The sequence below is a fragment of the Kitasatospora sp. NPDC092286 genome (assembly GCF_044755565.1).
Classification (GTDB): Bacteria; Actinomycetota; Actinomycetes; order Streptomycetales; family Streptomycetaceae; genus Kitasatospora.
The window spans coordinates 1-54689 of sequence record NZ_JBIVRD010000052.1; the positions used below are offsets into that span (position 1 = coordinate 1).

At 74.5% G+C, this 54689-nt stretch carries 49 protein-coding genes, 2 tRNA genes, 1 pseudogene and 1 riboswitch; of the genes and pseudogenes, 27 read left to right on the forward strand and 25 right to left on the reverse strand.

The genetic code is table 11. The features are described 5' to 3' along the window. Nucleotides 1-333: 333 nt before the first annotated feature. Together ACIQIB_RS34885 and ACIQIB_RS34890 are read right to left on the reverse strand one after the other, a co-directional pair. A pseudogene (locus ACIQIB_RS34885) lies at nucleotides 334-1611 on the reverse strand (PP2C family protein-serine/threonine phosphatase); the annotation flags it as partial. A 174-nt stretch (nucleotides 1612-1785) separates the two neighbouring features. Continuing rightward, nucleotides 1786-3249, reverse strand: coding sequence for an FAD-dependent oxidoreductase (locus tag ACIQIB_RS34890; RefSeq protein ID WP_363611061.1), 1464 nt, complete (start codon nucleotides 3247-3249; stop codon nucleotides 1786-1788). Between the two features lie 531 nt (nucleotides 3250-3780). On the opposite strand from ACIQIB_RS34890, the gene ACIQIB_RS34895 reads away from it, so the two are divergent. Beyond that, entirely contained in the window at nucleotides 3781-4704 is a 924-nt protein-coding gene (locus tag ACIQIB_RS34895; protein ID WP_400762946.1) for a TetR/AcrR family transcriptional regulator, read from the forward strand. Nucleotides 4705-5042: 338 nt separating this feature from the next. Next, nucleotides 5043-7271: a sigma-70 family RNA polymerase sigma factor gene (locus tag ACIQIB_RS34900; RefSeq protein ID WP_400762948.1), complete on the forward strand. Its 2229-nt coding sequence runs from the start codon at nucleotides 5043-5045 to the stop codon at nucleotides 7269-7271. Nucleotides 7272-7339: 68 nt separating this feature from the next. Here the strand turns inward: ACIQIB_RS34900 and ACIQIB_RS34905 are convergent, their stop codons facing one another. The 3 genes from ACIQIB_RS34905 to ACIQIB_RS34915 form a co-directional block, all read right to left on the reverse strand. Continuing rightward, the gene (locus tag ACIQIB_RS34905) at nucleotides 7340-8044 is read right to left on the reverse strand and encodes a DsbA family oxidoreductase (protein ID WP_363610946.1); all 705 of its coding nucleotides are present in this window, start codon (nucleotides 8042-8044) and stop codon (nucleotides 7340-7342) included. Nucleotides 8045-8201: 157 nt separating this feature from the next. Continuing rightward, nucleotides 8202-8723, reverse strand: a complete 522-nt coding sequence (locus ACIQIB_RS34910) for a universal stress protein (RefSeq protein ID WP_363610948.1) — start codon at nucleotides 8721-8723, stop codon at nucleotides 8202-8204. Between the two features lie 113 nt (nucleotides 8724-8836). Beyond that, nucleotides 8837-10987, reverse strand: a complete 2151-nt coding sequence (locus ACIQIB_RS34915) for an asparagine synthase-related protein (protein WP_363610950.1) — start codon at nucleotides 10985-10987, stop codon at nucleotides 8837-8839. Between the two features lie 719 nt (nucleotides 10988-11706). Between ACIQIB_RS34915 and ACIQIB_RS34920 the strand changes: the two genes are divergently transcribed. From ACIQIB_RS34920 to ACIQIB_RS34955, 8 genes are all read left to right on the forward strand, one after another. Then, on the forward strand, nucleotides 11707-13134 hold the full coding sequence (locus ACIQIB_RS34920) for an MFS transporter (RefSeq protein WP_363610952.1): 1428 nt from the start codon (nucleotides 11707-11709) through the stop codon (nucleotides 13132-13134). A 590-nt stretch (nucleotides 13135-13724) separates the two neighbouring features. After that, nucleotides 13725-15302, forward strand: a complete 1578-nt coding sequence (locus ACIQIB_RS34925; protein ID WP_400762950.1) for a TROVE domain-containing protein — start codon at nucleotides 13725-13727, stop codon at nucleotides 15300-15302. A gap of 157 nt (nucleotides 15303-15459) precedes the next feature. After that, nucleotides 15460-16695, forward strand: a complete 1236-nt coding sequence (gene lhgO / locus ACIQIB_RS34930; RefSeq protein ID WP_363610956.1) for an L-2-hydroxyglutarate oxidase — start codon at nucleotides 15460-15462, stop codon at nucleotides 16693-16695. Between the two features lie 122 nt (nucleotides 16696-16817). Continuing rightward, nucleotides 16818-17648, forward strand: a complete 831-nt coding sequence (gene trmB, locus ACIQIB_RS34935) for a tRNA (guanosine(46)-N7)-methyltransferase TrmB (RefSeq protein WP_363610959.1) — start codon at nucleotides 16818-16820, stop codon at nucleotides 17646-17648. 115 nt (nucleotides 17649-17763) lie between these two features. Continuing rightward, nucleotides 17764-19041, forward strand: a complete 1278-nt coding sequence (locus tag ACIQIB_RS34940) for a PrsW family intramembrane metalloprotease (protein ID WP_400762952.1) — start codon at nucleotides 17764-17766, stop codon at nucleotides 19039-19041. Nucleotides 19042-19105: 64 nt separating this feature from the next. Continuing rightward, nucleotides 19106-19179 (forward strand) — tRNA-Met (locus ACIQIB_RS34945). Between the two features lie 190 nt (nucleotides 19180-19369). Further along, nucleotides 19370-20134: a hypothetical protein gene (locus tag ACIQIB_RS34950; protein WP_363610963.1), complete on the forward strand. Its 765-nt coding sequence runs from the start codon at nucleotides 19370-19372 to the stop codon at nucleotides 20132-20134. A 440-nt stretch (nucleotides 20135-20574) separates the two neighbouring features. Next, entirely contained in the window at nucleotides 20575-21642 is a 1068-nt protein-coding gene (locus ACIQIB_RS34955) for a hypothetical protein (protein WP_400762953.1), read from the forward strand. A gap of 20 nt (nucleotides 21643-21662) precedes the next feature. On the opposite strand, the gene ACIQIB_RS34960 is transcribed toward ACIQIB_RS34955, so the two are convergent. The 4 genes from ACIQIB_RS34960 to ACIQIB_RS34975 all read right to left on the reverse strand — a co-directional run bounded on the left by ACIQIB_RS34960 (nucleotide 21663) and on the right by ACIQIB_RS34975 (nucleotide 24552). Next, nucleotides 21663-22109 carry a GNAT family N-acetyltransferase gene (locus ACIQIB_RS34960; protein ID WP_400657149.1) on the reverse strand — a complete coding sequence of 149 codons (447 nt, stop codon included), beginning with the start codon at nucleotides 22107-22109 and terminating at the stop codon, nucleotides 21663-21665. A 36-nt stretch (nucleotides 22110-22145) separates the two neighbouring features. After that, nucleotides 22146-22925, reverse strand: a complete 780-nt coding sequence (locus ACIQIB_RS34965; protein WP_363610973.1) for a hypothetical protein — start codon at nucleotides 22923-22925, stop codon at nucleotides 22146-22148. A gap of 114 nt (nucleotides 22926-23039) precedes the next feature. Beyond that, nucleotides 23040-23831 carry a sensor domain-containing protein gene (locus tag ACIQIB_RS34970; RefSeq protein WP_400657152.1) on the reverse strand — a complete coding sequence of 264 codons (792 nt, stop codon included), beginning with the start codon at nucleotides 23829-23831 and terminating at the stop codon, nucleotides 23040-23042. A gap of 112 nt (nucleotides 23832-23943) precedes the next feature. Continuing rightward, nucleotides 23944-24552: a GNAT family N-acetyltransferase gene (locus ACIQIB_RS34975; protein WP_400762955.1), complete on the reverse strand. Its 609-nt coding sequence runs from the start codon at nucleotides 24550-24552 to the stop codon at nucleotides 23944-23946. 62 nt (nucleotides 24553-24614) lie between these two features. Between ACIQIB_RS34975 and ACIQIB_RS34980 the strand changes: the two genes are divergently transcribed. Next, nucleotides 24615-25490 (forward strand): hypothetical protein, encoded by an 876-nt coding sequence (locus tag ACIQIB_RS34980; protein WP_363610979.1) that lies wholly within the window; start codon nucleotides 24615-24617, stop codon nucleotides 25488-25490. Nucleotides 25491-25555: 65 nt separating this feature from the next. On the opposite strand, the gene ACIQIB_RS34985 is transcribed toward ACIQIB_RS34980, so the two are convergent. Next, the gene (locus tag ACIQIB_RS34985) at nucleotides 25556-26416 is read right to left on the reverse strand and encodes a M23 family metallopeptidase (protein WP_363610981.1); all 861 of its coding nucleotides are present in this window, start codon (nucleotides 26414-26416) and stop codon (nucleotides 25556-25558) included. 12 nt (nucleotides 26417-26428) lie between these two features. Beyond that, a riboswitch (cyclic di-AMP (ydaO/yuaA leader) is annotated at nucleotides 26429-26587 on the reverse strand. Between the two features lie 245 nt (nucleotides 26588-26832). On the opposite strand from ACIQIB_RS34985, the gene ACIQIB_RS34990 reads away from it, so the two are divergent. The 10 genes from ACIQIB_RS34990 (at nucleotide 26833) to ACIQIB_RS35035 (ending at nucleotide 34589) form a co-directional block, all read left to right on the forward strand. After that, complete coding sequence (locus ACIQIB_RS34990) at nucleotides 26833-27123, forward strand: YiaA/YiaB family inner membrane protein (RefSeq protein ID WP_363610983.1); 291 nt, start codon at nucleotides 26833-26835, stop codon at nucleotides 27121-27123. 133 nt (nucleotides 27124-27256) lie between these two features. Continuing rightward, nucleotides 27257-28084: an alpha/beta fold hydrolase gene (locus ACIQIB_RS34995; protein WP_400762956.1), complete on the forward strand. Its 828-nt coding sequence runs from the start codon at nucleotides 27257-27259 to the stop codon at nucleotides 28082-28084. Nucleotides 28085-28142: 58 nt separating this feature from the next. Next, nucleotides 28143-28712 (forward strand): TetR/AcrR family transcriptional regulator, encoded by a 570-nt coding sequence (locus tag ACIQIB_RS35000; RefSeq protein ID WP_400762958.1) that lies wholly within the window; start codon nucleotides 28143-28145, stop codon nucleotides 28710-28712. Nucleotides 28713-28999: 287 nt separating this feature from the next. Next, a complete protein-coding gene (locus ACIQIB_RS35005) occupies nucleotides 29000-30331 on the forward strand; it encodes a sensor histidine kinase (protein ID WP_400762981.1) in 1332 nt (443 codons plus the stop codon). Next, complete coding sequence (locus ACIQIB_RS35010; RefSeq protein ID WP_363610989.1) at nucleotides 30315-30728, forward strand: roadblock/LC7 domain-containing protein; 414 nt, start codon at nucleotides 30315-30317, stop codon at nucleotides 30726-30728. The genes ACIQIB_RS35005 and ACIQIB_RS35010 overlap by 17 nt, the downstream gene beginning before the upstream one ends. Next, nucleotides 30725-31072: a DUF742 domain-containing protein gene (locus tag ACIQIB_RS35015; RefSeq protein WP_363610991.1), complete on the forward strand. Its 348-nt coding sequence runs from the start codon at nucleotides 30725-30727 to the stop codon at nucleotides 31070-31072. Before ACIQIB_RS35010 ends, ACIQIB_RS35015 begins: the two co-directional genes overlap by 4 nt. Beyond that, nucleotides 31050-31676, forward strand: a complete 627-nt coding sequence (locus ACIQIB_RS35020) for an ATP/GTP-binding protein (protein WP_363610993.1) — start codon at nucleotides 31050-31052, stop codon at nucleotides 31674-31676. The genes ACIQIB_RS35015 and ACIQIB_RS35020 overlap by 23 nt, the downstream gene beginning before the upstream one ends. Continuing rightward, a complete protein-coding gene (locus ACIQIB_RS35025; protein ID WP_400762960.1) occupies nucleotides 31673-33157 on the forward strand; it encodes a cytochrome P450 in 1485 nt (494 codons plus the stop codon). Before ACIQIB_RS35020 ends, ACIQIB_RS35025 begins: the two co-directional genes overlap by 4 nt. Further along, entirely contained in the window at nucleotides 33121-34227 is a 1107-nt protein-coding gene (locus ACIQIB_RS35030; RefSeq protein WP_363610997.1) for a cytochrome P450, read from the forward strand. Before ACIQIB_RS35025 ends, ACIQIB_RS35030 begins: the two co-directional genes overlap by 37 nt. A gap of 110 nt (nucleotides 34228-34337) precedes the next feature. Next, nucleotides 34338-34589: a hypothetical protein gene (locus ACIQIB_RS35035; RefSeq protein WP_363610999.1), complete on the forward strand. Its 252-nt coding sequence runs from the start codon at nucleotides 34338-34340 to the stop codon at nucleotides 34587-34589. 58 nt (nucleotides 34590-34647) lie between these two features. On the opposite strand, the gene ACIQIB_RS35040 is transcribed toward ACIQIB_RS35035, so the two are convergent. Both ACIQIB_RS35040 and ACIQIB_RS35045 read right to left on the reverse strand, forming a co-directional pair. Beyond that, nucleotides 34648-35460 carry an isocitrate lyase/phosphoenolpyruvate mutase family protein gene (locus ACIQIB_RS35040; protein WP_400762962.1) on the reverse strand — a complete coding sequence of 271 codons (813 nt, stop codon included), beginning with the start codon at nucleotides 35458-35460 and terminating at the stop codon, nucleotides 34648-34650. Between the two features lie 18 nt (nucleotides 35461-35478). Next, nucleotides 35479-35952: a carboxymuconolactone decarboxylase family protein gene (locus tag ACIQIB_RS35045; protein WP_363611003.1), complete on the reverse strand. Its 474-nt coding sequence runs from the start codon at nucleotides 35950-35952 to the stop codon at nucleotides 35479-35481. A 249-nt stretch (nucleotides 35953-36201) separates the two neighbouring features. Between ACIQIB_RS35045 and ACIQIB_RS35050 the strand changes: the two genes are divergently transcribed. After that, nucleotides 36202-36993, forward strand: a complete 792-nt coding sequence (locus tag ACIQIB_RS35050) for an NRDE family protein (protein WP_363611005.1) — start codon at nucleotides 36202-36204, stop codon at nucleotides 36991-36993. A 70-nt stretch (nucleotides 36994-37063) separates the two neighbouring features. On the opposite strand, the gene ACIQIB_RS35055 is transcribed toward ACIQIB_RS35050, so the two are convergent. After that, nucleotides 37064-37765, reverse strand: a complete 702-nt coding sequence (locus ACIQIB_RS35055) for an alpha/beta fold hydrolase (protein ID WP_363611007.1) — start codon at nucleotides 37763-37765, stop codon at nucleotides 37064-37066. A 98-nt stretch (nucleotides 37766-37863) separates the two neighbouring features. Here ACIQIB_RS35055 and ACIQIB_RS35060 point away from each other — a divergent pair, with 98 nt between their 5' ends. From ACIQIB_RS35060 to ACIQIB_RS35070, 3 genes are all read left to right on the forward strand, one after another. Then, nucleotides 37864-38493 (forward strand): maleylpyruvate isomerase N-terminal domain-containing protein, encoded by a 630-nt coding sequence (locus ACIQIB_RS35060; protein WP_400762964.1) that lies wholly within the window; start codon nucleotides 37864-37866, stop codon nucleotides 38491-38493. Between the two features lie 121 nt (nucleotides 38494-38614). Then, the gene (locus ACIQIB_RS35065) at nucleotides 38615-40057 is read left to right on the forward strand and encodes a PLP-dependent aminotransferase family protein (RefSeq protein ID WP_363611011.1); all 1443 of its coding nucleotides are present in this window, start codon (nucleotides 38615-38617) and stop codon (nucleotides 40055-40057) included. A 62-nt stretch (nucleotides 40058-40119) separates the two neighbouring features. Further along, nucleotides 40120-40707: an NADPH-dependent F420 reductase gene (locus tag ACIQIB_RS35070; protein WP_400657172.1), complete on the forward strand. Its 588-nt coding sequence runs from the start codon at nucleotides 40120-40122 to the stop codon at nucleotides 40705-40707. An 8-nt stretch (nucleotides 40708-40715) separates the two neighbouring features. Here the strand turns inward: ACIQIB_RS35070 and ACIQIB_RS35075 are convergent, their stop codons facing one another. The 11 genes from ACIQIB_RS35075 to ACIQIB_RS35125 all read right to left on the reverse strand — a co-directional run bounded on the left by ACIQIB_RS35075 (nucleotide 40716) and on the right by ACIQIB_RS35125 (nucleotide 52506). Further along, nucleotides 40716-40934, reverse strand: a complete 219-nt coding sequence (locus ACIQIB_RS35075) for a DUF6126 family protein (RefSeq protein ID WP_363611015.1) — start codon at nucleotides 40932-40934, stop codon at nucleotides 40716-40718. A gap of 32 nt (nucleotides 40935-40966) precedes the next feature. Continuing rightward, entirely contained in the window at nucleotides 40967-41602 is a 636-nt protein-coding gene (locus tag ACIQIB_RS35080) for an XRE family transcriptional regulator (RefSeq protein WP_363611017.1), read from the reverse strand. A gap of 119 nt (nucleotides 41603-41721) precedes the next feature. Next, nucleotides 41722-43455 carry a pyruvate dehydrogenase gene (locus ACIQIB_RS35085; protein ID WP_363611019.1) on the reverse strand — a complete coding sequence of 578 codons (1734 nt, stop codon included), beginning with the start codon at nucleotides 43453-43455 and terminating at the stop codon, nucleotides 41722-41724. 155 nt (nucleotides 43456-43610) lie between these two features. Continuing rightward, nucleotides 43611-46019, reverse strand: coding sequence for a glycosyl hydrolase family 65 protein (locus ACIQIB_RS35090; protein WP_363611021.1), 2409 nt, complete (start codon nucleotides 46017-46019; stop codon nucleotides 43611-43613). Next, a complete protein-coding gene (locus tag ACIQIB_RS35095; RefSeq protein ID WP_363611023.1) occupies nucleotides 46016-46765 on the reverse strand; it encodes a beta-phosphoglucomutase family hydrolase in 750 nt (249 codons plus the stop codon). Before ACIQIB_RS35095 ends, ACIQIB_RS35090 begins: the two co-directional genes overlap by 4 nt. Before the next feature lie 87 nt (nucleotides 46766-46852). Continuing rightward, nucleotides 46853-47638, reverse strand: a complete 786-nt coding sequence (locus ACIQIB_RS35100; protein ID WP_363611025.1) for a VOC family protein — start codon at nucleotides 47636-47638, stop codon at nucleotides 46853-46855. Between the two features lie 224 nt (nucleotides 47639-47862). Then, entirely contained in the window at nucleotides 47863-48321 is a 459-nt protein-coding gene (locus tag ACIQIB_RS35105) for an SRPBCC domain-containing protein (protein WP_400762968.1), read from the reverse strand. Nucleotides 48322-48430: 109 nt separating this feature from the next. Beyond that, a complete protein-coding gene (locus ACIQIB_RS35110; protein ID WP_400762970.1) occupies nucleotides 48431-50155 on the reverse strand; it encodes an LCP family protein in 1725 nt (574 codons plus the stop codon). Nucleotides 50156-50567: 412 nt separating this feature from the next. Next, the gene (locus ACIQIB_RS35115) at nucleotides 50568-51323 is read right to left on the reverse strand and encodes a hypothetical protein (protein WP_400762972.1); all 756 of its coding nucleotides are present in this window, start codon (nucleotides 51321-51323) and stop codon (nucleotides 50568-50570) included. Between the two features lie 303 nt (nucleotides 51324-51626). Next, nucleotides 51627-51702 (reverse strand) — tRNA-Lys (locus ACIQIB_RS35120). Nucleotides 51703-51813: 111 nt separating this feature from the next. Continuing rightward, on the reverse strand, nucleotides 51814-52506 hold the full coding sequence (locus ACIQIB_RS35125) for a DNA polymerase beta superfamily protein (RefSeq protein ID WP_400762973.1): 693 nt from the start codon (nucleotides 52504-52506) through the stop codon (nucleotides 51814-51816). Between the two features lie 182 nt (nucleotides 52507-52688). Between ACIQIB_RS35125 and ACIQIB_RS35130 the strand changes: the two genes are divergently transcribed. Together ACIQIB_RS35130 and ACIQIB_RS35135 are read left to right on the forward strand one after the other, a co-directional pair. After that, the gene (locus tag ACIQIB_RS35130; protein WP_400762975.1) at nucleotides 52689-53459 is read left to right on the forward strand and encodes an SDR family oxidoreductase; all 771 of its coding nucleotides are present in this window, start codon (nucleotides 52689-52691) and stop codon (nucleotides 53457-53459) included. An 85-nt stretch (nucleotides 53460-53544) separates the two neighbouring features. Further along, the gene (locus ACIQIB_RS35135) at nucleotides 53545-54273 is read left to right on the forward strand and encodes a tyrosine-protein phosphatase (RefSeq protein WP_400762977.1); all 729 of its coding nucleotides are present in this window, start codon (nucleotides 53545-53547) and stop codon (nucleotides 54271-54273) included. A gap of 49 nt (nucleotides 54274-54322) precedes the next feature. On the opposite strand, the gene ACIQIB_RS35140 is transcribed toward ACIQIB_RS35135, so the two are convergent. Next, nucleotides 54323-54689 (reverse strand): RICIN domain-containing protein (locus ACIQIB_RS35140; protein WP_400762979.1); only part of this gene is annotated, 367 nt, incomplete at its 5' end.

Sequence of the window (54689 nt, forward strand, 5' to 3'; positions counted from 1 at the left end):
CCGCTCCGTTTTCCGGAGTTTCACTCACCCAACTCGCTGCTGTCTTCCGCGACCTGACGGCCCGTCCGACGTTCCAAACTCTAGCCGATCCCCGCCCCGAAAAGCGAATCCAGCCACAATCCATATAAACGCGCACGCCGAATTCACCCCGAGCCGCGACCCGAAAAGAAGACGCGACCCGGCAGAACCGGGAAGTGGTGTTTCGTGGATTGGCCGCCCCGGGACCGTCCGCGCCGATGCGTGTCCGGTGCTCCCTGTCGGGCAACTCGAAGAACACTAGACCTCTCGGGAGGGCGAGTCAAGAGCGGGTTTCGGCCCGGGGGCGGACTCCCCGGCCGGCAGCTGGAAGGCGAGGACGGCGACGTCGTCGTCGTGCTCGGAGGTGACGCCCATGGCCCGCAGCAGACGGGCGCAGATCACCGCCGGCGCGCCGGCGGCCCCGGCGAGGGTACGGGCCAGCAGGTCCAGGCCCTCGTCGATGTCCTCGTCCCTGCGCTCCACCAGGCCGTCGGTATAGAGGACGCCGGTGGTGCCGGGCAGCAGTCGAAGGGTGTGCGAGACGTGGACACCGTCGCCGGTGCCCAGGGGCGGGCCGTTCTGTTCCTCGCTGCGCAGGACGGTGCCGTCCGGGGAGCGCAGCAGCATGGGGAGGTGTCCGGCGGAGGCATAGGTGAGGGTGCGGGGCCGCGGATCCCAGACGGCGTAGGTGCAGGTGGCGATCTGGTTGGCGTCGATCTCCATGGCGAGGCCGTCGAGCAGACGCATCACCTCGTGGGGCGGCAGGTCGAGACGGGCGTAGGCGCGCACGGCGGTACGGAGCTGGCCCATGACCGCGGCCGCCCGCAGCCCCCGGCCCATCACGTCGCCGATGACGAGTGCCGTGCGGCCGCCGCCGATGCCGATGACGTCGTACCAGTCCCCGCCGACCGCGGCCTCGGCCCCGCCCGGCTGGTAGGTGGCGGCGACCCGGAGGTCGGCGGGCTGGTCGAGCTTCTGCGGGAGCAGGCTGCGCTGGAGGGTGACGGCGGCCTCGCGCTGGCGGCGTTCGGACTCCCGCAGCCGGGTGGCGGCGAGCACCTGGTCGGTGACCTCGGCGGCGAAGACGAGGACGCCGGCGGGCGGCCCGTCCTGGCCGTCCCCCGGCTCCGCCGCGTCGTGGCCGTTCTCGTCCCGGCCGAGCGGGACGCAGGAGACGTTGTAGTAGCGGTTGCCGGTGAGGCCGAGGATGCAGCGGGCCTTGACGCTGCGCGGCCGGCCGCCGCGGATGACCTGGTCCATCAGCGGCAGGACGCCCATGGCGCCGAGTTCGGGCAGGGCGTCGCAGGCGGGCAGGCCGGTCGGCCGGTCGCCGAAGAGCTCCCGGTAGGCGCGGTTGGCATAGCCGAGCTGGTGCAGCGGGCCGTACGTGACGGCGACCGGCGCGGGGATGTGGTTCAGCACCTCGCGCAGGTCCTGAGGCCGCTGCGGGCAGAGCGGGCTCGTCGGGTCGCGGGGGCTGGGGACCACGACGCCGTCGCCGGACGCCGCGCCCTGGTGGGTGTCGGCCCCGGTCGGCAGGGCGGCACGCCAAGGGACTCCGGTGAGCCGCGCGCTCCAGCGCATGAGGTTCAAACGACGGCCGTTTCCTCGGGTTTCAGGCATATCATCACTTTTTGTGTGCGTAGCAGCACACGGGGTAATGACTCGGTTGGGCAGATCCTGTCAGGCGGAGGCCCGATTCCGGAAGTCACGCGCGCCCGGCACGGCCGTCGGATCGGTCACGGCAGGTTCTCCGGAGCCCCCCCTTCAGGCCGGCCGCTCGTCCGCGAGCCCGGGCCCCGGCTCCGGATCCGCTCCGGTGCCGGGACGGGAACCCGGACCGGAACGAGGGCGCGGCCCGGGGCCCGCCCCCGGGCCGAAGCCCGCCTCGAACTCCGACCGCGGATGCTCCAGCGTCCCCAGCGACACCACCTCGCGGGAGAACAGCCCGCCCAGCACCCAGTCCATCAGCACCCGCACCCGCCGGTCGGCGCTCGGCAGCCGGCGCAGGTGCCGCGCCCGGTGCAGCCACCAGGCGCGCCGGCCCGTGAGCCGCCCGCCGCGCCGGCTGTGGGCCACGGCCCGGCCGATGCCGAGCGAGGTCGAACAGGCGGCACGGTCCGGCCGGTACTCGGCGATCCCGGCCGCGCGGGGGCCGCCCTCCAGCGAGACCAGCACATTGGCGGCGAGCTGCTCGGCCTGGGCGAAGGCGTGCTGGGCGTTGGGCGCGCAGGGCGCGCCGTCCCCCCACGGGTCGGGCACGGCGGCACAGTCCCCGGCCGCCCAGACCCCGGGCAGCGCCCGCCCGTCCGGACCGATCGCCTGCAGGGTGGGCAGACAGCGGATCCGGCCGGTGGTGTCCAGCGGCAGGTCGGTGTCGCGCAGCAGCGGGGCCGGGCGCACCCCGGCCGTCCAGACCAGGGTGCGGGCGGCGAAGCGGCTGCCGTCCGAGAGCGCCGTCACCCGGCCCGCGGCGGACTCCAGGGTGGTGCGCAGCCGGACGTCGACGCTGCGCTCGCGCAACTGGGCCAGGGTGTGCGCGGCGAGCTCGGGCGACTCCTCGGCCAGGATCCGGTCGGTGGCCTCGACCAGGACCCAGCGCAGGTCCTCGGGGCTGATGTTGTGGTAGCCGCGGACGGCGTACCGGGCCATGTCCTCCAGTTCGGCGAGCGCGCCGACGCCCGCGTAGCCGCCGCCGACGAAGACGAAGGTGAGCGCGGCCTGGCGCAGGGCCGGGTCCCGGGTGGCGGAGGCGAGGTCGAGCTGTTCCAGGATGTGGTTGCGCAGACCCACCGCCTCCCCGACGGTGGAGAACCCGAGCCCGTACTCGGCCAGGCCGGGGACGGCCGCCGTCCGGGAGACCGAGCCGGGGGCCACCACCAGGATGTCGTAGTCGAGTTCGACCGGCGCGGGCGGTTCGCCGCGGGCGGCGGGGTCGGCCCAGGCCCGGCGGGTGGCGTGCTCGATCCGGGTGATCCGGGCGGTGAGCACCCGGCAGTCGGGCAGGGTCCGGCGGAGCGGGACCACCACGTGCCGGGGGTCGATCGAGCCGGCCGCGACCTCGGCGAGCAGCGGGTGGTAGGTCAGATAGGGCTGCGGTTCGACCACGGTGATCTCCGCCTCGCCCCGGCGGAGCCGCTCACCCAGGCCGCGCTGAAGGTGCAACGCGGCGGACATCCCGGCGCAGCCGCCGCCGACGATCAGAATTCTGATGGTGCGCCCCCTGCCGATGTGGCTCTGCCCGGACTACGCCCTCAATGAAGGACCGCCGGGGGCCCTCTTGTCCACAGTCCGTGCCGGGGCGGACGGGACGGAGAGCGGCTCCTGGGACCGAATGTGCTGTCGGGGTGACTTTCTGACGTACTTTCGGCCGCGAACTGCCGTGAACTATGGTCGGATTGTGTCTCGGGGCGGCCATCGCCATGACAACTGGCGGCGACGCACCGTGGAGCGGCCACTACGGCCAGTTCTAGTGTTGGCGCGAGAACCCGACTGCGGGACAGTCATCCGGGGAAGGGTAGTTCCCGGACGAAGCCCCGCGGAGGTGCCGACGCGCCGAGCCGGACGCGCAACCCGGCCCGGCTGCACCAGCCGTGGTGGAGTCGGCGTCGTCATGCGTGAGTGGTCATGCGTCACCTGGACGGCACGAGCGGCACGAGCGATGGGTCATCGGGTCATTTCTTACAGACGGAGCTGCACCGGGGGGTGCAGGGGCGGGCGCCGACAGGGTCCGGCATCGGACGCCTGCGGGGGAGAGTTGGGATGATGGAGCAGGAGCGACTGTTGGGGCGAGCGGGTGGGTCGCACGCAGGCCAGGGCGTGGTGCCGGAGCAGCGCGGCCCCGCGGATCTGCCGCCGCAGCACGGCATGCCGTACCCCGGCATGCCGTACCGGGCCGAGCCGCCACAGGGCGGCGGGCCGGCGCCGGGGGCCCGGCTGCGGGTGGATGCCCGCCGGAACCTGGAGAGCGTGCTGCGCGCGGCCCGTGAGGTGTTCGGCGAGTTCGGCTACGGCGCGCCGATGGAGGAGGTCGCGCGCCGGGCCGGGGTCGGGGTGGGCACGGTGTACCGGCGCTTCCCGAGCAAGGAGGTGCTGGTCCAGCGGATCGCCGCCGAGGAGGTCGCCTGGCTGACGGCGCAGGCCCGCGAGTCGCTGTACGGCGGCGGCGGGGCCTGGGAGGCGTTGGCCGGCTATCTGGCGCGGGCGGTGAATACGGGTGCCGGGCGGCTGCTTCCGCCGGAGGCGTTCCGGTACGCGGAGGACCTGGGAAGAGTGCCCGGGCAGCGCGCGGTCGATCCGGCCGTACCGGGCGCCGTTCCCGGCGGCGTCCGGTACGAGTCGCTGGGCGCCGAGCCGCAGCCGGGTGCCGTCGGCGACCCGGCGTCGACGGCCGCCGACGCGGACCCGCGGCTGCTGCTGCAACTCCTCGCCGCCCTGGTGGCGCGGGCGGGCGCGGCCGGTGAGCTGCGGCCGGGAGTGACGGTCGCGGACGTGGTGCTGGTGCTGACCGCCTCGGTGCCGGTGCACGCCGCGCGCACCCCGCCGGCTCCGGCCTCGGCGGTGGCCCCGGTCCCGGCGACCGGCGGGCCGTCGGCGGCGGAAGGCGGGCAGGCGGACGGTCAACCCGCTGACGGGCCCTCCGACCGGCTGCTGCAGATTCTGCTGGACGGCCTGCGGGTGCGCTGAGCGGCGTTCCCGGGTGGCGCTCTCCACCCTTGGCATACCTGGGAGTTGACGGCTTCCCGGCGCGCTCGGAGCGGTCGCGCGCCGGGTACGGCCGATATCGCGGCGGGCGTCTCACCCGGGCCGAACAGATCCGCGACGGCTCCTCGGAAGAGTGGGTCGCGGCCGGTCCGGCTACCGCCCGCCTCTGCGCTATGCCATCCTTTGCCCGTGGTTGGAGCCAATGTCCCGATGCGCGCCGTTCGAGCGCTCTCGGCGCCGTGCAGCGGGGAACCGTGCGCCCACGCACTCCCGCACGCCCTGCCACACTACGGGGGCTGTCGTGGAATCTGGGGTCCGTTGTGAGCGCCGAGGAACAGAACGACTACGGCTACGGCCTCGACTTCGGCCGGGCCGACGCGGGCGGGCCTGAGGGCCGGTCCGGGGGTCCGGCCGCGGGCTCCCCCGCGCCTGGACCGGCTCCGGGCCCGGGGCTGGGGTCCGGGCAGGTGCCGGACCAGGCCGGGATGCCCAGCCGCGAGTCGTTCTCCGCCGCCGCGCTGCCGTCCAACCGGGTGCCGGGCCAGGCCCCGGCCGGCCAGGGCGGCGTCGCCCCGGAGGCCTTCGTCGGCACCGGCCGGCCGGCCCGCCCGACCGTGCCCGCCCCCGCCGACCCGGTGGACGGCGAGCGCCCGCCCTCCGACGCCGAGTTGACCGCCCGGGTGCGGGCCGGCGACGACACCGCGTACGAGGAGATCTACCGCCGGCATGCGGACTCGGTGCGCCGCTACGCGCGGACCTGCTGCCGGGACAGCTTCACCGCCGAGGACCTGGCGGGCGAGGTGTTCGCCCGCACGCTGCAGGCGCTGCGGGCCGGCAAGGGGCCGGAGTTCGCCGTCCGCGCGTATCTGCTGACCGCCGTGCGCAATGTCGCCGCCGCCTGGACCCGCAGCGAGCGGCGCGAGCAACTGGTCGACGACTTCAGTGTGTTCGCGCAGACCTCGGCCGCCACCGTGGACCTCGACCTGGCCGATCCGGGCGCGGACGCCTGGGCGATGGCGCTGGCCGACCAGCGCATGGTGATGCAGGCGTACGCCGAACTGCCCGAGGACGACCGGATGGTGCTCTGGCACACCGAGGTCGAGCGGGAGTCCCCGAAGACCGTCGCGGTGATGCTCGGCAAGACCGCCAACGCCACCGCCGTCCAGGCGCACCGGGCCCGCGACCGGCTGGCCGCCGGTTTCCTGCAGGCGCATGTGTCGGGCAGCCAGGAGCGGGCCTGCGAGGCGTACGCCAACCGGCTCGGCGCGTACGCGCGCGGGTCGCTGCGCAAGCGCGCCTCGGCGGAGGTCGGCCGGCACCTCAGGGAGTGCGACCGCTGCACGGCCGCCTGCCTGGAGCTGTCCGAGATCAACCACGGGCTGCGGGCGCTGCTGCCCGGCGGCGTGCTGGTCTGGGTCGGCGTGGGCGGCTTCAGCGCCGCCGCGGCGGCCGTGGGCGGTGCGGCGGCGGTCGGTGGTGCGGCGGCCGGAACGGCGGCCGTCGCCTCGGGCGGTGCGGCGGCGGGCGGCGCGGGTGCGGCCTCGGGCGGTACCGGTGCCGGGGCCGGCGCGGCCGCGGGCGAGGGCCTGGGCTCGGCGGCCAAGGCCGGCATCGCCGCCGCGGTCGCGGTGGCCGCCGCCGCCGTCGCCGCGTACGCGCTGACCGGCTCCCCGGAGCCGAAGCCCCCGGTGGCCGCTCCCCCGGTCTCCTCCCCGGCCGTGCCCGCGCCGTCCCTGGCACCGGTACCGCCCGCACCGGGCCCGGCTCCGGTCGGCGTCGAACCGACGTCGGCACCGGAGCCGGCCACGAGCCCGGCCGCCACGCCACCGTCCCCGGCCGGGTCGCCGTCCCCTCAGCCGCAGGGCGCGCCCGCGCCCGCGGCCGGCCGACCGGCCACGTCGAAGCCGCCGGCGTCCCCGGTCACGACCGCGCCGAAGCCTTCGGTGCCCAGGCCACCGGTGCCGGTCGTGCCGACCCCGGTCGTACCGTCGATCCCCACCCCTGAGGTGCCGGTCGTACCGATGCCCACCGTCCCGCCACTACCGACCGTCCCGACGGTGCCGACCCCGACGGTCAGCCCGACCGTGCCGCCGAAGCCCTCCGATTTCTGGGCCGACTCCCTGCCGGTTCTGAAGCCCGGCAACAACCGGGTGCCGCCGCCGGTCCCGAGCATCCGGCAGAAGGGCAGCGACTGGTTCTGGCAGCGGGCCGGGGTCTCGATCGGCGGGGAGCACCACGCGCACGGCATCACCGTGCACGCGCCCGCCACCACGCTGATCGACCTCAACCGCGGTTGCACGTCCTTCGACGCGGTGGCCGGGGTGGACGATCTGACGGTCTCACCCGGCGGCGTGGTCTTCTCCGTGCAGGGCGGCGACGGCCGCACGCTGTGGACGTCGCCCGTGATGGGCACGGGCGACGCGGCGGTGCCCGTGCACGTGCCGCTGACCGGGCAGACGTCGGTCCGGCTGGTGGTCACGCCGGTGCACGGGGTCTGGTCGACGCTGAACGTGGCCGACTGGGCCGAGGCCCGCTTCAGGTGCGACTGAAGCGGGCCTCGGGGGGCCGGTCGGAGCGGCCGGGCCGGGCTGCCGGCCCGAACGGACGGGCGGACCGGTCAGATCGCGCAGGAGCCGTCCGCGCAGGCCTCGCCGGCCGGGGCGACCTGCACCGGTGCGGGTCGGCGCTCGCCGATCTCGGTGGCGACCTCCTCCAGCACCTTGCGGAAGGTCTCGGCCTCCTGGCCGCCCTGGACGGCCCACTTGCCCTCGAAGACGAAGGTCGGCACGGCGTTGATGCCCAGCTCGCGGGCCTCGGCCAGCTGCGCGCGGACCTCGGCGGTGCCCTCGTCGCCCGCCAGGTACGCCGCCACCCGCTCGCGGTCCAGGCCGACGGCCGCGGCCACCTCGGTGAGCGCCTCGCGGTCGCCGACGTCCACGCCGTCGGTGAAGTGCGCCTTGAGCAGCGCCTCCTTCAGCCGCCCCTGGACCGCCGCGCCGTACTCGGTCTCGGCCAGGTGCAGCAGCCGGTGGCCGAGGAAGGTGTTGGCGTGCAGCGCGGCGTCGAAGTCGTACGTGATGCCCTCGGCGCGGCCGAGCTCGGCCACCCGGGCGTCCATCGCGACCGACTGCGGCCCGTAGCGCTCGGCCAGCCACGCGCGGTGCGGGCTCGCCGTCGCCGGCGCGTCCGGCACCAGCTGGTACGGCCGGTAGACCACCTCGACGTTCTCCTTGCCCGCGAAGCCCTCCAGAGCCTCCTCGAAGCGGCGCTTGCCGATGTAGCACCAGGGGCAGGCGATGTCGGAGTAGATCTCGACCTTCATGACGGGGGTTCTCCAGGGGGTGGGGAGGATGCGTGTCGAGATAGGTGAACGATGAACCATCTCGGTACATTCCCGGCACCCGCCCGGCGCACCGCCCCGCCGTCCGGAAGCTCGGCGGCCGGGGCCCTGCGGCCCGGGGGCTCAGTGGTCCGGCGGCTCAGTGGTCCGGGGGCGCGGGGACGACCAGGACCGGGCAGGCCGAGTGGTGGACGGCCGCCGAGCTCACCGAGCCCAGCAGCAGCCGGGTGAAGCCGCCGTTGCCCCGGGTGCCGACCACCAGCGTGTGCTGCCGGGCCGAGGCGGCCAGCAGCACCTCGATCACGTTGCCGAGCACCACGTGCAGCGACAGCTCCCCCGCGTACGGGCGGCGGCGGGCCCGCTGAACGGCGGCCACCGAGCGCCGCAGGCCGTCCGCCATGCTCTCGACCAGCGTCTCGACGCTCTCCTGCACCAGTTCGGCCATGCCGGGCGGATAGCCGGCCGGGGCCGGGTTGACCACGGCGAGCACGTACAGCGGCAGACCGAACAGTTCGGCCTCGGTCATCGCCCGGTCCAGCGCCCAGAGCGAACCGTCCGAGCCGTCGCAGGCGGCCAGCACCCCGGGTGGACGGCCGGACGGCGGGCGTCCGAGCACCGACAGCACAACGGGGACGGACGGATCCGGGCTGGCGCTGGTCACCACGGCCTCCTCGGGGCGGGGGTACGGGACGGGACGCTCGCCATGATCGCCCGCCGGCCCACCCGCACCGGCGAGCCGCGCCGGACACTCCAACGGCCTCGGGCCCCGCGGGCTCAGGCGAAGCGCGCCGCCGTCAGGGCCGTGCGTTCGGCGAGCGGCAGGCCGGTCCAGCAGGCGCCGTGGCGGCGGGCGCGGACGCGGCGCAGCCACAGCTCGGTGGAGACCAGGTCGGCGAGGCCCTCCAGGGTGCCGGGCGGCAGGACGGCGGACGGGTCGGCGGAGCCGGCCAGGCCGGCCCGGACGGCGGGGAGGTCGATCAGGCCGGCCTCCGCGAGCAGCGGGGCGTCGAAGAGTTCGGCGAGCCCGTCGGCGGCGAGCCGCAGTCCGGCCCGGGCGGGGGCGGCGCGGTCGGGGCGGGGGCCGCGGCCCCAGTCCGGCGGGAGGTCGGTGCGGCCGGCGCCGGTGAGGACGGCGTGCAGCAGGGCGTGCCGGGCGCCGGGCTGGAGCCGGACGTCGTCGGGCAGCAGCCGGGCCGCGCGGACCACCTGGTTGTCCAGGAACGGCGCGTGCAGCCGCTGGCCGGGCTGCTCGGCGGCGTGGACCAGCGTGCGGAAGGAGCGCGCATGCCGGTGGAGCGCGTGTCTGGCCCGACGCGCGCCCGGGTTCTCGGCGGGCGCCGGTTCGCGCGCCGCCAGGCGCAGCCGCAGGGCGACGGCGGAGAGCGCCTCGTCCGAGAGCCAGCGGGCCGCCGGGCCGGGGACGCACCAGGCCAGGTCGCCGGCGGAGCGGGCGCCCGCCGTGCCGCGCTCGTCCTCGATGTGCCGGACCGTCAGCCTGACCGCCGCGTCGTCGAGCGCGTCGGCGTAGCGGATCCGGGAGAGCCGGTGGGCGGCGCGGACCACGGTGAGCGGGGTGCGCAGCGCGCCCGCCAGCACGCCCACCGCCGCCCGGTCGGCACCGGCCAGCGCGGCGACCGGGGGCAGCAGTTCGCGCGGGCGGCCGGCCCGGATCAGGTCGGCGAGCCGGGCGGGGTGCCCGTCCAGGACCTGGCGGGCGCCGTAGCCGGTCAGGTGGTCGGTGCCGCCGGCGTCGAAGCGGGCCTCGGCGCGGGCGGCGGCGACCAGTTCGGGGCCGGGCTCGTCGGTGAGCCGGCCGGCCCGCGGGTCGGCGCCCGGGCCGGCGTACGGAAGGGTGCCGGGGCCGGGGGCGAGCACGGTGTGCCGCAGCCGGGGGGTGTCGGGGGCGAGTGCGAGGGTGACCGGGCCGTCGGTCTCGTCGAGGGTGACGGCGGCCAACCGCTCCGGCCCCGGCTGTTCCCGGACCGCCGGGCGGGCCCAGGAGCCCTTCACGGCGCCGGTCCTGGCGCCCCCGCGCACGGCCGGCAGGCGTTCACCGCCACCCGGGGCGGCGGGGGCGAGCGGGACGGCGGCGGCGAGCAGGGCCACGGTCGCGGAGGCCGTCCCGTACGAGAGGTCGACGCCCAGCCGGGCCCGTCCGGCGTCGTCGGGGCCGGGCCCGGTGGTACGGACCCGGGAGCGGACGGATTCCAGCAGGGCCCTGGTGAGTTCGCGGACGGCCGGCGCCTCGCCGCGCGGCGGCGGGCCGCCCCCGGGCTCGTCGTAGGCGGCGAGGTAGGGACGGCCGCCGCGGACCGCCAGCGCGTGGCCGGGCGGGACGCGCTGCACCCCGAGGTAGGGCGTCCCGGTGCCGAGCGCCTCCGGCGACTCGGGGCAGGCGAGCCGGGCGGCGAGGTGGCCGGTGTCGAGGGGTGCGCCGATCAGGTCGGCGAGCGGGAGGGCGGCGGTGGCGTACGCGGTGCCGCCGCACCAGGGGGTGTGGAAGACGGGCCGGGCCCCGGCCAGGTCGGTGAGCAGCACGGTGGAGCGGGTGCCGCTGCGCAGCACGACGGTGTGGCTGCCGGGCCAGGCGGTGAGGTGGCGGACGGCGCCGCCGCGGGCGGCGGCGAGGCCGGCGGCGAGTTCGGCGTCGGAGGCGCCGCAGTGGCCGAGGACGGCGAGCCGGATGGTGGCGGGGGTGTCGTCGGCCGGATCGGGGCCGCCGGAGCCGGTGGTGACGATCGCCGGGGCACCGGGGCGGAGCGTGACCAGGCGGATCTCCTCGGGCCGCCAGTCACCGACCGCCCAGAGCGGGTTGGGGCCGGTCCAGAGGGGGCGCGCGGCGATCGGTGTCACCAGGGCGAGTGCTTCGTGCGCCGGTGTGCCCGCCCGGGGCACGCCCGTGCTCCAGCCCGTCAGCCACCGCATCGCGCCTCCACCGGACGAGGACCTGCACCGCGTGGCGCACCCGCCACCGGGCCGCCTCCCGCCGGCCCGTGGCACGCTGCGGCGGCTGCCCGCCGCGATCCGGCGCACCGTCAGGAGACATGGTGCCACCGGTCGGACGCCCGGCGACCGGAGTTCTGGTTTCCGGTCCGCCGCGCCCGGCCCGGCCCACCGGCCCGGGGAGCGTCCTCGGCGGGTACCCGGAGGGCGGGCCGGGCCTCCCCCTCCTCGGCCCGGACCGCCGGGGCGACAACTCTTGTCATGCCCATCGCGAAATGGCTGAAAGGCATCGCCCGGTCCGGGAGGGCATCCGCATGCCCTCCCGGACTTCGCCACCACCCGCGGGGATTGAGGCGGCGGCATCCCCCGGCCCGCCGGGTCCTCGACGACGGGCCGACCCACGACCACCAGCGAATCGCCGACCAGCCGGTCGGGCCAGGGGGCACGGCCGGGCGCACATGGACACGGGACCGGAGCACAACGCTCCGGCGCGCGGCCGACCCGCACCGGTCCGGCCACCGGCGGGCGGTCCGGACCAACTCCGCCGCGGCGCGCGCCGACCACCGGCGGGTGCGCGATCCCGCCATCCGGAATGCGGCCTCTTAACCGTCGGAACGCGTCCGACTACTCTAGGTACAGCAGCTACGGCCCGGTGCCGCCCGGGCCCCGCGCACAAGGCCGCAGGAGGTGCCGCCGCCACCATGACCGTCAGCCCACGAGGACCGAACGAACGGCTCGGCACGCTCCTGACCCTCGCCCAGATCAGCAACGCCGGGCTGGCCCGAAGGGTCAACGACCTCGGCGCACAGCGCGGGTTGACGCTCCGCTACGACAAGACCTCGGTGGCCCGCTGGGTCAGCAAGGGCATGGTCCCGCAGGGCCCGGTCCCGCATCTGATCGCCACCGCGATCGGCGGCAAGCTCGGCCGACCGGTGCCGCTGGAGGAGATCGGCCTCGGTGACACCGACCCGGCGCCCGAACTCGGCCTGGCCTTTCCGCGCGAGGTCTCCGAGGCCGTCCGCTCCGCCACCGACCTCTGGCGGGTCGACCTCGACCTGCGGCGCGGCCCGGGTGGCGGCCGCTGGAGCGACAGCCTGGCCGGCACCTTCTCGGTGGCGGCCTACGCGACGCCCGTCTCACGCTGGCTGATCACCCCGGCGGACGGCTCGGTGGCCCGTGAGGCGCCGCGCGCGCCCGCCGAGCCGGGCTCGTACCGGGTCGGCCACTCGGACGCCGCCAAGCTCCGCGAGGCCGCCCAGGAGGCCCGCCGCTGGGACTCCAAGTACGGTGGCGGGGACTGGCGTTCCTCGATGGTGCCGGAGTGCCTGCGGGTGGAGGCGGCGCCGCTGCTGCTGGCCTCCTACAGCGACACGGTCGGCCGGGCACTGTTCGGCGCGACGGCCGAACTGACCAGGCTGGCCGGGTGGATGGCGTTCGACACCGGCCAGCACGAGGCGGCCCAGCGCTACTACATCCAGGCGCTGCGGCTCGCCCGCGCCGCCGCCGATGTCCCGCTCGGCGGCTATGTGCTGGCCTCGATGAGCCTGCAGGCCGGCTACCGCGGCTTCGCCGAGGAGGCGGTGGACCTCGCACAGGCCGCCCTGGAGCGGAACCGGGGGCTGGCCACCACCCGCACCATGAGCTTCTTCCACCTGGTGGAGGCGCGGGCCCAGGCCAAGGCCCGCAACGCGGCGGCGTGTGCGACGGCGCTCGGCGCGGCGGAGAGCGCACTCGAACGGGCTCGCGCCGGGGATCCCGATCCGGCGTGGATCGACTTCTACGCCTACGACCGGCTCGCCGCCGACGCCGCCGAGTGCTTCCGCGACCTCGGAGTGCCTTCCAAGGTCCGCCAGTTCACCCGGGAGGCGCTGGCCAGGCCCACCGAGGGCTTCGTCCGATCACACGGCCTGCGGCTGGTGGTCTCCGCCATGGCGGAGGCCGAGGCCGGCAACCTGGACGCCGCGGTCGCCGCCGGCGAGCGCGCCGTCGAGGTGGCCGGCCGGATCTCCTCCCAGCGCAGCCGCGAGTACGTGGTCGAGATGCTCCGCCGCCTCGAACCCTTCCAGGGTGAACGCCGGGTACGGGAGTTGACCGAACGGGCCCGCTCGATCCTGGTCGCCCCGGCGTGACGCCCGGCCGGCCGGACCGTGGAGCCCGGACGCGGGGCCGGGACGCGGGCGCCTGACGGTAATTCGGATGCACCGACGGGAGAGGCCTGGCTATGGTCTCTCTCGTCCAGGTGCGCAGGCAGAGGTTACTTCCACTGTCAATGGGCGGGTTCGAGTCCCGTCACCGGCTCCGGGCCGGTGTAGCTCAGTCGGTAGAGCGGCTGTGTACCTCAGCCGCCTTCGATCTCTGGACACCCATACGTGAACACCCATATCTGAACAGATTTCCGCACCTCCCGGTGCGTCGGCAGCGGTTACTCCGTGGAGTGCCCCCAGCGGGGCACGTAGAAGCGACCAACAACACCGCCGCCATCCTGATCTCGGGAGGCACGGCGCCGGGGTGCCCGGTGCGCAGGCGGGGGTTACTTCCGGATCTTGCGGTTCCGGGTTCGAGTCCCGGGCGGGCCGTGCGCGAGCACGACCGCTAGCTCAATCGGACAGAGCACAAGGCATAAACCCCCACCGACGTCGGCCGTCCGGCCGGCACGATCTCGGGCACCCCTTCTTCGCCCTGCCTCCCGCGCGTTCCACCAGCCACCAGGGGGCCCACCATGTCGCGTTTCAACGTCCGCACGACCAAGCCGGGTCCGAGTTCGCCCGTGACCACCACCAGCCGGCGCACGGCCAACCACAACGGCGGCACCGGCCACGTCCGGGACTGGAAGTCCGAGCTCTTCCTGCTGGCCGTCGCCAACCTGGTGGGGCAGGACACCTTCTACGAGCACGGTGGCACCCGCGACGACCGCTACACCGCGCTGGTACGCGAGCTTGCCGTGAGCGACCCGGAGTGGACCCTCGGCCTGCTGCGCTGGCTGCGCCACGAGGCGCGGCTGCGGACGGCCGCGCTGGTCGGCGCCGCCGAGTTCACCCGGGCCCGGCTGGACGCCGGGGCGCACGGCTTCTCCCGGCAGGCCGTCGACGCGGTGCTCCAGCGCGCGGACGAGCCCGGCGAGCTGCTCGCCTACTGGACCTCCCGCTACGGCCGCGCGCTGCCCAAGCCGCTCAAGCGCGGGGTCGCGGACGCCGTGCGCCGGCTCTACGACGGCCGGGCGCTGCTCAAGTACGACACCGCGACCAAGGGTTACCGCTTCGGCGACGTACTGGAACTGACCCACCCCGCGCCCGACCCGGCCAAGCCGTGGCAGGGCGGGCTGTTCGCCTACGCCCTGGACCGCCGGCACCGGCCGGACGAGGCCGTTCCGCCCTCCTCCGACCGGCTGCTGACGGCCAACCGCGAGCTGCTCGCGCTGCCCGTCGCCGAGCGGCGGGCAGCGGTGACGGCCGAGGGCGGCGCCGAGCGGCTGGCCGCGGCCGGGCTGACCTGGGAGGCGCTGGCCGGGTGGCTGCAGGGCCCGATGGACGCGGCCGTCTGGGAGGCGGTCATCCCCTCGATGGGCTCGATGGCGCTGGTCCGCAACCTGCGCAACTTCGACCGGGCCGGGGTCTCGGACGAGGCCGCCGAGCAGGTCGCGCGGCGGATCGGCGACCAGGGCGAGGTGCACCGCTCCCGGCAGTTCCCGTTCCGCTATCTCGCCGCGTACCGGCACGCGCCGTCGCTGCGGTGGGGCCACGCGCTGGAGACGGCGCTCTCCCACTCGCTCGCCAACGTGCCCGCGCTGGCCGGCCGGACGCTGATCCTGGTGGACCGTTCGGGCTCGATGTTCGACCGGCCCAGCCAGCAGACCCTGCTCAACCGGGCCGACTCGGCGGCGATCTTCGGCACCGCGCTGAAGGTCCGGGCCGCCGCGGCCGACCTGGTCGAGTTCGGCACCACCAGCCGGGTCGTCGAGGTGCGGCCCGGTGAGGCCGTGCTGCGGGTGCTGGAGCGCTTCGGCGACCTCGGCGGCACCGCCACCGCCGAAGCCGTCCGCGCCCACTACCGGGGCCACGACCGGGTCGTGGTCATCACCGACGAGCAGACCGACCCGGGCCACCGGGGCGGCGACCCGCTGACCGCCGTCCCGGCCCACGTGCCCGTCTACACCTGGAACCTGGCCGGCTACGCCCCCGGCCACGGCCCGAGCGGCTCGGCGAACCGGCACACCTTCGGCGGACTCGGCGACGCCGCGTTCCGGCTCATCCCGCTGCTGGAGGCCGGGGAGTCGGCCGGCTGGCCCTGGGAGCGGTAGGGCCCGGTCCCGTGGGTCCCGCCGGACCGGAGCGCGGTCCCGGCGAAGCTCCGCAGGACCGGCCACCAGGCCCCCTCGACCGGCACCGCCCGCCGTGGCAGCATCGGCGGCGCCGGCCCCAAGGAGGGCCGGTGCCGGGCGAATCGAGGAGCGAACGGTGGCGTACGACTTCGACGTGCTGGTGGTGGGCGGCGGGATCGTCGGGCTCTCCACGGCGTACGCGCTGACCCGGGCCAGGCCCGGGCTGCGGCTGGCGGTGCTGGAGAAGGAGGCCGGCTTCGCCGCGCACCAGACCGGCCGCAACAGCGGGGTCATCCACAGCGGCGTCTACTACCGGCCGGGCTCGCTCAAGGCCCGGTACGCCGTCGCGGGCGCCGCCGAGATGGTGGAGTTCTGCCGCGACCACGGCATCCCGCACGAGGTGACCGGCAAGCTGATCGTGGCCACCGACCGGGCCGAGCTGCCCCGGCTGCGGGCACTGGCCGAGCGCGGACGGGAGAACGGCATCCCGGTCACCGAGCTGGACGGCGGCGGCATCGCGGCGTACGAGCCGCAGGTCACCGGCCTCGCCGGGCTGCACATCGGCACCACCGGCATCTGCGACTACCCGGCGGTCGCCGGCACCTACGCCCGGCTGGCCCGCGAGGCGGGCGCGGTGCTCAGGCCCGGTACCGAGCTGCGGGCGGTCGCCCGGCGGGCGGACGGGGTGACCGTGCAGACGTCCGCCGGAGAGCTGCGCTGCCAGGTGCTGGTCAACTGCGCGGGCCTGCACAGCGACCGGATCGCCCGGCTCGCGGGCGACGACCCCGGGGTGCGGATCGTGCCGTTCCGCGGCGAGTACTACGAACTCACCAAGGAGCGCCGGGAGCTGGTGCGCGGCCTGGTCTACCCGGTACCGGACCCGGCCTTCCCCTTCCTCGGGGTGCACCTGACCCGGGGCATCCACGGCGACGTGCACGTCGGCCCCAACGCCGTCCCCGCGCTGGCCCGCGAAGGGTACGACTGGCGTACGGTGCGCCCGCGCGACCTGGCCGGAACGATCGCCTTCCCCGGCACCTGGCAGATCGCCCGCCGGCACTGGCGGTACGAGGTCGGCGAACTGCGCCGCTCGCTGTCCAAGCGGGCGTTCACCGCCGCCGTGCGGCGGCTGCTGCCCGCCGTCACCGCCGAGGACCTCGTCCCGGCCGCGGCCGGGGTCCGGGCCCAGGCGGTGGCCCGGGACGGCTCGCTGCTGGACGACTTCGCCTTCGCCGGCTTCGATCCCGAGGATCCGCGCTCCGCCCGCCGGCTGGTGCACGTGCTGAACGCACCCTCCCCCGCCGCCACCGCCTCGCTGCCGATCGGCCGCGAGGTGGCCCGCCGGGCGCTCGCCGCGCTGGAGGCCGGCGGCTGACCGACCGGCGCGGGGAAGGACGGCGCAGGGGACCGGTGCGGGAAAGCGGCCCCCGGAGGCGGTGCGGGGTGCGTCACAGGCTCTGCGGACCGCCCCCGGCGGCCCCGTAGACTCGGGGAATTGTGACTGCCACCGCCCCGATCCCCCAGCAATCGCCCTCCGCCCGGCTCTCCGCCGCGCCCGCCGGCTACCCCGCGCCGATGTACCCGCACCGGGCCACCGAGGCCCAGCACAGCGAGCGGCGCATCCGCAGCTTCCAGCCGCGCCGGGGCCGGATGACCAACGCCCAGGCGGGCGCGCTGGACCGGGGCTGGGAGCGGCACGGCATCGCGATCGACGGCAGCCCGCTCGACCTGCGCGAACTCTTCGGCGGCCGGCCGGTCACCCTGGAGATCGGCTTCGGCATGGGCGAGACCACCGCCGCGATGGCCGCCGCCGACCCGGGCATGGGCATCCTCGCCGCCGACGTCCACACCCCGGGCCACGGCAACCTGCTCGGCATGCTGGAGCGCGACGGCTCGGAGAACGTCCGGGCGGCCGCCGGCGACGCCGTCATACTCCTGCGCGACATGCTCCCCGACGCCTCGCTGGCCGGGCTGCGCGTCTACTTCGCCGACCCGTGGCCCAAGCCCAAGCACCACAAACGCCGACTGGTCCAGCCGTCCTTCCTGGACCTGGTGCTGCCCCGGCTGGCACCCGGCGCGCTGGTGCACTGCGCCACCGACTGGGAGCCGTACGCCGAGCAGATGCTCGCCGTGCTCTCCGCCTCGCCCGAGCTGGAGAACCTGCACCCCGAGGGCGACGGCACCGGCTGGCTGGAGCCCGCCGACCACCCGGACGGCAGCGTCCCCGGCTATGCGCCCCGGCCCGACTGGCGGCCGGTCACCAAATTCGAGCGGGCCGGCCTCGCCAAGGGCCACGTGGTGCACGACCTGCTGTTCCGCCGCCGCTGAACCACGGGCGGCGTTCGACCGGCGGCCCCCGCGGTGACCGCGGGGGCCGGGTCCGGCGGGATACGTCGTTCCGGATCCTCCCTGCGGACCCGTACCGTGGCCTACCCTGTGCCGGGTGAGCAGCCCGTCCGGCGGCGGGTACCGGACCTCGGTCCAGGCCTCCGCCGACGACCGAGAGATGCCCACGCGTACCGTCGGCACCCGCGCCATCCCGGGGCCCCGGAGACGCCGGGCCCGCTTGCTGGTGCCCTGGCCGGCCTTCCCCGCTCCGCCGGCCGCCGGCCCGTCCCCGGACCTCGCCGGCCCGGCACGTCCGGTGCGCTCGGTCGCGCTCTCCTCGGTCACCGCCACCACCGTCCTGACCCTGATCGGCTGCGGTGTGCTGATCCTGCACCTGGTACGCCGCCAGACCGGCACCACCGGGCTGCTGGTCGGCCTGGGCCTGGCGACCGTCCCGCTCCCCTTCGTGCTCGGCGGCCTCGCCTGGCTCAACCAGACCGCCCGGGTGGCGCTGCGCCACACCGTGTTCTGCCTCGGCTGGGGCGCGTTCGCGGCGACCACCGTGGCGATCCTCGCCAACGGCTGGACCAGCAGCTATCTGACCGCCCACCAGGGCAGCCTGGGCGAGGTGCTGGGCGCCGACATCGTCACCCCGGTGATCGAGGAGAGCGCCAAGGGCGCCGCCCTGCTCGTCCTGCTGCTGCCACTCGCGCCGCGGCTCCGGTGTCGCGGCGACCGTACCGGGCGCCCGGGCGCGACCGTCCTGCGGGCGCTGCCCGGCGGCCGGCACCCCCGGGCGTCCGCCGGCCGCCCGCACGGCCGGTACCGGCCACGGCTGCGCCCCTGTCCGCGCCCGCTGCCGTATCCGCACCCCGGCCCGCCGGGCCGGGACCGCCTCCGGGCCCGGTCCCGGCCGCGCACGCTGGCCGCCGGGGTCGTCCTCGGCGGGACCACCGCCTGCGGCTTCGCCTTCACCGAGAACGTGCTCTACCTGGGCCGGGCCTTCACCAGCGACCAGCAGCAGCGGCTGGACAGCATCGGCCTCGGCGAGACGCCCAGCCTGCGGGACTTCGACAGCACCGTGCAGACCTTCGTCCTGCGCGGCCTGCTCTCCCCCTTCGCCCACCCGCTGTTCACCGCGCTGACCGGGCTGGGGCTGGCCGTCACCCTCACCACCGCCCGCCACTGGCTGGCCCGGCTGGCCGCGCCGACCGGGCTGCTGCTGGCGATGACCCTGCACGGTGTCTGGAACGCCGCCGCCGACCTCGGCACCCACGGCTTCCTGCTGGTGTACGGGGTGCTGATGGTGCCCTGCTTCGCCGCGCTGGTCTGCTTCGCCGCCTGGGCCAGGGCCCGGACGGCCCGGCACGCCGTCCGCCGCGCGAAGCGCTGATCCGGGGCCGGGGAAGAAGCGATTTCCCATCCAGGCGACTTCCCCGTATTGTTGTGTTTACCGACGCGGGGTGGAGCAGCTCGGTAGCTCGCTGGGCTCATAACCCAGAGGTCGCAGGTTCAAATCCTGTCCCCGCTACTCAGTAGCCGAAAGGCCCGGAGGATCAGTCCTCCGGGCCTTTCGCGTTCCCGGCCTCATGGAGGCCACGGTCAGGGCACGAAGCGGTAACGCCAAGAGATTCCAAGATCCGGCAAATGGCGGCTCAAGCATACTGAGGAGAACTTCACCCGTTCGGCTGCGCTCCGTCGCGCCGGGTTAGGAAACTCCCATGCTGTCGAAGCGCCTTGCCAGCACTGCCGCGATCTGTCTGCTCCTCGCAGCGGGCACGGCCGCCTGTGGCGACAACAAGGACAAGGCCTCCGCCACCCCCAAGCTCGACACCGAGAAGCTGAGCGCCCAGGAGATCGAGAAGCAGGCCAAGGACGCGCTGGCCGGCGCCTCCTCCGTCAAGATCGTCGGCAATGTGGTCGACGGCGACGGGAAGATGGAGATCAGCCTGGCCCTCGACACCAAGGGCCAGTGCACCGGCTCGCTGAGCATGCCGGGCACCGGCAAGTTCGAGATCATCAGCGACGGCAAGGAGACCTACCTGAAGCCCGACAAGGACTTCTGGACGGCCGTCGCCGGCCCGGCCGGCGAAAAGGCCGCCGAGCTGTTCAAGGGCCGCTACCTGTCGGGCTTCCAGGGCGACCCGGACATGAAGGAGCTGACCACGGTCTGCAACCTCAAGGAGCTGAGCAAGAAGATCGTCGAGGACGACAGCAAGAAGAGCACGGTCGCCAAGGGCTCGGCCGGCACCGTGAACGGCGTCAAGACCTTCAGCCTCAAGTCGACCGGTCCGGACGGCCAGCAGGCGACCATCCACGTCGCCACCGAGGGCAAGTTCTACCCGGTGCGGGTCGAGCAGAACAAGGGCACGGAGACCGGTCAGACGGACTTCACCGACTTCGACAAGCCGCTCATCGTCCAGGCCCCGCCGGCCGACAACGTGATCGACTTCTCCAAGTTCAAGGACGAGCTCAAGAGCGCCTGAGCGGCGGCCGCGAATAATCCGTTGCCCTCCTTCCGGTGAGCTGCCTAAGGTGGTCGCACACTGAAAGGAGGTGATCCTGAGTTGAGTACCGTCAGGATGTGTGAGGTGGCTGCTCGCTAGAGCCGCCCCTGCCTGCGCAGGGTGGGGCCCCAGGCCTCCGGCAGGCGAAATCCCAAGCAGTCACCCGGCCCGTGGGCTCACCGGAACATCCCCGGTGCCTCGGCGCCCGGCCCGTCACACGGCCCGGCGCGGAGGAGCAGCCCACGGGCCGTCCGCGTTCCCGGAGCGTCTCCCGAGGCGTTTCCGGCCGTGCGCCCGTCGCACCGTCCGCGTTCCCGTCCCCCCGCCACGGCGCTAGAGTCGGCCCGGATTCCGGGGCGGGTCGGTACGCACACAGGGGGTAGGCGATGGCGCGGACGCGACGGGGCGGAAGCGCGGCGATGCTGCGCACGGCACAGCGGACCGCGGCCGGAACGCTGCTCGGGGTGGGGGTGCTCGGGCTGCTGCTGTTCTCGCTCGGCCGGGAGCAGGCCTGGCAGGCGCTCGGCGGCGGACTGGTGATCTCCGGCGCCTCGGCGGTGCTCGGCGGCGCGCTGGGCTTCCTGTTCGGGGTACCCCGGGTGCGGGGCGGGACCGGAGCGGGCGAGCCGCAGGGCTCCTACGCGCCGAACACCAATCTGGAGCAGGTCTCGGACTGGCTGACCAAGGTGCTGCTCGGCGTCGGGCTGACCCAGCTGGGCTCGCTCGGCGAGCGGCTGCACCAGGTCGGTACGGCGCTGGCGCCCGCGCTGGGCGGCGAGCAGGGCGCGGTGCCGTTCGCGGCGGCGCTGGTCCTGTACTTCCTGGTGCTCGGCTTCCCGGCCGGCTGGCTGGTGACGCGGTTGACGCTGCCGCAGGTGCTCTCCGACGCCGATCAGGCGCTGGACCTCTTCCTGGCCGGCCAGGACCGGGACCGCCGGGGCGACAAGGTCGGCGCGGACGATCTGCGGGTACGGGCGATGCAGCACCTGGGGCTGCTGGGCGGCAGCGCGGACCAGGGCGACCGGCTGAGCCGGCAGCTGCCGGCCGGCGCGGCGGCCGGGCCGGAGAACGTGGTGGCCGAGGTCCGCTCGACGGCGCGGCGCTCGGCGCTGACGGCGGACCAGGTGCGGGAGCTGTTCGCGGACGGCTCCGAGGCCCAGCGGCTGCAGGCCCTGGCGCTGATGCAGGGCGACCCCGCGCTGGCCGACCTGCCGAGCGTGCTGGACGCGATCGAGCGGCCGCGCTCCGGTTTCGAGCAGTACCACGCGCTGCTGGCGGCCCGCGGCCTGCTCTCCCGGCTGCCCGCCGCCGGGGCACAGCGGCTGCGCGACGCGGTGGCCGGGCGGCTGGTGGCACCGGACGGCATCCCGTACGGGTCGGACCGCAGCTGGCTGGCGGAGAAGATACTGTCCCGCCTGGAGTCCGCGGTGTTCCTCCCCCAGCAGGCCGGCCCGGCGGAGCGGTCGCAGGCCCGGCAGGATCCGTAGCGAACGCCGCCGGACGGTGATCAGACGGTGAAGCGCAGTTCGGGGCGGTCCCAGCCGATCGGGGGGCGGGCGGGGAAGGTGCCGACGCGTTCGGCGCCCATCCTTCGGTAGAACTGCTCGGCGGGCGGGTGGGAGACCACGCGAACGCCGGTCACGCCCGCCTCCCGGGCGCGGCCGAGCATGTGCCCGATGAGCACCCGCCCGATGCCGAGGCCCTGCGCCTCGTCGGCGACGAACATCAGGTCCAGCTCCGGCGGGTCGAGGATCAGTGCGTAGAAGCCGAGCAGCCGGTCGCCCTGGGCGCCCGCGGCGAGGAAGACCTCGTGCTGGGCGAGGTACTCGGGCGTCACCCGGTAGCCGGCGATCATCGCGGCGTACTCGCCGTGATAGGTGCTGGAGGCCTGGATCAGCCCGGTGAGCCGCTCGGCGTCCGCCGCCCCGGCCCGCTTGATCATCGTCTCGGTCATGGCGATGAGTATAGGACCGAAGGCCACTACTGACCATTACCTTCCCTGGTCACGGCGCCTGCGGTGATCTGCCGCCCGCAGGACGAGGACACGCCGGGTGAGGCCGTCCCCGGGGCGCGGGAAGCGGTCGATCTCACTGCTGATCCGGCGCTCACCGAGGGCGTGGCGCAGGGCGTCGAGGTGGGGGCAGCGGCGGCCGCGGCCGTCGTGCAGGGGGTGGACCCGGACTTCGCCGTCGGGCGCGGTCACCCGGACCAGTTCGGTCAGCGCGGCCACCTGCCGAGCGGGGCCGAAGCGTTCGGGGTAGGCGAAGAGCAGGTACCCGCTGAGGGTGAGGGCGAAGGTGCCGTCCGTGAAGGGCAGCCGGGGCAGTTCGGCGGCCACGTACTGCTGCGGGTGGGCGGCGGCGTCGGCGGTGAACAGCCGGCAGGCCCGGTCCCAGCTGCGCAGATAGCGGTCGTACGGGCGGTGGAGCGGCCTCGGGTACAGCTCGGGGCGGGCGGCCATCGCGGCGGCCATCGACGCCCGGGCGGCCCGGGCGGCCGCCGCGACCTCGGGGCCGGGCCGGGCGTACGCCGGGTCGGCGGCGATCACCCGGCAGCCCAGCCCGCGAGCCTCGGCGGCCAGACCGGAGGCGCCACCGGGGCAGTCGAGCAGCGGCCCGGGGAGGGCGGCGAGCCGGGCTCGGGTGAGGCCGAAGAGCCCGCAGTACTCGTCCAGCGGGCGGGAGGTGATCAGGATTCCGGCGGCGGCGGGGTCGGTGGACCTCCGCGGGTCGGCGAGGTCGGCCGGGTCGGGGAGCTCGGCGGCGGCCACCCGGCCATCCGAACACGGCCCGGCCCCGTCCGCATCCGGGGGACCGGGCACGAACGGGGCCGGGCGGCTCCGGGGTGGCGGCAGCGGGCCGGGCGGCCTGCCGGCGAGGCGGGCTCAGCGGCCGAGCAGGCCCCGGACGGCGAGCCGGTTGACGTTGGTCAGGCCGCGCACCAGCTGCGGGGTGAGGAAGACGAACAGCAGCCCGAGCAGCGAGACCCCGGCGATCTGCAGCGGCGACTGGACGTAGTAGACGTGCTCGACGCCGTGGCTGTCGTAGAAGTTGAAAAGCCGGTAGCCGGGCCAGTCGGTGTAGGTCGGGAAGACCCAGTGGTAGAGCGGGTAGAGCGTCAGGGACCAGCCGACCAGCAGGAACACCAGCGACATCGTGAAGCTGAAGACCGCCCACGGCAGCATCACCACCTGGTACAGCACGGCCTTCCACCCGGCCGCGTCCGCCAGCCGCGCGGTGACGGCGCCCCAGCTGCCCGGCCGGGCACGCCGCACCGGCGCCGGGCCCGGCACGTCCAGGGCCAGCATGCTGAGCGTCCGGGCCCGCTCCAGCCGGCCGAAGCCGCGGGCGCCGCTGGTCAGCGCGGCCAGCACCGGCAGGCCGAGGACGGTGACGAAGGTTCCCAGGCCCAGGGCGAAGAGCGTGACGGCGAAGGCGAAGCCCACGATGGCGACCGGCAGTCCGCTGAGCGTGAAGCCGATCTCCTTGTAGGTGTAGGAGGAGAACGGCGCCCGCCAGACGTACGGCGGCTCCTCGGTCCGGCGGGCCCGGGCGGGCCGGTGCTTCGGGTCGGCCTCGTCGGTGCCGTAGGTCCCGTAGGTGTCGCCGGAACCGTGGGAGTCGCGGCTGTCCTCGCGGTCGTACGCACCGCGCTGCATGCTGTGGCTGCTGCTCATGGCCGGGCCTCGGTCCTCGGTTCTGTGGTGGGGGCGTGTCCTGCTGACTCCTCAACCCTGTCAAAGCGCGGGCCCGGTGGACATCCGGCCCCCCGCCGAACAAGGGGTGGGGTTAACCCCCCGCCCGCTGCCCCGCCCCGGTCCCGGCCCCCGCCCACTCGTCCGCCGGCAGGGAGTACTGGAAGGAGTCGTACCAGGTGTCCCGCAGGTGGAGGTCGTGCCGGATCCGGCCCTCCAGCTGGAACCCGGCCCGGGTGAGCACCCGGCTGGAGGCGGTGTTGTCGACGTCGACCCGGGCGGCCAGCCGGTGCACGCCGAGCGTCCCGAACGCGAGGTCGCAGAGCAGCCCGGTGATCTCGCCCGCGTAGCCGTGACCCCAGGTGTCGGGGCGCAGCGCGTAGCCGAGGACTGCGGAGCGGTGCTCCCCGAGGGTGAGGGCGGCGCTGCCGATCGGGGCGCCCCCGTCGGCGGGGTCGGCGGAGTCGGTGCCGTCCGCGCGCAGGGTGACGGCGAGCCGGTAGACCGTGCGTTCGTCCCGCAGGGCCTCCTCCAGGTACTGCGCCACCTGATCGGCACAGCTCTCCCGGTCGTACGGTCCGAAGGGGAGGTGGCGGGTGGCGACCGGGTCGCCGAAGACGGCGTACAGCGCGTCGATGTCGCCCGGGGTGTGGTGGAACTCGCGAATGGCCAGCCGGGGGCCGGTGAGTCGTACGGGGACCATGTCCGTCGACCCTACTCCGGCCCGGTCCGTCCGGTGGGCGGCCAGCGGCTACCGTCGAGGCTATGGAAGACGAAGACCTGCGGCTCGCCCCGCGCACCAAGGCCGCCGAACTGCTCGCCTGGGCGGAGGCGGAGGGCCGCGCGCCGGTGGCCGAGGAACCGCTGCGGACGGTGCTGGCGCTGCTGGAGCTGGGCGAGGGCAGGATGCACGACGGCTGGCCGGAGCTGACCTCGAACGCCGTGGAGCAGTTGCTCGTCGAGCGGCTCTACCTGTACGTCCAGCCCGCGCCGGAGGAGGATCCGCTGGCGTACGGCGAGGCGGTGCGGCTGCTGATCGACCGCCAGCGGGCGGCGAAGCGGCTGAACGCCAAGCGGCAGGAGCGGCTGCACGCGGAGGCCGAGTGGCAGGGCGAGGTGGCGGCCGGCCTGCTGCGGCGGGCGGACCTGGTGACCTGGCCCCGGCTGTACACGCTGCTGCTGCACGCCTACGGGGTGGACGTCGCGGACGAGGCGGCGGTGCGGGCCTGGCTGGAGGGGTTCCGGGAGCTGGCGGAGGAGGACCGGCTGGCCGCGTTCGCGGCGCTGGAGCCGGCCGGCTGGGTGGACGAGACGGCCGGTGAGGGCTGGGGCCCGGCCCGGGTGCTCACGGTCGGGATGGCCACCGACGGCGCCCGGCGGCTGCTGGAGCAGGGCCTGATGCGGCGCAGCTACCGCAACCTGGCGGAGCTGACCGCGCTCGGCCGGCCGATGCCGGACGAGCTGACCGGGGACTTCGGGGCGTTCGAGGAGGCGGCCGCCGAGGCGGCGCTGGAGCTGGCCGGCCGGTGGACGGTGCCGGGGCTGCCGCGGCTGCTGGTGGCGGAGTTCCCGGACCTGGCGCCGGAGCCGGGGCAGGAGGAGATCGACGCGTACCTGGCCGGGCTGCCCGACGGGGCCTGAGCCCTCCGGGTCCTGGAACGCGGAGGTGCCCCGGCCGCTGCTCGGACCGGGGCGCCTCCGGGGCGTCAGGGGGTGATGCCGCGCTGCTCGAACCAGGTCTCCGGGTCGACCGGGGCCCCGCCGCCGGGGCGGACCTCCAGGTGCAGGTGCGGGCCGGTGACGTTGCCGGTGGCGCCGACCTTGCCGATCTGCTGGCCGGGGACGACCTTGCCGGTGCCCTTGATGATCGAGGAGAGGTGGCAGTACCAGATCTCGGTGCCGTCGGGCAGCGTCTCGACGATCCGGTAGCCGTACGAGCCGGACCAGCCGGCCGAGGTGATGGTGCCCTGGCCGACGGCGTAGACCGGGGTACCGGTGGAGGCCGCGAAGTCCAGGCCGGTGTGCAGGTGGGCCCAGTAGGAGGCGCTCTGGCCGTAGTGGGCGGAGAGGTTGTAGTCGCGCACCGGCAGGTTGATGGCGGCGAGCTTGGCCCTCTCGGCCTCCTCGGCGGCCCGCTTGGCCTCCGCCTGCTGGGCGGCGCGCTTGGCCTCGGCCTCCTGGGCGGCCTGGACGCGGGCGTTCTCCTCGGCGGCGGTGCGCTGGCTGTCGGCCTGCTGCTGGATGCGGGCGGCGAGCGCGAGGCCGGGGTCGGCGGAGAGGGCGACCGGGGTCTCGTCCGGGGCCTCGATGGCCGGCGCGGCGGCCGGGGTGGCGGAGGCGAAGCCGGTGGCGCCGAGGGTGGCGGCCACGGCGGTGACGCCGAGCAGTGGAGCGGTGCCGCGGGCCTGGCGCGGCATCCGGTGCCGGTTGGCGTCGGCGGGCTGCGGGCCGGTCTCGTCCGCGGGGCCGCCGTAGCCGCCCTCGTGGGCGGCGGGCCGCGGGTGGTCGAGCAGCTGGGTGCCGGCGGCGGAGCCGGGCAGGTGTGCCGGAGAGTACGTCGACGCCACGGAGGCGCGCTCCTTTCCTTCCTTCGCGCCTACCGGGTTAGCTGACGGGTTCGGAGCAGGAAGGTCTCCTACGGCTGGGCCTGGGCCCGGCCGATTCACCCCAAGGAACGTGGTTCCCCGGCTCCCTGACCTGCCCGGAGGCGGGTCGTCGGGATTAGGCGACGGCGCACGGTGCCGTCTGGGTACGGCGTTGACAACCGCGCTGCGTTATCAAACGTTAATCCTAGGCGCCCCTGATTCCAAGCCATCCGTTCGGGACAACCGGATACAGCACGGGCACCACGCGACCCGATGGGCGTTTTGGGACGATTGACGACAACTGACACTACCGAACGTGATTGGACGTCAACGAACGACCCCCCATTTGAGTAGTTCTACTCATGTGCGTCCGCTCGGGGCGCCGCCATCCTGACGCCATGAACGCACCGATGCAGTCCCGCACCACGGCCGCATACCACGTCCAGGCCGTGCTCTCCTTCGCCCTGTCCGCCGCCGCCCTCGCGATCGGGATCGCCTACCTCCCGGTCGGGGGGTGGACCAGGGCCTTCCTCGGACTCGGCCTGCTCTACACCGTCACCTCCTCGTTCACCCTGGCCAAGGTGGTCCGGGACAAGCAGGAGACCAGCGAGATCGTCACCCGGGTGGACCAGGCCCGGCTGGAGAAGCTGCTCAGCGAGCACGACCCGTTCAAGGTGGAAGGGATCTGAGCGGGCACCACGGAACGGGCACCTCCGAAGCCGTCGCACATCGATAGCTTGACGGCTAAGGCTATTAGCCGTAGCTTTATGGCTATCGGCAGCACCGCCGATGACACGCCCCGGCGGCCCGAGGAGACCCACGATGTCCGGCATCACCACCCCCACCACCCAGTACCTCGACGTCCCCGGCGGCCGGCTGGCCTTCGACGACACCGGGCGGGGCGACGGCACCCCGGTCGTCCTGCTCCCCGGGATGCTCGACAGCCGGGCCGCGTACCGGCACCTGCGACCGCTGCTGGTGGCCGCCGGCCGCCGGGTGATCACCATGGACCTGCGCGGCTTCGGCGAGTCCTCGATCGCCTGGGACGACTACTCGCCCGCCGCGGTCGCCACCGACGTCATCGCCCTGCTCGACCACCTCGGCATCCGGAGCGCCGTGCTGGCCGGCAACTCGTACACCGGCGCCACCGTGGTCAAGGCCGCCGGGGACGCACCCGAGCGGGTCGCCGGGATCGTCCTGCTGAACGCCTTCGTCGAGAACCCGCCGCCGAACCTGCTGCAGCGCGCCGTGTTCGGCCTGATGGGCCCGCTGCTGACCTACGTCCCCGCCTCCTGGGGCCTCTACCACCGCAAGATGGCGTTCCCGACCGCCAAGCCGGCCGACTTCGACGCCTACGTGGACGGCCTGGTCGCCGCGCTGCGCACGCCCGGCCGCCGGACCGCCGTCCGGGGCCAGCTCCGCGGGGACTCGTCGCCGGTCGGCTGGACCGCCGCGGTGCGGTGCCCGGCGCTGGTCGTGATGGGCGCCAAGGACCCCGACTTCCCGAACCCGGAGCTGGTCGCCGACCGGCAGACGGCCGCGCTCGGGGCCCGCAAGGTGATGATCGAGGGCGCCGGGCACTACCCGATGGCCGACCACCCGCAGGCCACCGCCGACGCGCTGCTGCCCTTCCTCGCCGAACTCTCCTGAGCCCCGGCCCCCGCACCACACGCCCCTGCCCCGCCCCACGAACCCCCGGAGACCGCGCATGCCCCGAGTAGGACTGACCCCCGACCAGGTCGTCGGCCACGCCCTCGCCCTCATCGACGAGCAGGGCCCCGAGGCCCTCACCCTGGCCGCCGTCGCCGGCCGGGCCGGCGTGGCCACCCCCTCGCTGTACAAGCACGTCAGCGGCGGCCTCGCCGAGCTGCGCCGGCTGGTCGCCGTCCGGGTCACCGAGGAACTGGCCGACCGCCTCGCCGAGGCCGCCCTCGGCCGCGGCGGCGACGACGCGGTGGCCGCCGTCCTGCGGGCCTACCACGCCTACGCCACCGAGCATCCGCACCGCTACAACGCGCTGCCGCAGGCCCCCCGGCCGGACGACGACCTGACCCGGGCGGCCGGCCGGCTGGTCGGGGTGATCGTCGCGGTGCTCCGCGAGTACGGGCTGGACGGCCCCGAGGCGATCCACGCCGCCCGCACCGTCCGCTCGGTGGCCCATGGCTTCGCCTCGCTCTCCATCGGCGGTGGCTTCCAGCTCGCGGAGGACCTCTCGGTCACCCAGGACCGTCTGATCGCGGTCCTCACCAGCGGCCTCCGCGACTGGCCGAAGGCCTGACGGGGCCGTCCGCGCGGGGGGCGGACGGCCCCCGCTCCGCGCCACCCCCGACCCGCCCGTTCGCACCCGCACGATGCCCCGGCCCGCGCCCAGCCCGTACCCAGCCCGCGCCCAGCCGGTCCCGTCCGACCGCCCCGCACCGCCCCGCACCGCCCGCCACCTGGCCGATCGGGCCCGAAGGACGTCTGATTGACGCCGTATTGACGGGATATTGACGAGATCCAGTCACTTGGCGAGATCCGTTCACACCTTCGTAGGATCATCACCCTAGAATTCGCGGCGTGACGATGACTCAGTGGTGTGCAACGGCAACCGGCGTAATCGCCGCCCTCGCCCTCGTGGCCGCCGCCCGCTACCGCGCGGTCTCCGCCACCCAGCGCCGCCGCGCCGACCAGCAGCGGCGCGACATCGCCCGGCTGGCGGAGCGGCTCGACGCCGAACTGTCCCGGCGCGGCTCCGAACTGGCCGCCGTCCAGCAGGAGCAGGAGCTCAACGCCTCCACCCAGCGGGCCTTCCTCAGCGTGGCCCGCCGGATCCTCGTCATGGCCCACGACCAGCAGGCCCTGCTGGACGAGATGGAGCGCACCCACGACGACCCGGCGCTGCTGGAAGGCCTGCTCAAGGCGGACCACGCCGCCGCCCAACAGGCCCGGCTCGCCCAGACGCTGGCCGTCCTCTGCGGCGCCAGGGCCGGACGGCACTGGCCCGAGCCCGTCTCCCTGGAGGACGTGGTGCGCGGCGCCCAGTCGCGCATCCTGCCCTTCCAGCGGGTGGTGGTCCGCAGCCGGATCGAGACCGCCGTGGTCGGCGCCGCCGCCGAGGCGCTGATCCACGCCGTGGCCGAGCTGCTGGACAACGCCACCCGCTACTCCCCGCCCAGCACCCAGGTGTTCGTCACCCTCATGCCGGTGCACAACGGCGCCGTCGTCGAGATCGACGACGGCGGCGTCGGCATGCCCGAGCAGGCCGTCGCCAAGGCGGCCTCCGCCCTGGCCGGCGGCACCTCGCTGGAGGTCTCCCGCCTCGGCGAGGTACCGCAGTTGGGTCTCGCGGCGGTCGGCCGGCTCGCCGAGCAGTACGGCTTCCGGGTCACCCTCAGCTCGGCGCCGTCACCGTACGGCGGGGTGCGGGTGGTGGTGCTGCTGCCGAACGCGCTGCTCACCGAACCGCTGCCGCCGACCGTCCCGGGCCTGGGCCCGGACGACCGGGCGTTCACGGCCGGCCCCCGCCAGGCCGTACCTCCCCCGTACCCGTACCCGTCCGTGCACGGCTCCGGGCACGGCTCCGGGCACGGCTCCGGGCACCCGCTACTGGAGACCCCGCCGGCCGGTCCGCTCCCCGAGGCCGGTCCCACCCCGCCGCCCCTGCCCCGCCGGAGCCACCGGCGCGACCGCGGCAACCGCACCGCCCAGGGCACCGCCCCCACGCCCCCGCCCACGCCTCCGTACCGCTCGGCCCGGGAGGCGCAGGCGTTCATGGCGATGTTCCAGGCCGGCACCGCCAGCGGCCGCTCGGCGGTCCAGGCCCGGGTCCAGGCCCAGGCACAGCCCGACCCTTCCCTTCCCGTTTCCCCCCGACTTCCCCAGCGCTCCGGAGAGTTCCATGACCACCACCCCTGATCTCGGCTGGCTGCTCGCCGACATCATCTCCGTCCCCGAGGTCCAGCACGCCGTCGTGGTGTCCAACGACGGCCTGGAGATCGGCCGCAGCGCGGGCATCGTGCGTGAGGACGCCGAGCGGCTCGCCGCCGCCTGCTCGGGCCTGCAGTCCCTGGCCCGCGGGGTCGCCCAGGGCTTCGGCGGCCAGGGCAGCGCCACCCGCCAGATCATCATCGAGTACGGCGGCGGGTACCTCTTCATCGTCGCCGCCGGAGCCGGCGCCCATCTGGCCGTGGTGACCGGCGAGGCCGTGGACGCCGGTCTGGTCGCCTACCAGATGCAGGTCCTGGTCGAACGGATCGGCAGCCACCTCACCAGCCCGCCGCGCGTCGACCACGCGGCGGGGGGACAGCGGTGAGCGGGCCGGTCCGGCCCTATGTGATCACCGGTGGCCGCAGCCGGCCCACCCGGGCCGCACTCGCCATCGAGAGCCTGGTCAGCGCGTTACCCGACCGACCCGAACTCCCCGAGGACGCGCTGCTCAACCGCGAGCACCAGCGCATCCTGGACCTCTGCCGCAGACTGCTCTCGGTCGCCGAGGTCGCCGCCCACCTCGCCCTGCCGCTCGGCGTCGTCAAGGTGCTGGTCGGCGACCTCTGGGACCTCGGCGCCGTCCAGGTGCTCCCACCCGTACCGCAGGCCGAACGCCTGCCCACAACCCTTCTGGAAGAGGTGCTCGTTGGCCTCCGCCAACTCCGCTGAAGCCCCGGCCGACCTGCCCGCCGAGCCGCAGTACCTGCCGTCCTCGGTCCAGGGCGCGGTGAAGATCCTGGTCACCGGCCCGTTCGGGGTGGGCAAGACCACCCTGGTCGGCTCGCTCAGTGAGATCACCCCGCTGCGCACCGAGGAGACCATGACGGCCGCCAGCAGCGGCATCGACGACCTCACCGGGCGCGGCGACAAGACCACCACCACCGTCGCCCTGGACTTCGGCCGGATCACGCTCAACGCCCGGCTCGCCCTGTACCTCTTCGGCACCCCCGGGCAGCAGCGGTTCTGGCCGCTCTGGGACGACCTGTCGCGCGGCGCGCTCGGCGCCATCGCCATGGTCGACCTGCGCCGCCCGGACGAGAGCTTCGACGTGCTCGGCCGGCTGGAGGAGCAGCGCATCCCGTTCGCGGTGGCGGTCAACACCTTCCCTGGCACGCCGAGTTACCCTGAGGACGAGCTGCGCTCCGCCCTCGACCTGCTGCCCGAGGTGCCGATCCTGTACTGCGACGCACGCGACCGGCGGGCCGCCTACGACCTGCTGATCGACTTCGTCGACCATCTGCACTCCACCGCCGTACTGGAGCTCCAGCGATGACAACTCCCGATCCCGGCAGGGCCGTTCCGGCCTCCCCCGGGCCTTCGCAGGCCGGGCCCCCGCCGGGCTGCCCGATGCACGTCGCGGGGGGCGGCGGCATCCCCGCGGGAGTCCCGCCCACCCCGCTGTACGGCGCCGCCGTCGCCGACGACCCGCACGGCCACTACTCCCGGATGCGCGCCCGGTACGGCCCGGTCGCGCCGATCGAGCTGGAGCCCGGGGTCGAGGCCTGGCTGGTGATCGGCTACGCCGAGCTGCTCGAACTCACCCGCAACGAAGCGCTGTTCTCCAAGGACTCGCGCCGCTGGAAGGTCCCCGCCGAGGGCCGGCTCGCCCCCGACTCACGGCTGCTGCCGATGACCTCGTGGCGGCCCACCCTGCTCAACCTGGACGGCGCCGAGCACCAGCGGCTGCGGGCCGCCGTCGCCGACACCCTCGCCCAGATCGACCACCGCCAGCTGCGCGAGACCACCGAGGCCGCCGCCAACGCCCTGATCGACAGCTGGGGACCGGACGGCACCGCCGACCTGATCGCCCAGTACGCCCGCCGGCTGCCGCTGCTGGTCTTCACCCAGCTGCTCGGCCTGCCCGCCGAGGCCGGCCCCCATCTCATCGAGCTGATCAGCCACTTCGTGGACAGCAGCAGGGACTCGGTGCGGGCCAACGCGGAGTTCCAGGCGCTCCTGGTCGACCTGGTCCGGCGCCGCCGCGCCACACCCGGCGCCGACCTCACCTCCTGGCTGCTGGCCCACCCGGCCGCGCTGACCGACGAGGAGGCCGTGCACCACCTGGTGGTGATCCTGGTCGCGGGCAACGAGACCGCCATCAACTGGACCGGCAACACGCTGCGGCTGCTGCTCACCGACCGCCGCTTCCGGGCCACCCTCACCGGCGGCCGGCTCACCGTCGCCGACGCGCTGGAGGAGGTGCTGTGGCGCGACCCGCCGACGCAGAACTTCCCCGGCCGGTGGGCGACCGGCGACACCGTCCTCGGCGGCCAGTACATCAGCGAGGGCGACATGCTCGTCCTCGGCCTGGCCGCGGCCAACGCCGATCCGGCCGCCCAGGGCAACGCGTCCAGCGTGCACGGCGCCCTCGGCGGCAACCGGGCCCATCTGGCGTGGGGCGCCGGCAAGCACGTCTGCCCCGCCCAGCAGCCGGCCCGGATCATCGTCGAGACCGCCGTCGAGACCCTGCTGCACCGCCTGCCGGATCTCCAGCTCGCCGTCCCCGCAGGAGAACTGTCCTGGCGGCCGTCCCCCTGGTCGCGCGCCCTGGTCAGCCTGCCGGTGCTCTACAGCGCCTTCACCCCGCCCCGCCCGCCAGTCCCCGAGAGGCCCGCATGGACACCGCCGACGACCGCCAGCCCGTCAGACTCGACCCCTTCGGACGCGACCAGCACGGCGAGAACGCCCGACTCCGGGAAGCCGGCCCGGCGGTCCTGGTGGAACTCCCTGGCGGGGTGGTGGTCTGGGCGATAACCCACCACGACACCCTCCAGGAACTGCTCGCCGACCCGCGCGTCGGCAAGAACCCGCAGCTCTGGAGCACCTTCACCGAGAACCGCCTGCCCCAGGGCTGGCCACTGCTGAACTTCGTCACCGTGCCGGGCATGGTCACCGCCGACGGCGAGGACCACCGGCGGCTGCGCGGCCTGGTCAGCCAGGCGTTCACCCCGCGCCGGATTGCCGAGCTCCAGCCCGCCGTCGAGGCCAGGACCACCGCGCTGCTCGACCAGGTCGCCCTTCTGGAAGGCGACTTCGACCTGCGCGAGCACTTCGCCTACCCGCTGCCGATGCAGGTCATCGGCGAGCTGCTGGGCCTGCCGCCGAAGCAGCAGGACGAGCTGCACGAGCTGTCCGACACCATGGTCTCCAGCTCGGCAACCCCCGCCGCCGCCGTCGCCGCCCAGCAGGGCCTCCAGGCGCTGCTCGCCGGGCTGGTCGAGGCCAAGCGCGCCCGGCCCGGCGACGACCTCACCACCGACCTGATCGCCGCCCGGGAGTCCGACGACCGGCTCAGCGAGCGCGAGCTGGTGGGCACCCTGCTGCTGATGCTGGTGGCCGGGCACGAGACCACGCTCAACCTGATCACCAACGCCGTCCGCGCCCTGCTCGCCAACCCCGAGCAGCTGCGGCTGGTGCTGGACGGCGAGCAGCCCTGGTCCGCGGTGGTCGAGGAGACGCTGCGGTACGACTCGCCGGTCGGGCAGTTCCCGCTGCGCTACGCGATCGAGGACATCGTCGTCGGCGACGTGGTGATCCGGCGCGGCGAGGCGCTGCTCGCCTCGTACGCGGCCGCCGGCCGGGACGCCGGGCACTACGAGGACGCCGACCGCTTCGACATCACCCGGCAGCCGAACCGGCACCTCTCGCTCGGCCACGGTCCGCACTTCTGCCTCGGTTCGGGCCTCGCCCGGCTGGAGGCGGAGACCGCGCTGCGGTCGCTGTTCGGCCGTTTCCCCGGGCTGGCCCTGGTGGAGGGGACGGCGCCGGAGCCCATCGGCTCGTTCGTCAGCAACAGTGTGCGGACGCTGCGCGTCACGGTCTGAGCCGTCGGAGCCGGCCGAGCCGCCCGCACCGGGCGACCGGCGTGCGCCCGGGTGCCCACGCGGTGGGGTGAACCGGGTGACCTGAGGGCGACCGGGGTCGTTGGCGTTTCATGAAGAAACTCGCGACCCTGGCCGCCCTCACCATGGCGGGCCTCGCCCTGGCCACCCCGGCCGCGTCCGCGGCCTCCGCGACGTCCGCGGACGCCCTCGACGGCCTGTCCAGCGGCCTCGACCTCTCCCCCGGCGACCTCGTCCTCCGCGAGGCGGGCAAGCTCCCGCTGGTCGGCCACGCGGCGCAGGAGGTGGAGGCCATCGGCACCAACCAGATGTCCCACCCCGGCCTCAGCGGGCAGATCGGCTGAGGCCGGCGCCCCCTCCCCCGCGCGGCGCCCTCGCCGCCGCCCTCGCCCGCGGTGCCGCTCAGCCCTCGGCGAGGGCGTTCAGCTCCTGGTAGGTGAGCCCGCCGTCGAGGGCGCCGTACGTGCCGCTCGCGTACACCTCCTCGGCGGCGCGGCGCACCGCCGCGTACGCCACCCTGGCCAGGCCCGGCCCGAGGCTGACCCGGGCCACGCCGAGCTTCGCCAGCTCCGGCACGGACGGCGAGCCCGGTCCCGCGATGACGTTCAGCGGTGCGGGGACGGCCGCGACCAGGGCGGCGATCGTCTCCGGGTCGGCGACACCGGGCACGAACACCCCGTCCGCCCCCGCCTCGACGTAGGCGCGCAGGCGGCGGACCGCCTCGTCCAGCCGGCCGGCCGGGTCGCCGATCCCGTGCAGGAACACATCGGTGCGGCCGTTGACGAACAGGTGCACACCGGCCGCGTCGGCCGCCGCCCGGGCCGCCGCGATCCGCTCGGCCGCCTCGGCGGCGGTCCGGTCCCCGTCCTCCAGGTTGACGCCGACCGCGCCGGTGGCGAGCAGCGCGGTGATCGTCTCGCCGACCCCGGCCGCCGTCGCCGCGAAACCGCTCTCCAGGTCCGCCGTGACCGGCAGCTCCACCGAGCGGACGATCAGCGCGGTCTGGGCGAGCACCTCGTCCCGGTCCGCCGCCTCGCCGTCCGCGTAGCCGAGCGCCCAGGAGACGCTCGCGCTGGCCGTCGCGACGGCCGTCGCCCCGGCGGCGGCGACCAGCCTGGCGCCGGCCGCGTCCCACACATTGGCGAGCACCAGGGGCTCGCCGGGGCGGTGCAGGGTGTGGAGGAGCCGGGCCTTCTCCTGCTGGTTCGTCGTCATGTCCGCTGCTCCCCCGGCCTACTTGGCGGCCGGGCTGAGGCGGGAGGTGACGCCGATCCGGTTCCAGGCGTTGATGGTGACGATCAGCGCGATCAGCTGGGCCAGCTCGGCCTGCTCGAACTGCGCGGCGGCCTCCTGGTAGACGGCGTCCGGCACATGACCCTGGGTCAGCAGCGTGACCGACTCGGTGAGCGCCAGCGCGGCCCGCTCCCTGGCGGTGAACCAGGGGGTCTCCCGCCAGGCCGGGAGGGAGAGCAGCCGGTGGTCCTGCTCACCGTTCTTCACCGCGTCGGTGGAGTGCATGTCGATGCAGAAGGCGCAGCCGTTGATCATCGAGGCGTGCACCTTGACCAGCTCGGCCAGCTTCGGGTCGACGCCCTGCCGGGAGGCGCGCTCCAGACCGGCCATCGCCCGGTAGAAGTCCGGGGCGAGGTCGGGCAGGGAGAGCCGCTGCTCGGGGGCGGGGACGGTGGCGTTCTCGTTCGTCGTCATGGCCACCAGCCTAGGGGCGGAGTGGACCACATCCCTGGTTCATTTGAACCACGAAACCTCGGGCCACTTGGGGTCGGGCCCCGGGCCGCCCGACCGGATCCGGCCGACGCTTCCCGGTCCGGCCGAGTGTGGCACGGCGGCCCCGGGAAAGGGAGGGTACAGACCGGTCCGAACGACGAACGGGCGTGCGAGGATCGCAGGCAGGGCGGCGCCGCCGACCGCCCGGAGTCCAGGGCAGGGGGCCGGTTCATGTGTACGGCGTTCGTCAGCATCGAGCCGTCATCGGCCGTGCCGGTCCTGCTGCTCTCCGTACGGGACGAGTACGCCGGCCGGCGGTGGCTGCCACCGGACCGCCACTGGCCCGCGCGGCCGTCGCTGGTCGGCGGCCTGGACCTCGCGGCGGGCGGCACCTGGCTCGCGGTCGACCCGGGCGCCCCGGACCGGCCGGCGGCCGCGGCCTGCCTGCTGAACGGCTTCGGCGCGCCGGCCCCGGCGCGGGCCCGCCTGTCGCGCGGGAAGCTGCCCCTGATCGCCGTCCGGGAGGACGGCCTCGACCGGCTCGACCTGGCCCGGTACGACCCGTTCCACCTGGTCCTCGTCCGGTCGGCCGGCGCCCGTGTGCTCAGCTGGGGCGGCACCGGACTGGAGGACCGCGAACTGCCGGCCGGCCTGAACGTGGTGCTCAACGACGGGCTGGAGGGGGAGGCGGAGAGCCGCACCACCTCGGAGCTGATCCGCACCCTGATGGCCGCCCGGGCCGCCCGCTTCCGGGCCCGGTTCGAGGCCGCGGTGCGGCCCGAACCGGGCGAAGGGTCCACCGGGGCGGCATGGGGTGCGTGGCTGCCGGTCGTCTCCGGCGACGGCCTGCCGCTGGACGATCCGGCCGCCCTCGTCCAGCGCCGCGAGTTCGGCGACGGGCGGATCTGGGGCTCGTCCTCGATCTCCCTGCTCGCCTTCGGACCGGGCGGCGTGCGGTACGACTTCGGCCCGGCCCCGGTACCGGACGGCGGCGCCTGGCGCCGGATCCCCCTGGACGGGTGACCCACCGGGCGGCGCGTCCGGCGGTGACACGTCCGGCGGCGGCAGCGCGGTGCGCCTGCCGGTCCGACCACTACTCCTCCGCCGCCAACCCACCCAGGAGACGGGCCAGTTCACGCGGCCCGGAGAACATCGGCCAGTGACCGGTGTCCAGCTCGACCAGCCGCCAGTGCGCGCTCTTCAGCAGCTCGGCCACGTCGGGGTTCGGCTCGGCGCCGTCGAGCAGGCACTTGACGTACGTCGCCGGCAGCGCGGTGAGCGGGCCCGCCAGGACGGCCGGCTCGGTGAGCGTGGCGCCCGGATGCGGGGTCGAACCGGCCACGATCCGCTCGATCTGCTCGGCGGTGAGGCCCTGGCCCGCGTAGTCGGGCGCGGTCAGGGGCGCCCAGAAGCCGCCGTTCGCGGCGATCGACGCCTCCACCTCGGCCCGGCCGTCCGGCCAGCCCGAGACGAACGACTCGCCGTCCGCGGGCACGTTGGCGTCGACGAACACCACCTGCGCCAGCCGGTCGCCGATCCGCTCGGCGGCCTGCCCGACCGGGATGCCCGAGTAGCTGTGCCCGACCAGGACGACGCCCCGCAGGTCGAGCCGCTCGACCTCGTCGACGATGTCCCGCACATGGGCCTGCTGCCCGGCCGCCCCGCCGCGCCTCTCCGCGAGGCCGGACAGCGTCAGCGAATGGACGGTGTGCCCGGCCGCGCGCAGGTCGGCCGCCACCTCGTCCCACGCCCACGCTCCGAGCCACGCGCCTGCCACGAGTACATAGTTCGCCATGGCCGCACCCTGGCGACGGGGTCCGACGATCCCCGCGCCCAGGCCCCGGCCCGTTACGGTGGGCCGAGATCAGTGACACCGGCCCGAAGGAGTACCGGATGCCCCATCACATCGACCACGACCTGGCACTGCTGACCGGGTTGTGGGAATCCTGGGCCGAGCGCGGCGCGGCACTGGACCCCCAGGGGTGGGGCCGGCCGACCCGTCTGCCCGGGTGGTCGGTGCAGGACCTGTACGCCCATGTGGCGCCCGACCCGGCGCAGTTCGCGCAGCTGCGGGGGGCCGTGGCGGACGCCCCGGCGGCGGTGGACAGCGGCGCGGGCATCCTGCGCGCCTACAACCGGCCCGGCGGGCTGGCGCACACCGCGGCGGAACGGATCGCCGAGAGCGCCCGGCAGACGGCCGGGGCGACCGAACCCGCCGCGCTGGTGGCCCGGTTCGCCACCGAGGGCCCGGCCGCACTCGCCGCGATCGCCGACCTGCCACCCGCCACCGTGATCGCCCACCCGCTGCTCGGCGCGGTGACGATCGGCGCGCTCCGCGAGGTGGCGGTGATGGAGGCGACCGTCCACCTGCTCGACCTGATCGCCGCGATCGGCGGCCCGCCCCCGGCCACCGCCGCCCTGCACGCCACCCGTACCCTGCTCGCCGAAGTGGCCGACCCGGTCGCCTTCATCGAGGCCGCCACCGGCCGCACGGACACCCCGGTCCTCCCGGTCGTCCGCTGAGATCCGCCGAAATCCGCCGAAATCCGCTGAGGCCCGCGCCGGACCGGCTGCCCGGCGGCCGGCGTCCGCGGGAGGAACGATAATTCCCGTACGGACAGCACGCCCGCACGGAACGGCCCCCATGACCACCTCCTGGACCGCCTTCGGCGGCGATCTGCACCTCGACCTCACCGAGCGGCGGGCCGCCGGAGCCGGCCTGCGGGCGGCGCTGGAGGAGGCGCTGCGGGAGGCCGTGCAGGACGGACGGCTGGCGCCCGGGACGCGGCTGCCGTCCTCGCGGGCGCTCGGCGAGGACCTGGGGATCGCCCGGAACACCGTGGTCGAGGCGTACGGGCAGCTCAGCGCCGAGGGGTGGCTCACCTCGCGGCAGGGCTCGGGCACCACGGTGGCCGAGCGGGCCGCCCCGCGCCCCGGCCACCGGACGGCGGGCGCCCGGCAGGACCGCCGCCCCGCCCGGCACGACCTGCTGCCCGGGCGGCCGGACGTCTCGCTCTTCCCGCGCGGCGCCTGGCTGACGGCCACCCGGCGGGCGCTCGCCACCGCACCGCACGAGGCGTTCGGATACGGCAGCCCGCTCGGCCGGATCGAGCTGCGGGAGGCGCTGGCCGACTACCTCGCCCGGGTCCGTGGGGTCCGCACCGACCCCGACCACCTGTTGATCTGCGCCGGCTTCACCCAGGGCCTCGGCCTGCTCTGCGCCGCCCTGCGCGAGCGCGGCGCCCGCACGATGGGTGTCGAGGCGTACGGGCTGCCGCCGCAGCTCGCCGTCCTGCGGGCCGCCGGGCTGGCCGCGGCGCCGCTGCCGCTGGACGAGTCGGGCGCCCGGACCGACCTGCTGGGCCCCCGGTGGAGCGCCGTCCTGCTCACCCCGGCCCACCAGTTCCCGACCGGCGTACCGCTGGCCCCCGAGCGCCGGGCGGCGGCCGTCGCCTGGGCCCGCGAGCACGACGGGTACGTGATCGAGGACGACTACGACGGCGAGTTCCGCTTCGACCGGCAGCCGCTCGGCGCGATGCAGGCGCTCGACCCCGAGCGGGTGGTGTACGCGGGCACCGCGGCCAAGAGCCTCGCCCCCGGCCTGCGACTGGCCTGGCTGGCACTGCCGGACGCGCTGGTCGAGCCGGTGGCCCGGCAGAAGCGGCTGGCGGACGGCATGTCCCCGGTGCTGGACCAGCTCACCCTCGCCGAGCTGATCACCTCCGGGACGTACGACCGCCACATCCGCCGCTGCCGGCTGCACTACCGGCGCCGCCGGGACCGGCTGGTCGCGGTGCTCGCCGAACGCGCCCCGCACGTCCGGGTGACCGGCATCGCCGCCGGGCTGCACGCCGTCCTGCGGCTGCCGCCCGGGTCCGTCCCGGAGACGGAGCTGCTGGCCCGCGCCGAGGCCGCCGGGCTGGCCCTCACCGGCCTCGCCTGGTGCCTGGCCGACCCGGCGGCGGCCCCGGACGCCCCGCCCGCCCTGGTGGTCGGGTACGCGACCCCGCCCGAGCACGCGTTCCCGGCGGCCCTGGACGCACTCTGCGAGCTGGTGCGGACCTCCGCCCCCGGCGGGCGGGCCTGAGGAATTCCACGGCGGGCATCGGGGTTTCCGAACGTCAGGAGTCTTCAGTGGAGGGGGCCTTCATGACCGGTGTCGCCGTCATCGGCGCGGGCAGCGTCGGCAGCAGCCTCGCCCGGGCGTTCCACGCCGCCGGGCTGGGCGTCGTCCTCGGCGCGCGCGACCCGGCCGCCGTACCCGACGGGCCGGTGCGGGCGGTCGGTATCGCCGAGGCGCTCGCGGGCGCCGGCACCGTGGTGCTGGCCGTGATGGGCACGGCCGTCGAGGAGCTGCTCACCGAGCACGGCGGCGCGCTCGCGGGGGCCCTGGTCGTCGACGCCACCAACCGGATCGGCGAGGGCGGCGTGCTGCACAGCGCGGACACCGTGGCCCGGCTGGCCCCCGGCGCCCGCTACGCGCGGGCGTTCAGCAATGTCGGGGTGGAGCTGTTCGACCGCCCGCTGTTCGACGGCGTGCCCGCCGACCTGCTGTTCTCCTCGTCCGAGGCCGACCGCTCGGCCGTCGAGCGGCTGATCACGGCGGTCGGCCTGCGCCCGGCGTACGTCGGGCCGGACCAGTACGACGACCTCGACGCCTCGCTGCGCCTCTGGTACCGGCTGACGCAGGTCCGGGGCGGCGGACGCCATCTGGGGTGGCGCATCGTCTCCGGTTGAGGGCGCGGCTACTTGTTCCGGTTGCCCAGCTCGAACAGCAGCATGATGAAGCCCGCGAAGGCGTGGGTGGCGACCATGTAGATCAGCACCCGGATGCCGACGCGGCGGTTGGCCCACTTGCCGGCGTCGACGGTCTTCGGCGCGACGGCCGGGACGACCGGCGCGGCGGGGTCGGCGACGGCCGCGGTGGCCGCTGCGGTGGCTGCGGTGGTGGTGGGATCAGCCATGGGAGATCTCCTCCAAGATTTCTGACGGTGGGTCAGTGCGGTGCTACAGGGCCGCCGCCGAGGCAGAGTTCGCCGCCGGGGCTCTGCAGCAGGGTGTGCACGAAAAGCAGCTCCACCCCGTCCGCCGAGTCGGCGGCGATGCAGTGCGGGGTGAGCGAGTCGAAGTGCGCGGAGTCGCCCTCCGCGAGCAGGTGGACGCGGTCGCCGAGGGTCAGCTTCAGCCGGCCCTGAAGGACGTACAGCCACTCCTCGCCGGGGTGCACCCGGACGACGGTGTCCTGGACGCCCGGGGGGACATGGACCCGCAGCGCCTGCATCGCCCGGCCGGGCGCGCCGGCCCGGCGGTAGCCCCAGCCGCCCGCGCGGCCGGGTTCGATCACGCCGCCGCGCACCACCGGGTCCGGCTCGACCATGGCCTCGCCGAGAAGTCCGGAGACGGAGGTTCCGTAGGCCCGGGCGAGACCGAGCAGGACGGGCAGCGAGGGCTGCCGCCTGCCGGTCTCCAGTCGGGACAGATAGGCTGGTGAGAGACCGATCCGGCCGGCGGCGACCTCCAGCGTGAGGCGGCTGCTGAGCCGGTGCTCCCGCAGCCTGGCGGCAAGGCCGGCCACCTCCTGGTCGTCGAGCTGCTCGCCAGGGGTGGAGTGGCCGGTCGGGCTGGTGGTCATGTGACCAGTGGACACCCGCCGTGCCGCAGGGGCAAGAAACTTGCCTCAGAGGCAAACCTCCCCGAGAGCCGCCCCGGTGGCCCGGGTACCCCGGGACGGCCGGGAAAGATCCTCGGGCGCTACGGCCGCGGAATGTTGCGCAGGTTGCTGCGGGCCAGATCGATCATGCGCCCGACCCCGCCGGAGAGCACCGTCCGGCCGGCCGCCAGCGCGAACCCCTTCAGCTGGGCGGCGGTGATCGCCGGCGGGATGGACAGCGCGTTCGGGTCGGTGACCACGTCCACCAGGGCTGGCCCCGGGCGCTCCAGCGCCTCCGTCAGCACCTCCCGGACCCGCGCCGGGTCGGTGACCCGCTTCGCCGGGATGCCGATCGCCCGGGCGATCCCGGCGTAGTCCACATCGCCGTTGTCGATCTCCGACTCTGGGTAGCCGGAGACCAGCATCTCCAGCTTGATCATGCCGAGTGCGCCGTTGTTGAAGACCACGGTCTTCACCGGCAGCCGGTGCTTGACCACCGTGAGCAGCTCGCCGAGCAGCATGGAGAGGCCGCCGTCGCCGGACATCGAGACCACCTGCCGCCCCGGGCAGGCGAGCTGGGCGCCGATCGCGTGCGGCAGCGCGTTGGCCATCGAACCGTGCAGGAACGAGCCGATCACCCGGCGGCGCCCGTTGGGCTGGAGGTAGCGGGCGGCCCAGACGTTGTTCATCCCGGTGTCCACGGTGAACACCGCGTCGTCGGCGGCCACCTCGTCCAGCACCGAGGCCACGTACTCGGGGTGGATGGGCAGGTGCTTCTCGATGTCCCGGGTGTAGGCACCGACCACGTCCTCCAGGGCGCGGCAGTGCTTGCGCAGCAGCTCGTCCAGGAAGCTCCGGTCGTCCTTGGGCTCCAGCAGCGGCAGGACGGCCCGCAGGGTGGCCGAGACGTCCCCGTGGACGGCGAGTTCGAGCGGGGTGCGGCGGCCCAGCCGGGTGGCGTCGTGATCCACCTGGACGGTGCGGGCCTGCGGGAGGAAGGAGTCGTACGGGAAGTCGGTGCCGAGCAGCAGCACCAGGTCGGCGGAGTGCAGCGCGTCGTGGCAGGAGCCGTAGCCGAGCAGGCCGCTCATGCCGACGTCGTACGGGTTGTCGAACTGGATCCACTCCTTGCCGCGCAGGGAGTGCCCGACCGGTGCGTGCAGCGCGGCCGCGAGCTCCATCACCTCGCTGTGCGCCCCGCGCACGCCCGCGCCGCAGAACAGGGCGACCTTGCGGGCCGAGTTGAGCGCGCGGGCGAGGGCCTGCACCTGGGACCAGGGCGGCGCGGCGACCGCCTGCTCGGTGAGGAAGTGGCTGGTGCCGGTCGGTCCGGCGGCGGGCAGCGCCGCGACGTCCCCGGGAAAGACCAGCACCGAGACGCCGTGGGCGCCCAGCGCGTGCTGGATCGCCACCCGCAGCAGCCGGGGCAGCTGGGCGGGCGTGGAGACCATCTCGCACCAGCTGCTGCAGTCGGTGAACACCCGCTCGGGGTGGGTCTCCTGGAAGAACCCGGTGCCGATCTGGCCGGACGGGATGTGCGAGGCGAGCGCCAGGACCGGCAGACCGCTGCGCTGGGCGTCGTAGAGGCCCTGGATCAGGTGGGTGTTCCCGGGACCGCAGGAGCCGGCGCAGACCGCGAGCCGGCCGCTGAGCTCGGCCTCGGCGGCCGCCGCGAAGGCGCCGGCCTCCTCGTTGCGTACGTGGGTCCAGCTGATGCCCTCGGCCCGGCGGATGGCGTCCACCACCGGGTTGAGGCTGTCGCCGACCACCCCGTAGACCCGCTCCACCCCGGCCTGCCGGAGCACCTCCACCATCTGCTCGGCCACACTCACCACGGGGGTTCTCCTTCACCGGCCACCGGTTGCCACGGGACACCAGCACCCTCGGCGGTCCGGGCCCGCCCCGCACCCGGGGCGGGCCCGAACGGGTGAGCACGAGCCGCCGCTCCTCCCCGCCTCCCCACCGCTCGGCGGCCGTTACCGCTCCGCCGCTACTCCGCCGCGAGGTGGTCCGGTCCCGGGCCGAGCTTGCCCGCCGCCACGCCGGCCTGCGGCTGCCGCCGGGCGGGTTCGCGGCCCGGCGGCTGGACGCAGCGCTCCTGCCCCGGCGGCACGGTGATCGGGACGGTGACCGGCGTACCCGCCTTGACCTGCACCGCCTCACCGTCGTGCCGCAGGTGGATCAGCTCGCCCCGGCGCAGCGTGTACGTCGTCCCCTCGTGGGTGATCCGCACCCCGAGCAACTGGCCGCGGACCATCAGCGAGAAGCTGAGCCGCATCAGACCGGCCGGCAGCCGGGGCCGGAAGGAGAGCGCCTCGCTGTGGTCCCGCAGCCCGCCGAACCCGGCGACCAGCGCGATGCAGGCCCCGGCGAGCGAGGCCATGTGCAGGCCGTCGCGGGTGTTGCCGCCGAGGTCGTGGAGGTCCATCAGGGCGGCCTCGGCGGTGTAGTCGTACGCGAGGTCGATTTGCCCGACCTCGGCGGCGATCACCGCCTGGGTGCCGGCGGAGAGCGAGGAGTCGCGGACGGTCAGCCGCTCGTAGTAGGCGAAGTTGCGGGCCTTCTGCTCGTCGGTGAAGGCGTCGCCGCGGACCTGCATGGCGAGCACCAGGTCGGCCTGCTTCACCACCTGTTTCCGGTACAGGTCGAAGTACGGATAGTGCAGCAGCAGCGGGTAGTTCTCCGGTGGGGTGCCGTCGAAGTCCCAGAGCTGGTGGTCGGTGAAGCCGTCGGCCTGCGGGTGGACGCCGAGGTTGGTGTCGTACGGGATGTACATCGCGGCGGCGGCGTCCCGCCAGGCGGCGGTCTCCTCGGTGTCCACGCCGAGCGCGGCGGCCTCGCGCGGGTGCCGGCCGGCGGCCTCGGCCGCGACCCGCAGGTTGGTCTGCGCCATCAGGTTGGTGAAGATGTTGTTGTCGGCGACGGCGCTGTACTCGTCCGGGCCGGTGACGCCCTCGATGCGGAACTTGCCGGCGGCGTCGTGGTGGCCGAGCGAGCGCCACATCCGGGCCGTCTCGACCAGCAGTTCGAGCCCGTACTCGCGCTCGAACTCGACGTCCCCGGTGGCCCGTACGTACCGGGCGACGGCGACCGCGATGTCCGCGCCGATGTGGAACGCCGCCGTGCCGGCCGGCCAGTAGCCGGAGCACTCCTCGCCGCGGATCGTCCGCCACGGGAACACCGCGCCGGAGAGGCCGAGTTGGGCCGCGCGCTCACGGGCCATCGGGAGCGTGCTGTGCCGCCAGCGCAACGCCTGGTTGACGGCGCTCGGCAGGCTGTAGGTGAGCACCGGAAGGACGAAGGTCTCGGTGTCCCAGAAGCTGTGCCCGTCGTAGCCGGGACCGGTCAACCCCTTGGCGGGGATGGCCCGTTCCTCGCTGCGCGCGCCCGCCTGGAGCACATGGAACACGGCGAACCGGACGGCCTGCTGGAGTTCGACGTCGCCCTCGATCTCGATGTCGCTGGTGTCCCAGAACTCCCGCAGGAACTCGGCCTGTTCGTCCACCAGACCCTCCCAGCCGGTGTACCGGGCGGCGGTCAGCGCGGCCTCGACCTGGTCCCGCACGGCGGGCAGCGAGCGGGTCGCCGACCAGCCGTACGCCATGAACTTCACCAGCCGCAGCCGCTGGCCCGGTTCGAGCACGGTGGTGACGCTGATCCGGCCGTGGTCCGCCTCGCTCTCGGCGACGGTGTTCATCCGCTCCGGGCCTTCGATGATGTGGTCCATGCCGGCCGCGACCCGGATGCCGCTGTAGCGGGTGCGGTGCACCAGGACGGCCTTGGTGCCGCTCGCATGGTGCACCTCGGCCAGCAGCGGAGCCTCCAGCACGGCGGCCGCCCGGGGGTCGCCGTCGACGCCGCCGGGCAGCTGCTCGTTGGCGACCAGCTCCGACTGCAGGACGATCCGCACCGGCCCGTCCACCGCCTCGACGGTGTACTCCACGGCGGCGACGGCCCGCTGGGTGAGCGAGACCAGCCGGGTCGAGTGCACCCTGATGGTCCGCCCGGCCGGGGAGGTCCACTCCGCCTCGCGCCGCAGCAGGCCCTCGCGGAAGTTCAACCACCGCCGGTGACTGAGCAGTTCGCCGTAGCGGAGGTCGAAGGGCTCGTCGTCCACCAGCAGTCGGATGATCTTGCCGTTGGTCACGTTGATGACGCTCTGGCTGGACTCCGGGTAGCCGTAGCCGCCCTCGCCGTACGGCAGCGGGCGCAGCTCGAAGACGCCGTTCAGATAGGTACCGGGCAGACCGTGCGGCTCGCCCTCGTCCAGGTTGGCACGCAGGCCGATATGGCCGTTGGAGAGCGCGAAGACGGACTCGGCGCGGGCCATCGAGGCCAGGTCCAGGCCGTGCTCGGCGATCTGCCAGGGGTCGACGGCGAAGATGTCCTGACCGTTCATGCCGTCTCCTCCGGGATCAGCTCGGCGAGGTCGGTGACGACCACGGTGGCGCCGTTGCGGCGCAGTTCGGCGGCCTGGCCGGTGCGGTCCACACCGACCACCGCGCCGAAGCCGCCGGCCCGGCCCGAGGCGACCCCGGCGAGGGCGTCCTCGAAGACGGCGGCGTGCGCCGGCGCGACGCCCAGCGACCTGGCCGCGGCCAGGTAGGTGTCGGGCGCGGGCTTGCCGGGCAGGCCCTCGCGGCGGGCGACGATGCCGTCCACGATCACGTCGAACAGCTCCTCGATCCCGGCGGCCCGCAGCACGTCCCGGCAGTTGGCGCTGGACGAGACCACGGCGCTGGGCAGCCCGAGCGCGCGCAGCCGGCGCACGTACGCGACCGAGCCGTCGTACGGCTGGACGCCCTGCTCGCGGATCATGCGCAGCACGGTGTCGTTCTTGGCGGCGCTGATCCCGTGCACGGTGCGGGCGCCGGGCGGATCGGCGTCGGTGCCCTCGGGCAGGTCGATGCCCCGGCTGTGCAGGAACGCCCTGGTGCCGTCCAGGCGTGGACGGCCGTCCACGTGGGTGTCGTAGTCGGTGACGGCGTCGAAGGGAACGAACTGCCCACCGGTGCGGGCCGCTTCGGCGCGCAGGAAGGCGTCGAAGGTGTCCTTCCAGGCCGCGGCGTGCACCTTGGCGGTCTGGGTGAGCACCCCGTCGAGGTCGAAGAGGAAAGCGCGGATGTCGTCCGGTAGCCCCAGCATGGGTGCAGTCTTACCCGCGAACACGGGGAAGCCGCCCATTTCCCGGCGGCGCGTCGCGGGACGGGCGGCTTCCGCTTGCTCAGCCCCTCACGGGGAGTCGGGCGAGGCGATCAGCGCGAACACGGCGCCCTGCGGGTCCTGGACGACCGCCATCCGGCCGGACTGCATGTCGAACGGCGGCTGGATCACCGAACCGCCCGCCTTGACCAGGGCGTCCACGGTGGAGTCGGTGTCGTCCACCGAGAAGTAGGTCATCCAGTGCGGGGGCGTGCCGGGCGCCAGGTACCCGGCGGTCTTCTGCATGCCGCCCACGGTGCGGTCGCCGACGTTGAGCGAGAAGTAGCCGTCCATGCCCTGGATGGTCGCCGGGCGCAGGCCCACCGCCTGGTGGTAGAACCGCCCGGCGGCCTCGGTGTCGGTGGTGTTGAGCTCGTTCCAGACCAGTGCGCCGGGCTCGTTGACGATCCCCGCCCCGGCGAAGTCCACCTTCTGCCAGACGCCGAACACCGCGCCGGTCGGATCGGCGGCGACCAGCATCCGGCCGACGGAGCCGACGTCCATCACCGGGTAGAGGATCGTGCCGCCGTTGTCGGCGATGGCCCGGCTGGTGGCTTCGGCGTCGTCCGTGGCCAGGTAGGTGGTCCAGGCGACGGGCGGGAGGGGCTCGCCCTCGGGCGCCATCGCCGCCATGATCCCGGCGACCGGCTTGCCGTTCAGCGAGCACACGGAGTACCCGCCGAACTCGGGCGGGCCGACGTGGCCCTGCCAGCCGAACAGGTCGCGGTAGAAGTCGAGCGCGGCCTGCTGGTCGCTCGCCATCAGGTCGACCCAGCACGGGGTGCCGGGCTTGTACGGAGCGGTGACTACGGGCATGGCTGGGCCTCCAGAGCGATGGTCCCCCGCCGACGACGGCCGTCCGCCACGGACGGCGGGTACATCGCCCACGATCGCCGCGTCACCGCGATCCCGCCACCGGACGGCGCCCTGGTGGGCGACCCCGGGCGGGCCTCGCGGCGGACGGTCACCGCCCGTGCCGGTCCGGTCGCCCCGGGGCGCCGGTTCCCGCCGGGCGCCGGTTCCCGGGGCCCCGGGGCCCTTCACCCGGAGGCCTCCTCGTGCGGCGGCCGCTTCACGAAGTACGGCTGCGCCTTGCCGCTCTGCGCGTAGTCCTTGAGCCGGACCAGCAGTTCGGCCCAGGTGCCGGCCACCATCGGGACGCCCTCCTCGCTGCCGGGCTGCCAGCCGCCGTGGCGGAACAGCAGCCGGGTGCGGCCGGGCGCTCCGGGCTGCTCGGCGAGGTCCCAGCTGATCCAGGTGCCGGCCCAGTGCGGCGGGAAGGTGCCGACGTTCGTCCACACCACCCGGTCCTGGTCGGCCCGCTCGCGGCGCAGCCGGAAGGGCTCGGGCACATCGGGGAAGTCGAAGAGCAGGACGTCGTCGCCGTCGCGGTCCACCGCCGTCGTCCACCAGCTGGTCAGCCAGTCGTGGGTGCTGAGCGCGGCCAGGACGACGGCGCGGGGCGCGGCGATGTCGAGTTGCAGGGCGATCTCGGCCATGGGGTCCGCCTCTCGGGCCTACGGCCCCCCTTCCCGGCCACCATGGCACGGCCCCGGGACACCCGCGCCCCGGGCGCGCCGGACAGCGGCCGGTGCCACCCGGCGGCCGCTACCCGCCGCTGCCGTAGGTGGTGTTGGCGCAGATGTCGTCGTCCGCCGAGCGGGAGTCGCCGGTGACGCTGCTCGGCAGCGGCTGCGGCGCCGCCGGCGGCCCCGCCGAGGTGCCGGGGGTGCCGGAGCCGGCCGCTCCGCCGTTGGCGGCGGCGAAGTCCTTCCCGAGGATCACGGTGACGCCCGGCGAGGTGCCGGCCTCGACGGTCGCGCCCGGGAACAGCGCGGCGACCTTCTCCGCGCCCGCCTTCTGCCCGGAGCCGTACTCGATCATCGTGGTCGCGTACTTGGTGCTGGCCGCGGTGCCCATCTTGGTGACGGTGAACTTCGCCGCCTTCAGCATCTCGCCCGCCTTGCCCGCCGCGCCCGCGGTGGTGGTCCCGTTGTACACGGCCACCTTGACGGCCGTGTTGCCCTCGTCGGCCGCCGCGGACGGCGAGGGGGGCGCGGTCTCGGGCGCGGCCGACGTGCCGGGCGCGGCCGGCTGCTCGCCGGTGGCGTTCTGGCCGTCGATGGTCCGGTCGGCCTTGAGGGTCTCCCAGAGCTTGGCGGCGTCGGCCTGGACGAGGTCGATGTTCTTGTCCTGGGTGCGGTAACGCCAGGGTACGGTCACGAACTTGAGGTCGTGCATGTCGATGTTCTTCAGCGAGAGACCGAAGGAGAGCAGCTTGTCCGCGGAGCGCAGCCCTGGGTCGACGAGCAGCGACTTGGTGGCGGCGTCGGCGAGCGGGAGCAGCGTGGTGGGGCTGAGCCCCTCGCCCTTGATCTTGGTGGCGAGCGAGCCGAGGAAGGCCTGCTGACGCTTCATCCGGCCGATGTCGGAGCCGTCGCCGATGCCGTGCCGCAGCCGGACGTAGTCGAGCGCCTGCTGGCCCGCCACCTTCTGCTTGCCCTGCGGGAGGACGACGTTGCCCTTCCTGCCGAGATTCGGGTTGACGTCGCCCTCGTAGATCGGCTTCGGCAGACAGACCTCCACCCCGTCCACGGCCTTGGTCATCGCGGAGAAGCCCTGGAAGTCCACCACGATGGTGTGGTCGACCCGGATGCCGGTGAGCTTCTCCACGGTGTTCTGGGTGCAGGCCGGGTTGCCGTCGTCCGAACCGCCCGTGGAGAAGGCCTCGTTGAACATCGCGCTCGGACTCCCCTTGGTCCACTTGCCGTTCGGCAGCTTGCAGGGAGGCATGACGACCATGGCGTTGCGCGGGATGGAGATGCCGACGGCGTGCTTGTGGTCGGCGTAGACGTGCAGCAGGATCGTGGTGTCCGAGCGGGCGCCGCCGTCCTCGCCGCCGCCGAGGTCGCTGTTGTTCTTGCCCCGGCTGTCCGAGCCGATCAGCAGCACGTTCACCGGCTTGTTGCCGTCCGCGTCGGCCTGCGCCTCCGGCGGGCGGTCGGCGGCGATCGCGTCCGCGTCGAAGGACTTGATGTTGCCGTTCAGCTTCAGGTAGATCGCGCCGCCCGCGCCGGCTATCAGCACCAGCACGCCGGCCGCCGACCAGGCGACGATCTTCTTGACGTTCTTCCCGGGCTTCCGGCTGTTGCGCGCCGCCGCCCGGCCACCGCCCGCCGCCACCGGGGAGCTCGCCCCGCCCTGGGCCGCCCGCCGGGCCTCGGCCCGTCCGCCGCCACGCGGCTGCGGTACCCCGTCGCCGGTCCCCTCGGCCGTGGCCGCGCCGGGCGCGCTCTCACCACGAGCCGGGCCCTCGCCCCACTGACCTGACATGCGTGAACCTTTCACCGGCGGACGCGGCACCCACCCGGTCCGGGCGCGCTGCACACAGAAAGACGGTCGAAACCGCCCCCGGGTTGCACATCCGAAGGTCGCAATGACCGATGAACGCCCCACGCGACCGCTTCCGGAACCCCTCCCGAGCCCCTGCCGTCACAGGAGACCCTTCGGGAGCATACAAGGCCGGTCATATTGATCTCGGGCCTTGCGCGGAAGCCCCTCCGACGGCCTCCCACCCCCTCCGCCACACCACCGCCACCGCCCCCGGCGCCCGCCGCAAGGACCTTTCAGGGCAACGAATCGCACCCCGGAAGGGGCCGCCCACCCGGCCGAACCGGCTTCGGATCAACGGACTTCACCGAAATCGCGGTCCGCCTCGGGGCGGGGGCCGCGGCCGCCTCCGGTCTCACTTGACCTGCGGGACGATGGCCTTCGCCAGCGCCACCACATCGGGGAAGGCCCCGTACTTGTTGTCGGAGCTCACGGACAGCACCCGGTCACCGACCCGCGCCACGACGAACTCCTTGCCGACGTAGGCCTTCCGGTCGACCCTGACGAGGACGCTCTCCGCCCCCAGGCCGTCGACCCCGCTGACGGTCACCGTCACCGGATTGAATCCCCCGGAGGAACCGATCTCATAGGTGCTCCCGCAGACGCCCTTGAGCACCGTCAGCCTGCTGAGGACCCTCGCCGCGTCACCCGCGTGGTAGGAGTTCACCGTGATCCCGACCTCGCCGGCCGACGGGCCGACGACCCCCTCGGATGCGTACGCGGCCGGGCTGCCGAGCGCCGCCGCCGTGCCGTGGGAGGCCAGTTGCTCGCAGGAGGGCAACAGCGTCGGGCTGGGAGCCGCGGACGGCGGCACCTGCGCCGGGCCGCTGTCGCTCTCCGTGAAGATGGGAGACAGCTGCCACCCCGCGGGCAGGGTGTCGCCGGTCGGCAGATAGGTCTTCAGAACCGGCCCCGGCACCACATTCGGGTCCACCGTCGGGGTGGCGGGCGCCACCGGCGACGGGCTGGAGACGGAGGCGCTGACCGTCGCGGCGGACGTTCCGGCCGGCGCGCCGTCGGCCGGCTTCGCCGCCGGCTCCGAGGTGCAGCCTGCGCAGACGACCGCCGCGCACACGATCCCAACAGCCGCGGAGAACCGCAATCCACTCATCAACCCCCCATCCCTCGCCCCTGCATGACAGTTGACCAGCCTGACATGTCCCATCCCCACGAGCCACCTGCGGGCCCGAACCCGACGCCCGGACCGATCTCGGACGCCGGCGCCCGCCTCGAACAGGACGCCGCGCGACATGTCCGGCCGACGTACCACGCAGGGGTGCCGCGACGGTCCGTGAACCTCCCGCTGGAGACGGAGCCCGCCGAACGACGTCCTACAGGGGCGGAAAGGGGAGCGCCGACAGCCTGGAGAACATGAAAAAGGCCAGGTCGGAACAGTCCGACCTGGCCTTGACAGTGGTGGGCCGCCAGGGGCTCGAACCCTGAACCTACGGATTAAAAGTCCGCAGCTCTGCCAATTGAGCTAGCGGCCCGTGGCCCGGCCCCGTGTGGGGCGGGCCACGGTGATCCTACCCGGTGGGACCCAGGGCTCCGCCAGTGGATTGTGCGGGCGCGCCGGGGGGTGGTGGGCGGAGCGGGCGGGGTCAGGTGGTGGGCGGGGTGTAGTGGGCGGCACGGACGCGGCGGAGCCAGGCCTCGGCGGGGCGGGGGTCGGGGGCCGGCGGGAGGACGCCGGGGCGGGCGAGGCGTTCGGCGGCCGAGGCGAGCAGGGCCTCGGCCGTGGCGGGGTGGTCCGCGATGCGCTCACCGAGGTCGCGGACCCGGTCCGGGTCGGGGAGGCGGACGACGTTCTCGGCCGTCTCGTAGAGCCGGACGCCCTGTTCGACCAGCCGGACCAGGTGCCGGGCGTGCTTGGCGGCCCGGCGGCGGGTCACCGGGTCGGTGGTGTCGCGGGTCAGCAGCTTGCGGAACTGCTGGTCGGCGTAGCCGAGATAGGACGTCCGCACGGCCTTGGCGCTCAGGAAGGAACGGCGTATCGCGATCAGTTCCTCGCCGAGCGGGCCGCGCACCTCGTACAGGTCGTCCGGCAGCCAGACGAGTTCGGAGGCGGTCGGGTTGCAGGTGAGCGCCAGACGGCACCACTTGGCCGCCTCGTGCAGGGTGACGTCGGGGCCGGTGGTGACCTGGGACTCGGCCGGACGGTGCAGGCCGTGGAAGTCCTCGGTCGGGGCGGCGAACAGGCCGAGCCGGTCGATGTCGGAGCCGGCCTGGGCGAAGCCGTACGCGGTCGAGCCGACGACGCCGACGAGCAGGGCGGTGCCGGGCGCGGGTACCACGGGGCTCTCCTCTCTCGTCGGGGCGGGGCGGGGCTGCTGTCCACCGGGGCGGACGGCCCTGGCCGCCGGCCCCGGGGGTCGTTCCGTGGAGTCTGCCCGGAGCGGGCCGCGCCGCGCGAACGAATTCCGGGCGGCGGGCCGGACCGTGGATCGACCGCGACGCTCTGGGTACCGTTGCGGCCATGGACTCCACTCCTGGCTCCGACCGCCCCGAGGTCGTTCTCATCACCGGTGCCGGACGCGGCATCGGCGCCGCCACCGCCCTGCTGGCCGGGCGGCGCGGCTACCGGGTCTGCGTCAACTACCGCACCGACGAGGCCTCCGCCGCCGCCGTCGTCTCGGCCGTCCGGGCCGAGGGCGGCACGGCCGTCGCCGTACGGGCCGATGTCACCCGTACCGCCGAGGTGGAGCGGCTGTTCGCCACCGTGGACGCCGAACTGGGCCCGCTCACCGCTCTGGTGAACAACGCCGGCACGCTGGAGAAGCAGTGCCGGCTGGAGGAGGTGGACGAGGACCGGCTCAACCGGATCTGGGCCGCCAACATCACCGGCCCGTTCCTCTGCGCGGCGCAGGCCGTCCGCCGGATGTCGACCCGGCACGGCGGGCAGGGCGGCGCCATCGTCAACGTCTCCTCGGCCGCCTCCCGGCTCGGCTCGCCCAACGAGTACGTGGACTACGCGGCCGCCAAGGGCGCCGTCGACTCGATGACCCGCGGGCTGGCTCTGGAGGTCGCCGCCGAGGGCATCCGGGTCAACGCCGTCCGCCCCGGCCTGATCCACACCGGCATCCACGCGCTCGGCGGCGAGCCCGGCCGGGTCGACCGGGTCGCCCCGAACCTGCCGATGCGGCGCGGCGGACAGCCGGAGGAGGTCGCCGAGGCGATCCTCTTCCTGCTCTCGCCCGCCTCCTCGTACACCACCGGCGCCTTCCTGGACATCGCCGGCGGGCGCTGATCCCACCCCTGCCGTCGCCCCCGCCGTCGGTCCGGCTCCCCGAACGACCTTCCCCCGCCCACCCCGCGCCCGTACGGTGGACGCCATGACCGACGACCTGCCGGACCGTGCCACCGACCTGCCGTCCGCCTTCCTCGACATCCCCGGCGTACGCAACTTCCGCGACGCCGGCGGTGTCGGCGCCCTGCGCCGGGGCGTGCTCTACCGCTCCGGGTCCTTCCACACCCTCACCCCGGAGGGCGCTCAGCGTCTCAAGGCCCTCGGCCTGCGCACCGTGATCGACCTGCGCAGCCCCGTCGAGCTCGACGTCTGGCCCGACCTGCACCACGGCCTCGAACACGAGACCCTGCACGTCCCGACCCTGCCCGCCAACCGCGAGGACGTCGACCGTCCCTGGCCCGAGGACCAGGAGGAGCTCTACCCCTTCATGGCCGGGACCGCCGGCCCCTCGCTGGTCGCCATCGTCCGCCGGCTCGGCGACCCCGGTACCCTGTCGGCGGTCGTCCACTGCGCCGTCGGCAAGGACCGTACCGGCCTGACCATCGCCGTCCTGCAGTCCCTCCTCGGGGCCTCCGACGCCGACATCACCGCCGACTTCCTGCTCTCCAACGCCGGCCTCGGCCTCCTCGACGGCCCCACCCCCTATCTCGACGAGACCGGTACCGAACGCGTCTCCCGCCCCATCTCCGCTCCCCTCCTCGCCTCGTCCCTCGCCTGGATCCGGGACCGGCACGGTTCCGTCCCGGACTACCTCCGCGCCCACGGCGCCACCGAGGACGACCTCGCCGCCCTGCGCGCCAACCTCTCGGCCTGAGGCTCTCGGCCTGAGGGGTGAGGGGTGAGGGTCTGAGGCCCTCCCCGCGCTACCCCTGGCGTTCGAGCAGCCACCACTGGGAGGGCGAGTCGGTGTCCTCCCACTGGTGGACCGGGGCGCCGGCGGTGGTGGCGGCGTCGCGGACGGTGAGGGGCTTGCCGCTGATGAAGCTGGTGAGGGTGTAGGTGCCGGGGGCGTCGAGGTGGTGTTCGAGGAGCCATTCCTGGGCGCCGAAGGCGTTGGCCGACCACTGCTGGATGAGCGTGCCGTTGTCGGGGGAGGCGCCGGTGACGTCGAGCCGCTTGCCACTGGCGACGTTCTCTAAGCTTGTCGTTTTACCTCCGGTGATCGGCTTGAGGTTGTTCGATCTGGTCACCCACATGGGGATCTGCCGGACACGGCGACGACCTCCGTTT

Excerpts from the sequence above, each read along its gene's own strand:
- ACIQIB_RS35095 (WP_363611023.1), bottom strand. The coding sequence starts at position 46,765 with ATGCTGGGGCTACCGGACGACATCCGCGCTTTCCTCTTCGACCTCGAC.
- ACIQIB_RS34960 (WP_400657149.1), bottom strand. The coding sequence starts at position 22,109 with ATGACCGAGACGATGATCAAGCGGGCCGGGGCGGCGGACGCCGAGCGG.
- ACIQIB_RS35005 (WP_400762981.1), top strand. The coding sequence starts at position 29,000 with ATGACTCAGTGGTGTGCAACGGCAACCGGCGTAATCGCCGCCCTCGCC.
- ACIQIB_RS35010 (WP_363610989.1), top strand. The coding sequence starts at position 30,315 with ATGACCACCACCCCTGATCTCGGCTGGCTGCTCGCCGACATCATCTCC.
- ACIQIB_RS34905 (WP_363610946.1), bottom strand. The coding sequence starts at position 8,044 with ATGAAGGTCGAGATCTACTCCGACATCGCCTGCCCCTGGTGCTACATC.
- ACIQIB_RS34970 (WP_400657152.1), bottom strand. The coding sequence starts at position 23,831 with ATGAGCAGCAGCCACAGCATGCAGCGCGGTGCGTACGACCGCGAGGAC.
- ACIQIB_RS35055 (WP_363611007.1), bottom strand. The coding sequence starts at position 37,765 with ATGGCGAACTATGTACTCGTGGCAGGCGCGTGGCTCGGAGCGTGGGCG.
- ACIQIB_RS34915 (WP_363610950.1), bottom strand. The coding sequence starts at position 10,987 with ATGCGGTGGCTGACGGGCTGGAGCACGGGCGTGCCCCGGGCGGGCACA.
- ACIQIB_RS34980 (WP_363610979.1), top strand. The coding sequence starts at position 24,615 with ATGGAAGACGAAGACCTGCGGCTCGCCCCGCGCACCAAGGCCGCCGAA.
- ACIQIB_RS35050 (WP_363611005.1), top strand. The coding sequence starts at position 36,202 with ATGTGTACGGCGTTCGTCAGCATCGAGCCGTCATCGGCCGTGCCGGTC.
- ACIQIB_RS34895 (WP_400762946.1), top strand. The coding sequence starts at position 3,781 with ATGATGGAGCAGGAGCGACTGTTGGGGCGAGCGGGTGGGTCGCACGCA.
- ACIQIB_RS35060 (WP_400762964.1), top strand. The coding sequence starts at position 37,864 with ATGCCCCATCACATCGACCACGACCTGGCACTGCTGACCGGGTTGTGG.
- ACIQIB_RS35115 (WP_400762972.1), bottom strand. The coding sequence starts at position 51,323 with ATGAGTGGATTGCGGTTCTCCGCGGCTGTTGGGATCGTGTGCGCGGCG.
- ACIQIB_RS35025 (WP_400762960.1), top strand. The coding sequence starts at position 31,673 with ATGACAACTCCCGATCCCGGCAGGGCCGTTCCGGCCTCCCCCGGGCCT.
- ACIQIB_RS35070 (WP_400657172.1), top strand. The coding sequence starts at position 40,120 with ATGACCGGTGTCGCCGTCATCGGCGCGGGCAGCGTCGGCAGCAGCCTC.
- ACIQIB_RS35105 (WP_400762968.1), bottom strand. The coding sequence starts at position 48,321 with ATGGCCGAGATCGCCCTGCAACTCGACATCGCCGCGCCCCGCGCCGTC.
- ACIQIB_RS35110 (WP_400762970.1), bottom strand. The coding sequence starts at position 50,155 with ATGTCAGGTCAGTGGGGCGAGGGCCCGGCTCGTGGTGAGAGCGCGCCC.
- ACIQIB_RS34990 (WP_363610983.1), top strand. The coding sequence starts at position 26,833 with ATGAACGCACCGATGCAGTCCCGCACCACGGCCGCATACCACGTCCAG.
- ACIQIB_RS34925 (WP_400762950.1), top strand. The coding sequence starts at position 13,725 with ATGTCGCGTTTCAACGTCCGCACGACCAAGCCGGGTCCGAGTTCGCCC.
- ACIQIB_RS34950 (WP_363610963.1), top strand. The coding sequence starts at position 19,370 with ATGCTGTCGAAGCGCCTTGCCAGCACTGCCGCGATCTGTCTGCTCCTC.
- ACIQIB_RS35135 (WP_400762977.1), top strand. The coding sequence starts at position 53,545 with ATGACCGACGACCTGCCGGACCGTGCCACCGACCTGCCGTCCGCCTTC.
- ACIQIB_RS35080 (WP_363611017.1), bottom strand. The coding sequence starts at position 41,602 with ATGACCACCAGCCCGACCGGCCACTCCACCCCTGGCGAGCAGCTCGAC.
- ACIQIB_RS35000 (WP_400762958.1), top strand. The coding sequence starts at position 28,143 with ATGCCCCGAGTAGGACTGACCCCCGACCAGGTCGTCGGCCACGCCCTC.
- ACIQIB_RS35065 (WP_363611011.1), top strand. The coding sequence starts at position 38,615 with ATGACCACCTCCTGGACCGCCTTCGGCGGCGATCTGCACCTCGACCTC.
- ACIQIB_RS35035 (WP_363610999.1), top strand. The coding sequence starts at position 34,338 with ATGAAGAAACTCGCGACCCTGGCCGCCCTCACCATGGCGGGCCTCGCC.
- ACIQIB_RS34975 (WP_400762955.1), bottom strand. The coding sequence starts at position 24,552 with ATGGTCCCCGTACGACTCACCGGCCCCCGGCTGGCCATTCGCGAGTTC.
- ACIQIB_RS34995 (WP_400762956.1), top strand. The coding sequence starts at position 27,257 with ATGTCCGGCATCACCACCCCCACCACCCAGTACCTCGACGTCCCCGGC.
- ACIQIB_RS35075 (WP_363611015.1), bottom strand. The coding sequence starts at position 40,934 with ATGGCTGATCCCACCACCACCGCAGCCACCGCAGCGGCCACCGCGGCC.
- ACIQIB_RS34955 (WP_400762953.1), top strand. The coding sequence starts at position 20,575 with ATGCTGCGCACGGCACAGCGGACCGCGGCCGGAACGCTGCTCGGGGTG.
- ACIQIB_RS35130 (WP_400762975.1), top strand. The coding sequence starts at position 52,689 with ATGGACTCCACTCCTGGCTCCGACCGCCCCGAGGTCGTTCTCATCACC.
- ACIQIB_RS34920 (WP_363610952.1), top strand. The coding sequence starts at position 11,707 with ATGACCGTCAGCCCACGAGGACCGAACGAACGGCTCGGCACGCTCCTG.
- ACIQIB_RS35045 (WP_363611003.1), bottom strand. The coding sequence starts at position 35,952 with ATGACGACGAACGAGAACGCCACCGTCCCCGCCCCCGAGCAGCGGCTC.
- ACIQIB_RS35090 (WP_363611021.1), bottom strand. The coding sequence starts at position 46,019 with ATGAACGGTCAGGACATCTTCGCCGTCGACCCCTGGCAGATCGCCGAG.
- ACIQIB_RS35100 (WP_363611025.1), bottom strand. The coding sequence starts at position 47,638 with ATGCCCGTAGTCACCGCTCCGTACAAGCCCGGCACCCCGTGCTGGGTC.
- ACIQIB_RS35040 (WP_400762962.1), bottom strand. The coding sequence starts at position 35,460 with ATGACGACGAACCAGCAGGAGAAGGCCCGGCTCCTCCACACCCTGCAC.